This window comes from Pseudoalteromonas sp. CO348 (assembly GCF_004208845.1).
GTDB classification, from domain to species: domain Bacteria; phylum Pseudomonadota; class Gammaproteobacteria; order Enterobacterales; family Alteromonadaceae; genus Pseudoalteromonas; species Pseudoalteromonas maricaloris.
In genome coordinates this window covers 461371-503294 of the sequence record NZ_SGPI01000017.1, presented here as the reverse complement: position 1 = coordinate 503294, position 41924 = coordinate 461371, and the positions used below count along the sequence as shown (strand labels likewise).

Sequence of the window (41924 nt, the reverse complement as noted above, 5' to 3'; positions counted from 1 at the left end):
TTGAGCGGGTCATTAGCTCAGTTGGTAGAGCAGTGGACTTTTAATCCATTGGTCGATGGTTCGAGTCCATCATGACCCACCATCCTCATATTCTTCATATATTATTCAAAATACTTTCTTAAACTCGCCATTTTGAGCTAAACATTCGCTAGGATTACCCCTGTATTTTTCGTATAATTCTACCTAATTATGCAATGTGGACTAGTGGTCGAGAAATGAGTCTAGCTGAACGTATTATGCCGGAAGATTATATCTTCCCTCCAAAACCTGCCCCTCTTACCGTTGAAGAAAAAGCAGAGTATAAAGCGCGTATCAAAGCGCTATTAGTTGAAAAAAATGCGGTACTGGTTGCCCATTATTATACTGATCCTGAGATCCAAGCACTTGCTGAAGAAACTGGCGGCTGTGTTGCTGATTCATTAGAAATGGCACGGTTTGGCGCTAAGCAAGAAGACAAAGACATGATCATCGTCGCCGGCGTGCGCTTTATGGGCGAAACGGCAAAAATATTAACACCGCACAAAACTGTTGTGATGCCAACGCTCGAAGCAACTTGCTCGTTGGACGTTGGTTGCCCTATCGACGAGTTTTCTGCGTTTTGCGATCAACACCCAGACAGAAAAGTGGTGGTATACGCCAATACCTCAACTGCGGTAAAGGCCAGAGCGGATTGGATCGTCACCTCTTCTTGCGCGCTTGAGATTGTTGAGCACCTTGATGAGCAAGGCGAAAAAATCATCTGGGGTCCGGATAAGCACTTAGGTTCTTATATCCAAAAGAAAACGGGCGCCGATATGATCATGTGGAACGGTGCGTGTATCGTTCATGATGAATTTAAAACCAAAGCCCTTAAAGACATGAAGCAGCTACATCCTGACGCTGCGGTACTGGTTCACCCTGAGTCTCCTGCGGAAATCGTAGACTTAGCGGATGCAGTAGGCTCAACGAGTCAATTAATTAAAGCTGCGCAAGAAATGGATAATCAGAAGTTTATCGTTGCCACCGATCGCGGTATCTTCTATAAAATGCAGCAACTTTGCCCTGAGAAAGAATTCTTCGAAGCACCAACCGCTGGTGAAGGCGCTACATGTCGTAGCTGTGCCCATTGCCCTTGGATGGCAATGAACGGCCTACAGGCAATTGAAGAAGCGCTTATCAGCCCACAAGGCAAAGAAGTCTTCGTTGATATGGAATTGCGTGAAGGCGCACTACGTTCGCTTAATCGCATGCTAGATTTTTCTGCATCCTTGCAGAAATAGTAGGATTAATAGACAAATAGATCCTAAAAGCAAAAAACTGCTTGATAAAGTGCGAGGCTTTTCATAGTATTAGCCCCGCAATTCAGTGCGGAGAGATGGCTGAGTGGCTTAAGGCGCACGACTGGAACTCGTGTATACGTTTATAGCGTATCGAGGGTTCGACTCCCTCTCTCTCCGCCATTCCTTCTTTATTCAAATCAATCACCTACTAAAAGCTGCTCGTACTTTTGGGGACATTCTGGGGCTATGATAACCCTAAACTTTATTTTTATTTCCTAAATACAGCGCATCTTCAAAAACCATTCTGGCTTACGTCATTTCTATTTAAAAATATCTTTGTTTGTGCAATTTAGCTTTAGATTATCGGCTGGAGTCGCAAACGGCATAGTCGTACGAATTTGAGTTCAGTATCCGTGATTTATCTCGACTTAAATGTCTCAGCGATATAAAGCTAAACAAGCATGAGGTTGAGCGAGTTTCGCTATCTTATTTACAAAAAATACGAAACGCCCACTTTAAGTTTAAAAATTACTTTTCTAAAAGCCATTCGAACCAGACTGATTTCTGAATATCGGGGTCGGTTTGTAGGTGGAGTAGGGTATCAAATTGAGCGGGCTTGAACTCAATAGGCGGTGCGAGCACTTGAGTATTTTGCGTTAAGGTTACGCCATTTTTCCGTCCTTTTTCGGTTACCTCACAGACCCCGTTTTTGCATGTCACATCCGGTTCTGGGAGGGAAATACTTTCTTCAGATTGGGTCATGACATAGCGCTCGTTGATGCTACTAGCCTCGGTGAAAGTTTTAAATTGCGTTGCTGAGTCACTGGTCGCAATACCGGCAGTTACTTCTGCTATATGTGCCAGAAACTGGTAGCTGCCTTGGTGAGAGAGTGCGCCAAGGCCAGGGTCTGTGATAAAAGATACAAAGCCCGCGTCCAGAGCGCTGGAAGATAGTGCATCATTATTCATCAGGCGATCTATAGAGGCTTGATCTCTTTGCGTAAATGCGACAGTGAGCTTTTGGCCTTCGGTATTAAAATGCCCCTCGTTGAAATTACTGAGTAATTTGCCGTCATCATGTCGTCGGTAGTTTCCTATGTCACTAGCAAGTTTTTGAATATATTCGAAATCTATGTCATTTTTATCTGCATATTGATACATATCAGCCAGCATAAATCTGTCTTTATGAGTCAAGAAGTCATAGTTGCTGCGTTCTAAGTTGTGTGAAGACATCCCTTCAGCGCCATTGTGCACTTTAGGTTCATTGCCAGCAAACAGATCTGTAACCATTAGGCTATAGTAATGCTCAGCTTGATTGCTCATTGTATGCGCTGATAAGTTCATGTCTTGGAGCGCTGACTCGAAGTGTGACTGTGCTTGCGAAAGATAATCATCAGGGAGCATAGCTTTACCGAGTTCTGAGAATGTCTGGCTATGTGTGTATAGCGCAGCTTCAAATGATGTCATTGCATTATCATCATTGAGGGCGTTCCGCTTCAGCTCAGACAACGCTCGTTGATCAAGTGCATGCCACTTTTCGTAAGCAGCAGCCTTCTCTGCTTTTGAAAAGGTATTACTGGGATCCATGGCGATAGTCTCCAGTTGAGGTTTGGACAGTTGCTCAAACTCCCACTTAGCCGAATTAATCTCTTCTTGATTACTTTGCGCTTGCCACATTAAAACGTTGTTATTCTGTGGAAATGATTGCTGATTTAAACGAGCTGCGTCAATCGCCTGTTGTGCTTCTTTTAGTTTCACAGCCAATGAAGAAACAGACACCTTTGTATTGCGTGCGTTGTTTTGGTTGGTATCCGTATTCGAACGATATGACTTAGCAGGAGAAGCTTTGGTTTTAGCATGCCATTGGGTATTTGATATATCCATACTGTCTGTCCCTGTGCTTACTTAGCCCTTTCTTATATGAAGGGTTAAGTCAGCATTCGTTGGTAAAATAGTAGAAAGAAACATTTTTCTCTCTGTTTGGTTTTATATAGTTGAGACTACTTGATGCATTTACATGATGTATTATTGGTGCTAAAACATCCGCTCTTAGTCATAAGATATAGTTAAATCCCCTGAAGCATTAGGAGAAATTTCTGCGTTCCTATTAGGATTTTACTATAAGCTCGATAGTAGCATAATTAAGCTGCTCCGGAAGTTGACTCTGAAAGTCAAAAAAGCAGCGACACTCATCATAATTTAGACTTTAGAAAGTGCTAAATTACACAATAACTCACCTCCAACATAGAGAAAAAAGATGGAACTCAACAAAATATCAAATAAGGAATTAAAGTTGGCTCTTAAGGCCAGTGCGGCATTAGATATTGAAATCTCAGATGATGAGTATTTGCGCTGTTTTACTTATACCGAAAATTGGGTTGCTGGTATTGATATCGCGACTTACGAAAATGGGGGCGGCGACAATATTGTTGTCGTGATCAAAGGCGAGTCGATCCTTATCAAGGGATTCGATCATGAGTCAGAAGTTAGCCCTCATGCTCAAGAAGAGTACGGTGTATGGCCGGGGATGTACGAGGGAGCGCCAACTGAGCTGTTGGAAGTACTGAATGACGAGGTTTTCGAAATAGAAGAGGTCACGTTTTGCATTTGGCGACTTGATAATGAAGCAACTTGGTCTCAAGGAGCAGTAGAGTTTACTAATGATGAAGATGACGGTTCGAGCTGGCTTCTGTCAGCTATTACTACCACTCCAAGCGCCTTTATTGAATATGTCGAAAGCTATCATGACAGTGATTTCAACCTGCTAACGCTAGAGAAAATACATGACGTATTTGCGGCGCAAATGTAGAGTATGTCAACTAAGCTGCTGAAGGCTTTTCTCCGGCAGCAAATTCTCAAAAAATGTGATGTTAGTGGATAAGGAAAGTTTAATGAGGCGAGTTAAAGTCTATTACCAACATCGTGACGGTGGCACTGAGCTCATCAATTATGAAAAAGAATTACAGTCTTATCGTGAGGCTTGGGATGTTATTGATCATTACCCTTGGGACAAGGAATTGGAGTTGTTTGAGGCACTTGGGGAAGGTGGCGGGTTCTTTTTTATACTTGGCGATGAAGGCGGTAAGTGCGCGTCTTACCAATTGACACCAATAGAAAATAACCGCGGATTACTGGCTTTGGATGTTGTGTCTAAGCCAGCTACTTTTGGACTCTTTGGTGGTAAATCTGCTTCAGTCGATTTTGAGCTTGTCTCAATTCCAGAGGCTAAAAATCATATAAAAGCGCTATTTGAATACTCCATTGATTCTCTGTACGAAAAATATCGAAAGTAACAGTGTTGTATGAAAAGTATCCGTAGATATCAATTCCGGTGATTCATTTATCTTGGGCTTGTTCTCGTTGTATACTCTGCCTTATATATTAAACGGCGTGTGGCACGTTTCAACGGGAAATAAAAGGATGTATCAATGAATAGACTTGGCATACTAATTGGTTTGTTATTTTGTTGTAGCTATTCAATCGCTCAGCCCCAGCCGCAAGCAATCACAATTTACAATAACCCTTCTCAAGGTGTTCAAACCGAAAGCCGTGTATTTTCCTATCTGCAAAGCCAATTAACTCAGTTTGAGATTACACAGTCTGATGCCAGTGTTGACCGTGCGCTTAAAAATATTGCAGGAGGTGAAGGGGAGTGCGTTAGAAACTTAGTTGTGAATAAAGCGCGCAGTAAAACATTGCTATTTTCAGAGCCGACCACTTACTTTTTGGGGTTACAAGTTTTTGCTGCACCCTCAGTGCAATTGTTGTCTACACAAACCGAGCAAAACCTAGAGGCATTGTTAACGAGTCATCCCAAATGGTTGTTGGGCGTAGAAAAAGAGCGCTCATATGGTGATATTGCCGATGCCATGATACAGCAGACGCCAGCAGATCAGCTCTACGTGAAAGAAGGCAGCGAAAACGAAGCGCAAATGTATTCTATGTTGATGAGCAAACGTTTTGAGTTGCTGCTTGAATATCCCTCGGTTATTGCATACCACGCGAAAGATGCATCAGAAAAACCTGTACCAATTGCGGTTAGTGGTTTTGCTCCATTTATTACTGGGCATATCGCTTGTCGGGATACACCCGTTACACGCGGGTTTTTAGCGGCGGTTAACTCTGTATTGGCGGGCTTGACGATGGACGAGCGCTTTATTAGTTGGCATCTAGAATACATAGACAAGAGTTTACACGATACGTTTAAACAGCAGTTTAGCCAAGCGCAAAGCTCTCGGCTTTAAACTGAGACTTCCAATAACCTATCTGCCAGTGCATTTAGGTGTGAGCTATCGCACTGCGTCGCTGCATAAGTTCGAATACCATATACAGACATAATAAAGAAACGGGCCCTCTTTGTGGCTTCATCTTCACTTAATGCTTCACTATCGGGCCAAGCTATCAAAAACTGTTGCCTGATCAGTGATTCAAATTGGTGCAAGTTAGCGCTGAGTGCCGCTTGAATTTCCGCATCCTGCTCGCCAATTTCATTAAGCGTTTTGGTGAGCAAACACACTTTCTTTGACTCGTCGCCTAAACATTCACCGACAAGATCTTGTAAGAATCGCTCAAGTGCACAGCGAAGGCTGGTGCTGTTTTCGAACAGCTTTTGATAATGCACTCGTCGGTCTGCTTGATATTGATCTATGGCGGCTAATAGCAAACCTTTTTTATTTTTGAACGCACAGTAGATAGAACCCGGATGGAGTCCGGTTACTTCGGTCAGTTTGGGCATACTGGTTTTGTTGTAGCCATAAGTCATAAATGCTTGCATGGCATTTCTCAGTACGGTTTCTCTATCAAACTCTGCTGTTCTCATCGATTTCCTAAGTGCACCAAATGTGTTTAAACGTCGCCATTATACCAATACTTCACCCCTATTTTTGATAACAATGAAAAAAATGTAAAGGTTTAACTTGAATAATGATTCAAGAATCCATATCTTGAATGTATATTCAAATATGGAGAGGCACGCATGCCACAGGTACTTTTTGAAAATGTTAAGCTAAATAACACGATATCACTCAATAATCGCATCTTGATGGCGCCATTGACGCGCTGTATGGCAGACGACGATCTAGTGCCTACCGATGACATGGTGAAATACTACGCTAAGCGAGCCAAAGCAGGATTAATCATTAGTGAAGCGACGATTATTCGCCCTGATGGGCAAGGCTACCCGAATACCCCAGGTTTGTTTACACCAGCACAAATTGCAGGGTGGAAAAAAGTAACAGATGCTGTACATGCCGAAGGCGGCAAGATGTTTGCGCAGTTGTGGCACGTTGGGCGTGTTGCGCACCCGTACTTCTTTGACGGAGAAGTCTTAGCACCGTCGGCTATTGGTATCGAAGGTTCAATTCCAAGAATGCGTGATTTAACCTACCAAACGCCAAAAGCGGCGACGAAGGAAGATATTACAAAACTCATTGCCGATTATGCCCAAGCAGCAGCAAACGCGATTGAGGCAGGTTTTGATGGGGTTGAAATTCACGGTGCCAATGGTTATTTAATTGACCAGTTTTTACATCACGCCGCGAATCAGCGTACCGATGAGTATGGGCAAACACCAGAAAATATGAGTCGATTTGCTCTGGAAGTCACCGATGCTGTCGCTGATCGTATTGGTGCCGACAGAGTGGGTCTGAGAGTGTCGCCCGGTGCTTACTTCAATATGGATGGTGACCAAAGAGACAGAGCGGTATTTGATTTCTTAATCTCGGCATTAAATAGTCGCAACTTAGCCTATCTGCACGTGGGTATCTTTGATGACGCGATGGAGTTTGAGTATTTGGGCGGCAGTGCCTCGGCTTATTTGCGTAGCATCTATAAAGGAACGTTAGTTGGTGTGGGGAGCTACACTGCAGCGTCAGGTGCAGAAGCGATTCAAAATCAACAATTTGATTTATTGGCGATTGGCCGACCGTTCATTGCCAATCCTGATTATGTGGAGAAGGTGAAAGCCGGTCAAGCCGTGAAAGAGTATGATGAGTCTATGCTCGCAACATTAGACTAAAACCAACCCATAAGTATGAATTTAGAGAAATGCCAAACACTTAAGTTTGGCATTTTTTTGTACATTGCATAAGCTTAAAGCAGGCGTCAGTGGTAAAGCGAAAACTTTTGATGCAAAAGTTGTCATCTTTATCAATTAAGCTTGAGAGCAGTTAAGTGTTTAACCCTCAAGTATTTGCTAATTAATAATCAACTGGATTGTAGCTTATTTTTTAACATTGATAGGAATAAAGGAGTACTTTGGAGTTTATTTGTTCGCTAAGTGTGTAATAATATGCCAGCAATGCAGTTGTGAGTGCGTCGGACATGCAAGAAGATTTACTAAATTCCGTTATCAAAATAACAAAAACGAGAGACGTTGATTCTCTCGAATACAGCTTAGTGTCTACTATTCAAGAGTTCATAGGCTGTAAAGAGGTCGCTGTTTATAAGGATCTGCTCGTTCCTGGAGAGATCGCGATAGAGAGAAGCTTGTTGCTAAGAAAACTGTCCGATAAGGAATTTGATTGGGAAGAGCGAAGCCTAGTTAAAGAACCTGATAAGGAATTAATTTCTTGCTTGCAGTCAGCCTGTATCATTACGGTACAAGCGAAAGATGGCACCGAGCATCGTTGGGTGCCAATCAGTCTTCAGGAAAAGCCAGTTGGTGCGATAGCGGTTATCAGTACTGGGTTGTCGAGTGCAGATCAAGTACTACTTAATGCATTTTGCCGCATTTTTGAAAATTATCTCACCATTCTTCACGAAAACGAGCGCGATAAACTCACCGGACTACTGAATCGTCAAACGTTTGAAAAGCGCTTGAAACAACTGATTGAAAAGCAAGTTATCAAACAACATAAAACGGTATGGCATGGTGATGTGCGCTCGGTGCATAAAGGCGCAACCTCGTGGCTTGCTATCATGGATATTGATCACTTCAAAAAAGTCAACGATAACTACGGACATGTATGCGGAGATGAGGTTTTACTGTTATTAGCGCAGCGTATGCGCCAGTTTTTTCGCTCCACAGACTTGTTGTTTCGCTTCGGCGGTGAAGAATTTGTACTGGTCTTTGAGCCAACCGACTACGACTCGATAAAAGCTAAGATGGACGAGTTTATGGAGCTGGTACGAAATACCCACTTCCCATTCGTAAAAAAGCTTACCGTCAGTGTCGGAATGTCTCGCATTAGCCCGTATGATTTCCCCATCACTGTGCTTGAAAACGCCGACAAAGCGCTTTATTACGCAAAAGATAACGGTCGCGATATGCTTTGTTTTTACGAAGAGTTGCTGTCTGAGCATAAAATTGAAGCGCCGGAAGAGAGCTCTGATATAGATTTGTTCTAACAGTTTAATCTGAGAAGCGACGGTTGTCGCTTTTCTACTCAAGCGCACTCGCATTAACCTCAATAACTACCGCTGATAGGAAGATTCAGATACACTTAACACAGCGTTAAACTGCATGGCAGACAACATGTTACACATCATCCAATCGAATCGAATGGAAATCTTGCAGGCGCAACTCTGCACACTCATAAAATCAGCACCGCTCGCTAACCCTTTTGCAAAAGAAGTGGTGTTAGTACAATCTCCTGGTATGTCTGAATGGCTCAAACTAGGCATGAGTCAACATTTAGGAATAAGTGCACAGGTCGACTTTCCATTACCATCTAGCTTCATTTGGAAGCTATACCAAAATTTCATTGATGATGTTCCCAAGGAATCCGCTTTTAATAAAAGCAATATGACTTGGAAGCTATTTACGCTATTACCTGACTGCATTGATAAGCCTCAATATATTGCGCTTAAGCACTATTTAGGTGACGACCCGTCAGGAATTAAGCTATTTGCCTTGTGTGAAAAAATTGCCGACGTTTTTGACCAATATTTAATGTACCGCCCCCAGTGGATTGAATTTTGGGATCAGGGCCAAGATGCGCTTATAGATGTGGATGTTGAAGCCATCGCCCCTTGGCAGCCTGATCTCTGGCGTCGTTTAGTCCACCATGTTGAAGCACTTGAACAAAGTCCATATCACCGTGCCAACATGCACGATCAGTTACTGCAAGGGCTGGCCAATGCACCAGAAGGCAAACTTCCCGAGCGGATCTGTATATTTGGACTGTCGGCCATATCGACCAGTCAGCTTGATATTTTTCAAGCGCTTGGCCAAAAAACGAATGTATTTTTATTCTTTTTTAACCCCAGTGAACACTACTGGGGAGATTTAGTCGATGAGAAGACTCAAGCTAAAGTCGCTGCAAAATACGCCAAGATGCCAGAACTCGAAGCGAAAGACGGCGAGTATTACTACATTGGCAATCCACTCCTTTCTTCATGGGGAAAGCTTGGGCGTGACTATTTTGAGCAATTATTGCAGCTTGATGCCAGTTGGATAGATGGATTTGATGACGCGTTTGAGGACAGCCTGCTTGGCCAGGTACAGCAAGAGATCTATCAGTTGGCATTTAAAGGAGAGTCGTTAACCGCGGATCCAAATTGGTTTGTTTCGCAGCAGGGCAAGTTACCCATTATGGCCGATGATACCAGTATTGTTTTTCAGGATTGCCACACGCCACTACGTGAGGTCGAACGGCTCCATGATTATTTACTCAATCTGTTTGAACAAAATCCAAGCCTGACGCCTAAAGACATTATCGTCATGATGCCTGATGTGGGCACCTATTCGCCATTTATTAAAGCGGTGTTTGACAGCAGTGAAGATAGGCTAAGGATCCCCTATGCGATTTCCGATCTTGCAATCGAGCAAGAGCGGCCTATTTTAACGTCTTTTGTGACACTAACAGACTTACCCAATAACCGTTTTTGCGTGTCGGATATTCTCGATTTGTTGGGCGTTTTGCCGATAGCCGAACAGTTTAACCTTGAAAGTCATGAGTTTGACTTAATTCGCTATTGGCTTGATCAGGTCAGTGTTAAGTGGGGCTTAAATGACAGCCATAAAAGCGAATATGGCTTGCCAAAAATACCATTAAATACTTGGCAGCATGGACTCAACCGTTTGCTCTTAGGAGTTGCAACAAACGACGAACAGACGCCGTTCGCATCTATTTATCCCGCTGATGAAGTCGAAGGTATGTCGGTGGCGGTACTTAACAAGCTTATTGGCTTTGTTGATGCACTGATTTGGTTAAAGCGACAACTCAGCAGTGAAAAGACCTTATTGAGTTTCGCAGCAATTCTACGTGAAGCCATGGCGCTATTTTACTCGTCAGAATCTGAACAGAGTTGGGATTTACTAAAGCTTGAGCAGATTATAGAGAACATCGAAAAACACCATGAAAATGGCGATATTCAAGCGCCAGTCTCAGCAAAAATCTTAGCGTATTTGGTTAAGCAAGGCGTTAGAGAAAAAGGGGTTGGGCAGCGCTTTTTAGCCGGAGCGGTAAACTTTTGTACGCTGATGCCGATGCGTGCTATTCCATTTAAAGTGGTGTGTATGCTTGGTCTAAATGACGCGGACTATCCTCGTGCCGTGCAGCCCATTGGTTTTGATTTAGTCGCACACTCCACGAGACGTAAAGGCGATCGCTCACGAAAACTAGACGACAGATACTTGTTCTTAGAAGCGTTACTCAGTGCTCGAGAAAACTTGTATATCAGTTATATTGGCCGCTCTTGTTTTAACAACGAAGCCCAAGTGCCATCCGTTCTAGTCAGCGAATTGACTGAATACCTAGATCGCAGCTTTTATTTTGAAGATATGCCAAAGCAGTCGCTTGTTACCCGATTAACTTCACAACTGCCATTACAACCTTTTAATCCTGAACATTTTAAAGCAGGCTCACTACAGAGCTACAATCGTACCTGGCTCTGGCAGCATAGAGCGGCGCAAGCTGATGAAATAAAACCGTTGGCACCAGTTTTAGACGCAGAAATTGAGTTTAGTGATTTGCTGCGCGGCGTTTGCGAGCCGCAAAAGTTATTTTATCAGCAAGCGCTGGGCATTAAACTCAAACCAATAGAAGCGTTAACACTCGATGAAGAGCCTTTTGCATTAGATGCATTGGAGCGCTATCAATATTTAGATGAAGTGCTAGATGCTCAGCTACAACAACAGCCCTTAAATCTTGAACAGATATTACAACGAGGCTCGCTGCCTCAAGCAAACATTGGCAAACTACAGCTGGAGGGCCTGCTCACCCGCGTTGAACCTATGGTTAACGTACTGGCCCCATTACTTAATGAACCAAAGGAGCCTCTAGAGCTAAAACTTGGTGTTGCAGAGCATATACTGGTTGGTTGGCTTGATTGTGTGTATGACAACAGGCAAGTGTATTATCGTAGTGCCAGTATTAAAGCCAAAGATTTGATTAAAGGGTTTTTACATCATTGCGCGGCCTGTGTAATGGGGCATGAAGTTACTACTTATATTGTTGGGCTAGATCAAAGCGTGCACTTTGCCGCTATTTCAAAGCCGCAAGCACAGCAATATTTGGAGCAATGGCTGGCTTTTTATAAGCAAGCACTGAGTGAACCTGTGGCATTTTTTCCAAGTTCTAGCATGGAATACGCCAAGACACAGGATATTAAAAAGGCTGTAAATAAATTTAAGCCGCAATATGTTGGTCGAGGAGAAGGGGAAGATCCCTATGTTCAACTATGCTTTAGCGATTTGTCAGCTCATGAAGCGCGTTTTTGTGCACTTAGCCTTACTTTGTTAACACCTATTCTTGATGCCGCTGAGGAGGTACGTCATGGAGATGCTTAATCCCATTACTATGCCTCTAAGTGGCCAAAACCTAATTGAAGCCAGTGCAGGTACGGGGAAAACCTACACCATCACCGGTTTATATCTGCGTTATTTACTTGGTTTACGTACTTCTGATAAGCAACATGAGCCGTTAAGCGTTGAACAAATCTTAGTGGTAACTTTCACAGAAGCGGCAACACAAGAGATAAAAGACCGAGTGAGAAAACGCATTATTCAAGCTCGAGACGTGCTACTAGGTGAAGTCTGTAAAGATGAACTGATAGGTGCCATCTTGGCGCAAATTGAAGATAAAAAGCGCGCCTTTGATCTCCTTGATGCTGCCGCTAAGTCAATGGATGAGGCCGCGATATTCACCATTCACGGCTTTTGCCAAAGAATGCTGAAGCAACACGCTTTTGAGTCTAAGGTGGCATTTAACCTCGAATTTATTCTCGATGAGAGCGAGTTGATTGACGCCGCGATGGCAGATCATTGGCGACGTTTTGTCTATCCGCTAGATACAGAAAAAACACAGGCTGTGATAGAGCAATTTGCCACGCCATATGCCCTAGCGAAGCAAGTTAGACCCTTATTAGCAAGAGAAAATACCGAAATTAAACCCTCTGTTTCCTTAGATGCAGTATTTGCAGCTCGTGAAAAATACCAAACATTAGCACTGTGGCTAAAGGCCGAAATAGTCAAAGCTGGCTACATCAATGTGTTGAAAAACGCGGGACTGGCAGGCAATCGGGCACCTGGGCGAAAAGCTAATCTTCAAGCTCTGGAGGATTATGTCAACAGTGAGCAGTGGTGGTTTGAGTTTGGTAGCAGTAATCATTCCTTTGGACTTTGGGGCAGTGAAAGCCTTGCCGATGTTGCTCAATATAAAAAGAATACTACGCCGCTGGAGCATGAGCTCATTCGTCACTTTGATACCTTGGCAGAGCTCCATCAATTGGTCGGGAGTGGGCTTAAAATCGCGTTAGTGCAACAAGCGGTGACCGAGGTAAGAGCTTTGCTTCACGCCCACAAAGAAGAATATGGCTTGATCTCTCCCGACGATTTACTTAAGCAGCTGCATCAGGCGCTGATGGGCGACAGTGGTGAGCGCTTAGCCGAAAAAATTGCACTGCAATATCCAGTTGCCATGATAGATGAGTTTCAGGATACCGATCCTATTCAATATGGGATCTTCAGCCGAGTTTACGCAAAGGAAAATACGGCATTAACCTTGATAGGCGACCCAAAACAAGCCATTTACGGCTTTCGCGGAGCGGATATTTTTACTTATATCGGTGCAAAGCAAGGAGTTGCGCAAAACAGGCAGTATACGCTTGCAACCAATTATCGATCCGATAGTGACGTGGTTGCTGCAGTGAATACGATATTTACTCGCCATCCCAATAGTTTTATCTACAACAAAGATATCCCTTTCATTGAGGTGAGCGCGCAAGGTAAAGCCGAGGATGCGCAATTTACTATCGCATCTAAAAAGTCGTCAGCTCTGCGCTTTAGTGTATTACCAAATGAGGATGAAGCGCTTAACAAAAGCGCCGCGCAAGCGCGGCTAAGTCAGGCGTTCGCTGGTCGAGTTGCAGCGCTTATCGAGCAAGGGCAGTCGGGGGTTGCCAAGATTGGCGAAAACCCAGTTGTGCCAGCGGATATCTGTGTTTTAGTTCGTGACCGCATAGAAGCGAGCTTGATCAAACGAGCCTTAAATCAACTCGATATTGCCAGTGTTTACCTTGCCAGAGATAGTGTATTTAGGCAGCCGTTAGCAATTGCGTTGTATCAATTGCTTGATGTACTGCACGGGAGTTACGACGAAGCTGCGCTCAGAGGCGTGCTTGCGGGACCATTATTTTATTTAAACAACCAAGCACTATACGACTTGCAGTTTAATGAGCAGCAGTGGCAACGTTATTTACAGTTATTTAGTGAGTTAACACAGCTGTGGTATCGCTCTGGTGCGATGGCGATGCTGGAACACTTATTGATAACTTGTGAGCTGCCAGTGATTTGGCAACAGCAGGGAATGGAAGTGGAGCGTTGGCTTACTGACTTCCGTCATTTAGCTGAGCTTTTACAGCATAAGCAATTAGAGCTTGATGGCACGGGTCGTGTGTTACGTTGGTTTTTATCGCAGCTAAATAACGCCCAGAGTGACAGCAGCCAAATTCGCTTGGAGAGCGATGCCAATTTGGTAAAAATTGTGACCATGCACGCATCAAAAGGTTTGGAGTATCCGATTGTCTTTATGCCATTTTCGCTTGGGTTTCGTGAGCCTGATACGTTAGTTTATCACCAAGGGGATAAGTTAGTTGTCGACCTTGAAGCCAGTGATGACGCCAAAGAAAAAGCAGAGCAAGAACGACTGGCTGAGGATATTCGCTTACTTTACGTTGCGCTGACTCGCGCGGTGCATTATTGCGAGCTTGGGCTTTACGACATTCAACAAGGGCGCAGTAAAAAGTCTGCGCTGCACAAAACGGCTTTAGGATTTGCCCTGTTTGGCACGGAAACTTTCGACAGTGCCGAGGCTTGGCAAAGTGCCCTAAGCCAGTTGTGTAAAGCACATGCGGCAATGGAATGTGTAAGATTAGATGAAATCACCGCGCCACAGCAAGCGATAAAAACGACGTTTGAAGACAAGCCTCTAGCTTTGTCTGCGAAAGCCTTCACCGGTCAGATTGAGCGCCACTGGCGTACCACAAGCTTTAGCCAGCTAAGCTATCACACGCATCATGGTGATAAACCTGCAGGGGCCGTGGACGAAAACCATTTACTGGACTTACCTGAGCAGCGTCAAGAGCGGGAAAAAACCTCTTATACTTTTCCTAAGGGCGCCAAGCCGGGTAGCTGTTTGCACGAAATCTTTGAGCTCATAGATTTTACCGCACCGCATTCCCCTAAAAACGAAGATAAGTTTACGCTGACTGAAGCGGTCTCTAAGTCTTTGGATAAGTTTGGTATTGCGACGGAATGGCAAGAGACAACAGAGCGTTGGATAACAAGCTGTTTGGCAGCACCACTTGCACCACATCCTCATTTACAACTTGGTGTCTTGCCACCGGACGACTGCATTGTTGAAATGGAGTTTTATTTGCCACTGAAACCACTCAGTGCGGTGAAGTTGAACAAGATCCTCAGTGATATCACTGGACAAAAGTCGTTTTTAAACTTTGATGATGTAAAAGGCATGCTGAAGGGGTTTATCGACTTAATCTTCAAGTGGCAAGGGCAGTTTTTTGTTCTCGATTACAAGTCCAACTACCTTGGTGATAGCCCAGAAGATTATCACTACGATAACCTCAATGCCGCGATGTCGTCTCATCAGTATCATTTGCAGTATATGATTTATACCGTGGCACTTCACCGCTTGTTAAAACAGCGCCTTGTGGACTATAACCCTGAGCAGCATTTGGGCGGGAACTACTATTTGTTCTTACGCGCATTACCGGACAATCAGGGGATTTTCTTCAATCAGTTAAGCGTAGAGCAGGTGTTAGAATTAGATGCATTATTTGAGGAGTCTGTATGAGCCAGTTGAGTATGGACTTTGAGGCATTCGATCATCATAGCTTTATAACGTTATTGCTTGAACATAAACGAGTTGGTAAAGCCGATATCGCGTTAGCCAAGTTGCTGAATCAGCAAGGCTACGACGATCACTTCTATGTATTTTTACTATTATTAATCGCTCATGGACGTCAGCATAGTTGTTTAGAGTTAGACAGTATTAATTACCAGGATCCGTTTGAGCTCAGCTACGCGGTTGCGGATGGATCTGTAGAGTTGTCGCCATTTTCAAGCACAGGTATAGCCTTTGCTGCGCTCGCACAGCATCCTGCGATCGGTGAAGATAAGCCGCTTCGGCTATACGGTAATAAGCTCTACTTGGCGAGATTAGCAAATTATGAAGCAAGGCTTGCGGGACACTTTGAAATGTTGGCAAAAGCCAATGTTACGCTGGACGAAGCAAAACTGAGTGCACTGTTGGCGTCGTTTTTTCCAGCCAGTGAAGAAGACATTGATTGGCAAAAAGTAGCTTGTACACTTGCTATCATTAAGCGATTTTGTGTCATCACGGGCGGCCCCGGTACGGGAAAAACCACGACGGTCACAAAACTGCTTGCGATTTTGCAATCGCTTTATAACAGTGCGCCGTTGACCATCAAGCTAGTGGCGCCAACCGGCAAAGCGGCTGCGAGGCTCAGTGAGTCAATTATCGGTGCGAAAGCGAGGTTAAATCTGCCGCCAGCGCTTGCTGATTTACTGCCGGAGCAGGCGCAAACTATTCATCGCTTGTTAGGCGTTATTCCTAATAGCGTGCACTATCGTCACAATCAAGATAACCCGCTGCATGTTGATGTGCTGATTGTTGACGAAGCATCCATGGTGGACTTATCGCTTATGGCTAAGCTGGTGGATGCATTACCAAAACATGCACGGCTTATTTTGCTCGGCGATAAAGATCAGCTCGCATCGGTAGATACCGGTAACGTACTCAGCGACTTATGTGAAAACTTAGCGCTTGGGCAAGCACCACATTACAGTCAGGCACTGAAAGCAAAACTAGCTGAGTTGAGTAAACAAAATTTGCCTGAGTCGGGTGATACCAGCGCTGACTTTATGTTGGAAGATAATCTGGCGTTTTTACAAAAAAGTCACCGTTTTGACAGTCGAAGCGGGATTGGTCAGTTAGCATTTGCCGTAAATAGCAACAATAAGCGGCAATTAGACAGCGTGCTGGGGCAAGGTTATAGCGATATACAGCATCATGAATTAAATAGTGAAACCTATAATGCCTTAATTGCCAGAGCGGCGGAGCAATACCAGCGATATCTGCTTGCCATTCATCATGGTGAGAGTGAGGCCATAATACATAGCGAGTTTGCCAGTTATCAATTGCTTGCAGCCGTTCGAGAAGGCCCTTACGGTGTGAACGAATTAAATCGCAGAATAGAGCTTAAGCTTAGTCAAATGGGATTGGTACAACCGACAGGGCGCTTTTACGTTGGTATGCCCATTATGATCACTCAAAACGATTACCAGTTGAAACTGTTTAACGGCGATATCGGGATCATTTTACGTGACGAACAGGGTGAGCTACAGGCATCATTTATTGATGAGCAGGGCAGCGTTAGGCGCTTTTATCCTGCCAGATTGCCGAGCTTTGATAGAGTGTATGTAATGACTATCCACAAATCGCAAGGCTCGGAGTTTGCTTACACGGCAATGATACTACCACCAATTCAACGTGCGCAGCAGGGGATAAACCGCCAGCTCATTTATACAGGGATCACCCGAGCTAAACAGCAGTTTGAATTGGTGGCGCAATATAAAGTATTAGTGCAGGGTATGAATCGAAGTGTGAGCCGCAGTAGTGGTTTACGAAGTCGGTTATCAAATTGATGAATTTTTTGTTAAAAACTTGTTTTATTTTATGGTTTGACTAAGGTTAAAGTGAGCTTGAAAGCTAGCTCGCCCAGTGAGTAGACTTGCCGTCAGTTAACGTGTTAACTGACGGCGTTTTTTTAATTAGAACTTCAGTTTATCAATGAGTGTGTTTGGGTCGATTTCCAGTTCATCCATTAACGACCAGCGAGTTTGCTTTTGTACACTACCTTTTCCTAAGATCCAGTAATCATAAGTTTTTTCAATACGGCCATTGGTATGCTGGATAGTCAGCCAAGCATTTACATAACTCAGTAGATCTTGATTGCGCTTGGCGACAGCAAATCCAACGGGGTATTTCAAGCTCGCCCCTTCCGGTACCACAACACCAAATTCAGGGTAGAACATGCTCCATGCAAAGCCCGCCTCTGCGCTGATCACTAAGGCGTCATATTTTTCTGGGTGCTTAAAATAGCTTTGCAAATTGTTAATACTGGACACTTTTACCTTAGGGTTTTGCTGCGCCAATTGTTTGAGTAGTGGAGCATATTCAACGTGAGCTAAATTCAGTTCATCAAGCGTAAGCAAGGCTGACTTGTCAGCAAACTTCTTTAAATCATGATCTTTGGCCAAGAGCGCCAGTTGCAGCTCCAACACCTTGTCACTAAAGCGCAAGCTTTGTAAGTCGGCAATATTAATTTCAAGGCCGGACATTGCAATATCGAAATATCCTTTGTTGAGATACTCTGCCAGTTGTGGCTTTTTAAAAGGAATAAACTCGATTTTAACCCCAAGATCGGATGCGAGCCTATGTGCGAGGCTGACATCAAAACCCACTAATTGGTCTTTTTGATTAAAGTAACTAAACGGCACATTATCGATAAGATATCCAACACGCAGCAAGTTACGTTTTTTAATCACATCGATATTTGTCAAAGACAACTCACCACTTTGGTATGCTTTAGGGACATAGCTAAGCACATGAGCAGGGACGGTATCTGAGATCACCATATTAGCTATAGCCTCATCGGCCGATTTAGTTTGCTTACCGAGATAATTATTTGCCGTAAAACTCAACAACATGAATGCTGGGAGTAGTGCAGATAGTAGCGTTAAATAATAAATCGAGCGCACGCGTTTTAGGTGTAATTGTCTACGGTTAATAAAAATACATAAAAACACAAATGCGAAGATATATACCACAGTGGTCGGTGAAACCACTTTCGCGGTGAGTACCGACATCGATAAATATAACTGATAAGTATCAGCCGGGACACGCAAGGTATCGAGCAAATAGGGAATCGCGATATGCACGTTAGCAAAGTAACTTAGCATCGCTGATAAAGACACATTAGGAATTTGTTCGATGCCGATTTGGTTGCCGGTAAGCCATGCTGCAAAAGAGACAAAAATGAGGGTCGTAAGCTTTCCTAAACTCGGGAAGGTATAAGCGATAGGCACTAACACCTCAGCGATGTGATCAGAGCTTTCGTCGCTTTGCTTAATTTTGCGTAAATGATCTTTGATCCCCTCGGTGATCACCGGCAATACAATGAAAACGTTTCCGGTACTAAATGCGGTGATCCAAGCATTGCGCATAACCATGATGAGGTCGCGGTATTTAACAGGGGTGAGTGCGGCAACAAGCATAGGGAGTAGTACTAACATCAAATACACGCCAACACATAAAACGACAACCCAGTACACTTGCAATTCAGACAGTTCTTCTGCGCTCATGGTGCCAGCGGTGCTTGCTGTCATCGCAAAAATGCCAATAGGGAAGATGGCAATGATCTTCTTGGAAATAACTGACAAACCTTGACCAACGACTTCTAACACGTCGAGTAAACGGTTTTTCTTTTGATTAGAAATAAGCGCCATACCTAGCGCAATACAAAATATGACTAAGGCCGGTACATTACCTTCTGCCATAGAAGCAAATGGATTAGAGGGAATATAATGTTTAACGAAGTCTACTTCGGGAGCCGCGGCGACCAGTGCAGGGGAGAAAAAGGTCCCGGCATCATGCGCTGGTAATGTCATAATAAAGCACCAGATCACAGCAAGACCTACCACCCAAATGGAGATCATGACTAGCGCTGCTTTTGCAAGAATGCTTTTAACTTGTTCGGGATTAAACTTGCCTAAACCCACGATAAGACTGACGACAATATAAGGGAGAATGGTGATTTGCATCAGGTTTACAAAACCTGTACCCATAGGTTTTAAAAATGATAACCGTTCACCGAAAACTAAACCCGCAAAAATGCCAAGTATGAGCGCCCAAAGCATCCAGTTAATGTTTTTTAGAAAATTAAGCAATTTGGTCATGTGCTCAGTCGAAAAAAGAGCGGTATTTTAATTAGCTTAGCTTAAAACTTACTGAATGTTTGAGCGATTTGATTACAAATTATCGAGTGTTTACTCAAAGTTCATAATCATCCCCATTTTTGGCACGATAACAGGCTTTTCCTGCTGGTTGTTGCACGCCATGATAAAAGCTCATCCACAGTTTTTGTAGCTGGGTTTTAGTCTTTTTACCAACCACAGATGCCAGTGGTGTTTCTACGATAATATCTTCGATATGGGCGCTATCAAATTGACCGAGCATTCCGGTGCGATTGAAAGTAATTTCAATATGTAAGCCATCGTCCTGTTTTAACAAAATAGCCTCTGGCGCTTCACGGTGACCACATAGCGCGACGAATTGGCTACAATTTTTTAAACCACAATGGGTGCCGTTGGCAAAAAACGCAAGCAGGTGATTGTAGTAAACCACATAGTCTGTCACCTCCATGTGTGAGCCAAACTCTAAAGGACATTGTTCATCAAGATACTGTTTTGCCAGCATTGACTGTTGCGCTTTCGTATCGTCAATTGGTTGCTCTGTATGCGGTTGTAATTGCGCTGCCATGATCCACCTCACTTGTTCATGTTGTCATAAATTGGGAAATATATTCTGGTTGTTTCGTGTACATTTTGAGTGTAAGTTAAATATTCAAATAATTTCACAAAAAGAATTTCACAGTGTGAATTTCACAAAAATGGGGTGTGAAATCATGGCAAAAGTTGCAAGCTTAATTAGAAAGTCCCACTTTTTGGGTACTAAAATAAGAAATCTAAGAAAGCGTAACCATCTGACTTTAGAAGACTTATCGGCTAGGTGCGTTAAGCAAGATCCAGCCAGCGCGCCTTCCGTTTCCTACCTATCAATGATTGAAAGAGGACAGCGTACGCCAAGCGAAGCGATGCTCGAAAATTTCTCTACTGTATTTCAAAAGCCGGTTGAGTGGTTTTTAGATAGTCAACCAGAAGCGCCGGAGATTGCGCCAGATAAAGGCAATTTCGGTGGGATAGTGGGGATGGCTTTAGAGCCCAACTTTCTATTTGCCAAAGAGATATTACAAATTGCGATCCCAGAAATGCTATCCCAAGCGGGGATCAGTGGTAGGCAGTTTGCGCACCTTTTGATCCGCGCCCACCAAGAGCACCATCAAAACCACTTTCCTGATTTAGAGCGAGCAGCCGATGAAGTGGGAGGTAAAAATCTCTATCTCAGTTGTGATGACCTCATGGCAATTTTGCTAGCAAAAGGTCGAAAAGTGGAGTGGTTTGAGCAATCTTCGCCTGACGGAGAGGGGATGATCACTTCTTATTTCAAAGAGCCAAACATGGTGTTTATAAATCGCGCGTTGCACGCACATCCCGCGAGAATGAAATACGATTTAGCCGTTCATATTGGCCATGCAGTGCTTCACAATAGTGAAGGGTTAGAATGTGTACTCACTACTGGAGAAAGTCGTAAAAGTAGCGATAACCCCGATCATGATACTCCTAATGCTCAAGATATTTTGAGCGCGTGGCAGGATTTTGAATCGAGCTTCTTCGCAGGGGCCTTATTGTGTCCCCGTACACCATTTCGGCAGTTACTCGAAAGCCGAGGTTACGATGTGCGCGTCCATGAGCAACTTGGTATTTCTGCTTCCGTCGCAATGCGCAGAATGACATCGGTTTCACCTTATCCACATTGGCATTATTTTGATGCTTATCAAGCAGGGAAACTCAAGGCGGTGTATCGGGGCAATGGTATTCCTTTACCTTGGGGTAATATGCGTAGCGTTGCCGATCCGTGTCAGCACTGGGCCGTATTTCGTAAATTTCATGATGATAGTAATAGTGCCAGTGCTCAGCTTTCGATCCTGAACGTCAATGGTAAACCGCGTCTGTATTGCTGTGAGTCAGTAAAAATCGTTGATGTGGCGAATCGTCCAAGGGTGCTGTGCGCGGGTCTTGATCTCAATCCTGCTATTAATGCACAAGGGATTGATGCTGACGCCTTGATTGGAGAGTTGCAACAAGCTTGTATTAGCCATGGTGGCGCGAGCGTGGTGCCCTATCATATGAAAACCCAATTACTCCGTGTTGCCAAGATTTTAAATATCCAGTGGATTGAAAGAGGGCTTGAGGGCTCTGTTCGGGTGATTTGTACCCGCGGAAAAAGCTGTCCAAGAAAGCCGAGTTGTTATGTCGAGAGTCCGTAATTGACGTCACTCGATGATTGTTTTGTTGAGCTTTTGATAATAAAAGTTGAAAAGGTACGCGTTGCATGCCATATTTTTTATGCAGGTTGTTTACATCTGCTTAATACTCATTCTTTTAACTGTCATCTAGGAGACGTAAATGTTCATCTACAACAAACAACGCCCTAGTGATCTGCATGAATGTTCCGTTAATTACCACTTGAGTGAGTGGTTCGACGAATAGCCACACCTGAATTTCAATTCTATTCCCACCGACAAGTTGTTGGGTGGGTTTTATCACGTTCCGTATCAATGCGAATGTAAACCCTAACGCTAATTGCGTTTAGGTTTTTCAAAAAACCAAATTAATAATACCAGTTGTATTAAGTAAATGATCTATCTTGAAGCGGGGAAATAGCTTTAGTAGCAAGGCAAAAATTTTGCTATTTAGTTGTTCTAAATGAGAAATTTTTAACGAAGCTAATATGCTATTTCACCCTTCAAACTGATTAGAGAATTAATTCAATTGGTATAAGGCTCACTTCTGCGCTTTTGGCCATCGTCATCTGTGTATAAGTTGCTGTGGGCGCTTAGTGCAAAATACGGTGTGCGTCAGCGTAACTTTGCAATGCAACGGTACGGAACATAGAAATATATATCATTCAGGTAAATACTATGAAAAACAATAACATTCTATTTGTATCACTAGCTGCTCTAATGCTTGTTACAAGCCATAGCTATGCTTGCTCAACGACTGAAACTGAATCTAACGACAGCGAAGGTAATGCCAATAGTGGAGTGTGTAATAACACGACAATTAGCGGCGAGTTATCCAGAGGTGATATCGACTGGTTTACTTTTGATGTGGCGGCGTCAGGTTCGATAGATATCTCGCTAGACCATAGCTCTGGTGATGATTTTGACTGGTTCTTATATCAAGAAACAGGCTCAGCAGTTGTCAGTAGGGAAACGAGTCAAATACCAGAAACCGGGAGCTTTTATGCTGAGACTGCAGGTACCTATTATGTAAAGCTAACGCGATATAGTGGCTCTGGTTGGTATGATTTGATTGTGAATTTTGTCCAAGGTGAAACTCCTCCGCCGCCAACTGGAGAGTGTAATTACGGTATTCGTCCGTCAAAACCTGGGGCATTAAAGGCGTATCTTGCTGGAAATAGCTCAGACACTTGCAACACGCTCACACCGGATAACGGTGCCACGCTCTTAATGGGCGGGGGAACCGATGTTGATAATGCCTTTAGCCAAAGAGTAGCTCCTCATATTGGTAATGGTGCTGATGTGGTGGTACTGCGTACTTCTGGCACGGACGCGTACAATGATTACTTACTTGGTCTAATGGCCGCTGATTCAGTTGAGACGTTAATTATTGATTCTGTTAGTAAGGCTAATGACCCTTATGTTGATTGGGCTATTCGCAGTGCCGAGTTTGTCTGGTTTGCTGGAGGCGATCAGTCTGATTATCTAAATAAATGGCAAGGAACTTCTGTCCAAAGCGCGGTGCAGCACGTTTTTGATAAGGGAGGTGTTGTTGGTGGTACATCAGCAGGAATGGCGTTACTGGCCGACAGTATTTACGATCCGGATGGTGTGCTCGGTGCTATCTCCAGTGAAGTAGTAACCGGTTTTTGTCACGAAACACTGAATTTTAGTAGTCGGTTTGTTTCTATCCCCATGCTAGACAATGCGCTAACAGACACGCACTTTGCTGAGCGTGACAGAATGGGACGTGCAGCCGTATCTTTAGCTCGCCACAGTAGTAACTATTTTAATATTGCAGCGAGTGAAGCAACATCAATTTTCATCAATAGCGAAGGCGAAGGGATCGTGGATGGCAGCGCTGAAGTTTATATTCTCAAAGAAACAGCACAAACTAAAAGAACAGCACTTGCTTGCGGTCAAGCAGTACAATATCAAGACTTTTTGCGAGTTAAAGTGTTGCCGGGGCAGAGTTACAACATCTACACCCACACACATAGTAGCGGTGAACTCGCGGCCTCCATTAACGGAAACTTGAGTAACTTTTATTTACCCAATAACCCTTATTAAGCGGCTAAATACAATTACTTTTCTGACTTAATATTAGCCAAAACCCAATACCGTTGTCGGTATTGGGTTTTATATCCGGAGTAAAAGCACCGTGCTAGAGTCGGGTGATATTTTTGATCTATGCATTTAAGTTAGTTCATTTCTAATTCCAAGTTCAGATGAAATAGTAATTTTGTCTATTTAACTTTGTGCACTATTGCTGTAAGTTACGCCGACTAATTCTGAGTAAAGGTCGGTATTTTGGAAATTCGTCAAGTAGTGGGTTCGTTAACACAAGTCTATTTTAATTTGGTGCAAGCATATGAAGCTGAGTTTTCAGTGTTGACGGAAAAATTACCAGATAGTAACGGTTTATTTCAGATAGATACGCCAATAGACGAACAGCACCTTGGCTACTTGGCATATGAAAATGGCCACCCGGTTGGCTTTATCAATATTTTTAAAGCGCAAAATACCTTTGAGGTGTGTGAGTTTTATATTGTGCCTGCAGCGAGAAAACGCAAACTTGGTTCTTCGTTTATGTCCAAAATATGGCAAATGTATCCTGGGCATTGGCAAGTCAAGCAAATTCAAGGCGCAGAGCACGCGATCAATTTTTGGCGCAACGCATTGACGTTAAACGGTATCGACTACAGCGAATCTCAATATCAAGACGACTATTGGGGTGTCGTAAATAGACAAGTCTTTACCGTGTAATGGGTGTATTTCGATGAAGGCATAATATCTAGGTGATGTTATGCCTTAGCCATTATTAGATTTTACTTCTAATTAAATCCCTGACGAGTAATCTGGCTGGGTGGATTGCCTGATGTACTCGCTCGCTTAAAGGCCTTGCTTCGCCAAGTAGAGTTGCAACTAAGTGCTCAGTAGCAAGTGGAGCACTGCACAGTCCTCTTGCGCCAAAACCGGTAACAATATGAATTCCTTGATAGGGTAGTGCTGGCTTCCCAAAACCGTAGTGTTTTCCCTTCCTTAAATTAGCAAAGGCCGAGCAAAACTCATCGTTATGCTGGACTTGACCAAGCATAGGCAAATGATCGTTAAAACAGCAACGTACTGCGGCTTTTGCTGAGGTGATCTCGCCAAGACTCGCGGCTAAATCCGTGTCTTTATAAAAGCGTTCAAGCTGGGCGCGGTTAACTGCATCATCTTCGGCTTTCACCTCTCGGCTTTTGCTATTTTTTTCAAATGTCGCACCCATACAATGCTGCCCATTCATTGCGGGAGTAAAGTACCCTTTATGGCAAAGTACGGTATTGAGTTTTTGTGATTCTTCTCCAGCATCAACATGAGAGACCTGACCGCGAACGCCGTGTATAGGAATATGTTTGGTTTGCTCGAATCGGTCAGAGTGCTCACCGCCACAGACAAAAACATCTGAAAACGGCCCAAACGTATTATCTTCACTGTGTAACAGCCAGCCGCACTCAGTTTTTTCAAGCTTTTGTATATCAGTATTAAAATGAGTCGAAACCGCTTTGAATGCGTGAGCTGCATCAAACACCGCTTGCGTTACCTCTGCCGGGTTTAGCCAGCCTGCCTCTGGAATATAAAGTCCACCGTAGGGCAGTGTGGTATTTGCTATGACTGAAGCCTGCTTGGCATCAACGGCATGAATTAAGTCATGCGGCCAAGTTGCCTTTTCAGCTAAGTTTTGATGCTGCGCTTGTTTGGCTTCACTAACGGACTGCAAGAGTACGCCACACCAATCGTGTGCGAAGTGGTAGCCTGTATTTGCAATATGCTGATAAAGGCGCTTTGCATATAAAAAGCTGTGGGCGTATAGCTCGCTCGAGGGGGTGTGATCTGCTTGCAGATTTGGATATAGCGCGCCTTGACGATTGTGAGAAGCACCTTTGGCTAACGCGTCGTCTTGACAAAAAAGTGTTGCGCCAAGATCACGTTTACTAAGGTGATACAACAAACAACTTGAGGCAATACCGCCGCCAATAATTGCGATACTCTCTAGCTTACGCGGTGTGGTGCTGTAATACGCTGGAGTATTGGAGTTTTTATTGGCACGGCTCAGCGTTCCGACCACCATTTCGCGTTTGCGACCATACCCTTTGACTTTTTTGCACGCAAAGCCGGCGTCTTGTAGTCCCCTGCGGACAAAACCCGCTGCGGTAAATGTTGCTAAAGTAGCGCTATCTCGGCTCATATTGGCCATGGCATCAAATAAGCTTTGTTGCCACATATCTGGGTTTTTACTCGGAGCAAAGCCATCTAAAAACCAAGCATCGACAAATCCGGTTTGTTCAAAACTTAGTTGTGGTAAGTTATCGTGAATATCACCAAACCATAAATCTAAGGTCACTTGACCATCATCAAACTCTAGGCGATGGCACCCTTCAAGGGCCATCGGGTATTGTTGGCAAAGTTTTTCGGCGAGTGGGGCAAGCGTAGGCCAAGCTTGTAGCGCTTTAACTAAGTCATCAATATGGATTGGATATTTCTCAAATGAGACAAAGTGGAGTTGGTTAACACATGCGTCTTTGCTACGCTGGTTGAAGTGATACCAAGCGTTGAGAAAGTTTAATCCAGTACCAAAACCAGTTTCTGCGATGACAAATCGGTCTTTGCCATGATTTTGTAACCGCTCGTCGATATGGTTCTGAGTATAAAAGACGTAATGTGACTCAGCTAACCCATCATCGTTGGAAAAATAGACATCGTCAAAACTATCGGCAACAGGGGTACCAGCATCGTTGAAGTGTATTTGAGCGTTTTTTATCATGAAAGACTCTATGTTCGACTATTTGGGAACTATTTTACTGTCTTTCGACTCAATAGTCTGGTTGCATTTTTAGTTATTTAGGTTCAGAGTACATGTGTACGCTGGAAAGCTGACCACTTGGCGCTAAAATTCAGCGTATACTACGCATAATTTGTAATATCGAAGGGAATAAACCCATGAGAAGAGCCGTTATTACGGGGATCGGTGTTGTTTCGAGCATCGGCAACAACAAGCAAGAAGTTTTAGAGTCATTAAAAACAGGTAAGAGCGGTATTGCTTTTAACCAAGAATTTGCAGACTACAACCTACGTAGCCAAGTGTCTGGTAAAATAGATATCGACGTAAAATCTCTCGTTGACCGTAAGGCACATCGCTTTATGGGGGACGCGGCAGCGTTTTCTTATATCTCGATGGCGCAAGCAATTGAAGATTCAGGGCTATCAGAAGAGCAAGTATCAAACGAACGTACAGGCCTTATCGTAGGTTCTGGTGGTGGTTCGTCTAAATACCAAGTTGAAGCAGCTGATATTCTGCGCGAAAAAGGCGTTAAACGTGTAGGGCCTTATATGGTTCCACGCACCATGGCAAGCACGACTTCTGCGTGTTTGGCAACACCATTTAAAATTAAAGGTGTGAACTACTCAATCAGCTCTGCATGTGCAACATCTGCACACTGTATTGGCAATGCAGTTGAACAAATTCAACTAGGCAAACAAGATGTTATTTTTGCAGGTGGTGGTGAAGAGCTACACTGGACGCTCGCGATGGAATTCGATGCCATGGGTGCGTTGTCAACCAAGTACAATGAAACGCCTGAGCGCGCATCACGTACGTACGATGCAAATCGTGATGGTTTCGTCATCTCTGGCGGTGGCGGTATTGTGGTAGTTGAAGAGCTAGAACACGCACTTGCTCGCGGCGCGCACATTTATGCTGAAATCGTTGGCTATGGTGCGACATCAGATGGTTACGACATGGTAGCACCATCAGGTGAAGGCGCGGTACGTTGTATGAAACAAGCGATGCAAGGTCTTGACGCACCGATTGACTACCTAAACACGCACGGTACTTCAACACCAGTTGGTGACGTGAAAGAGTTAGGCGCTATTCAAGAGTTGTTTGGCGATAATTCCCCAGCTATTAGTGCAACTAAAGCAATGACAGGCCACGCACTCGGTGCGGCTGGCGTGCATGAAGCGATTTACTCTTTGCTGATGCTAGATAATGACTTTATTGCACCATCGATCAACATTGATGAACTAGATGAGCAAGCACAAGGTTTAGACATTGTAACTGAGCGCCGTGATGGACCGCTTAATACTGTAATGTCAAACAGCTTTGGCTTTGGTGGTACTAACGCAACACTTGTGATGCAAAAGTACAAAGGTTAAGCGCTTTACGCTTAATCTTATATCAAACACAAAAAAGCAGGCTAAGCCTGCTTTTTTCGTTTTGTTCGTATATTAAAATAAATTAACGTACATTGTGTTTCATCAAACGTTCTTTATCACGTGACCAGTCACGGTCTTTAATATCAGCACGTTTATCGTGTTGCTTTTTACCTTTTGCAAGATAGAACTCGAGTTTTACCCAGCACTTTTTCCAGTACATTGCTGTGGCAATCAGAGAATAACCATCACGCTCGGTTGCACCGATAAGACGTGAGATTTCACGTTTATTTAGTAGCAGTTTACGATAACGAAGCGGATCACATATCACATGTGTAGAAGCACTATTTAACGGCTGAATTTGACTAGCCAACAAATAGGCTTCGCCGTTTTTGATATGGATGTAAGTATCTGAGATATTGACTTTACCGGCGCGGATACTTTTTACTTCCCAGCCTTGTAATTCGATACCTGCTTCGAACTTTTCATGTAGTGAATACTCATGACGCGCTTTTTTATTTAGCGCTATGGTATTGCTATTTGATTTACTTGAATTTTTCTTTGCCATAATGGCTTAGTCTACCTATAAATCCTGTTTTAAGACAGCGCTTTTTCATTAATGTGTCGTATTTTTACTTAGTCAGTGGCTGCAAACAAGATAAATCTGCAAAACCTTGGTAAAATCCTCGTATTAAGATTTGGAGTGTCTATGCCACAGATAGAAAAAAGTGCTTTGGTGATGTATAGCACCAAAGAAATGTTTGAATTAGTCAATGATGTTGACGCCTATCCTGCATTTCTACCGCATTGCTCAGATGCAAAAGTTATCAGCAGTGATGATGAAGGGATGACCGCGAGTCTAGAAATTTCGAAAGCCGGCCTAAAAAAGTGGTTTACCACAAAAAATGAATTTGACGGCAATCGAGTAAAAATGTGCCTAGTAGATGGACCATTTAAGTCTTTAAATGGTTATTGGGAATTTACCGCGCTTGATGAACAGGCTTGTAAGGTGAGTTTAAAATTAGAGTTTGAGTTCGCGAGCAAATTAATTGAGATGGCGTTTGGCAAGCTATTCAATGAAGTGGCCAAGAATATGGTGTCTGCGTTTACCCAGCGAGCCAAAGTTGTTTACGGAGCGAGATAATGATAAAGGTTGAAGTGGTATTTGCATTGCCGGACAGCGCGACGTCATTGTCGGTTGATGTGCCTGAGGGGACGTCTGCTGAGCAAGCGGTATTACAGTCAGGTATTTTAGAAAAATGCCCAGAGATAGATGCGAATGATTTGACGCTCGGGATCTGGAACCGCACGGTAAAATTACAGCAAGTCGTCAGTGATGGTGACAGAATCGAAATCTATCGTCCGTTAATTGCTGACCCGAAAGAAGCGCGCAGGCGCCGTGCGGAAAAAGCAAAAGAAGAAGGTCGTGCAAGCAAAGTTACCGGTGGACGACCTGTCTCTTTAGGAGATAAGGAATAATTAACCTGAACTTCGGATAGTTAATGCCTTTCTAGCAGCCAGTTTTAGCGCTAACTGCGTTGAATTCACTTCCAATAGCCAACTATTGGTGCGTAAATTCGCCTTGTTATCCCTAAAACTCTCTGGCTAGATAAGGGTATAATTTAATGTGGTATTAAAAACAATGAGTTAGCTCATTCCTTATCCAAACCTCAGGCTAATTAAAAAAGGGGAAATACCTTTCCCCTTTGACTACGAAATAATGTGTGCCCTTTGACTCTATGAGTCTAAAGGTGTGTTAAATTCTTCTGGCTCTTCGAAGTCGCCGCTTACGTGGACTAGTTTGTCATTCTCGAAATAAACGCTAAATGACTTTCGGACCTCAGAGTCTCTGTCAATATTAAATACGTATTGGTAATGCCAGACATTGTTATTAAAAGTGTCTTTTGCAAGTGGTGTACCTAGTACATATAGCACTTGCTCTCTGGTCATTTGGACGCGAAGCTTATCTACATCTGACTGCTCTAAGAAATTACCTTGTGGCACGTTGATGCGATAAATCCAGCTTGAACAGCCAGACATAAACACCGTCATAACTACAGCACTGAGCCAAACAGAAAGGGTTTTATTAGACAGCATGAAATTGTGTATCCTTATTATCAGTTGTTTGCATGATACCGATTGCACAGAGAAGGTAAAGTCTCTTAGCGGAATTGGACTGCACTAAGTGTAAAAAGTTCGTACATAAGTTGCAATAGTCATCATGTGCAACACAAATTGTAGATAAGATCTTGAGGAGAACCACGAAGTGCTAGGAAAGATGTTACTTAGCGAGCCCAATAAAACGGAACACCAAGCTACTTGGAGCTTATATATCCTAGAAACGCGCTTTGGTCATTGGTACACAGGAATAACAACCAATGTAGAACGGCGCATAGAGCAGCATCAGGCTGGGAAAGGGGCAAAAAATTTAAAAGGTAAAGGGCCCTTAACGTTAAAATACCAATATCGAGTCGGTACTAAATCCCAAGCTGCAAAACTTGAGTGGCATGTTAAGCAGCTTACAAAAGCACAAAAAATTCAGCTAGTAGAGTCAAGTGGTGAGCGAGTTAATGACAAAATAAAGTCATTGATGAGATTTACCCCTGCCTGATACTTATTTAAATCCATATTATCTAATGTATCTCTTGTAGTGTGATGATGTTTATCTTCACCCATACCGAAATAAATATAGGGGATCCCTTGGCGATAAAAGGCGTAGTGATCGCTTGCTTTGTGCCAATCAATTCTTGGATTATTTGTATAACGCTCAATTTGTCGTTGTGACGATACTATAGTCAATTTGATTTGAGATTGTGCCTTGTTCTGGAGCTCAGTTTTATATTCCTTAAAACCCGGTGAAAACAACGCAAATAAATGGTTGTTGTTATTTATCCCTAACATATCGAGGTTGATATTGAGTTCAACTTCCTGAGTAAGGTGTTTGGCATAATATTTTGCACCATGTAAGCCGCGCTCTTCAGCATCGGTGGCGACAAACAATATATCGCGAGCGCGATTTGTTTTACTGAGTTGCCTAGCCATGTGTAACATCGCAGCTACGCCAGATGCATTATCATTGGCGCCTGGATAATGTCTCTGTCCAGTGGTTCCTAAATGGTCGTAATGCGCACTGATAACAATGGCCTTGTCACAACGAGGTTGGGTGCAAGGCAAAGTCGCTGTGATGTTGTGACCTGCGTCTTTACTAAAAATACCGGCTCTAAAGGTAAAGTGCTGATAGCTCGGATTTCCACCTAATTGCTCAAAAGCAGCAAAAATATATTGTGCACTGATGTTAGGCGATTGGGCTCCACTTTTACGGCCTTGGTGACTAATGCTCGTAAGTGTTTGAAGATCCTGCACCAATATATTATCAACATGAACAATACTTGGATGTTGCGTTTGCGCCACTGCACTCGTGGTACATATCGCGGTTAGCATCATGCCAAGTAGTTTGAACGGGAGCTTCTTCATTGTTATTGTTATCTCTCATCGTCGTCTGTGGAATGTAACTGGTTGCTTGCAACACCTCTCAACAAGGCTAATTTGCCTTCGTAGCGTGTTTTGTCGTGCTCGAAGACAGATGCTTTGTATGCTTTATTGAGGTAGTACTCTGCTTTTTCTCTATTCCCTTCTTCAAATGCAACTTTTGCTAATCCAAAGAAACTGCCGTGAATACTATGGTCGAGTTGATAAGCTTTTTGATAAAAATGCTTAGCGCGACTTAAATTTCCATGCTTAAACGCTTCATTACCCAACACTAGCATATAATAGGGATTGCTCTTTCTTAAGTTGTGAATATTGGCTTCGATCATTTTTGCTTCGTGGTCACGCTCTGTGAGGTGGTAAAGTTTTGCAAGATTGCCTAGTGCGTTTCGATTGTCATGATTAATGGCAAGTGCTTGGTTATATGCGCGCTCAGCAAGGTCGTACTGTTGAGTTAGGCGATATAGGATCCCAAGATTACCCCATGCGCCATCGTGATAGGGATCGCTCTCTACCGCTGCTTTGTAGTAACTGTAGGCCATGTCAAGGTCGCCATTAATCATTTCCATGGCGCCTTTGTTGTTATAAAACATGGATAAGATAGTGTTTGTATCTATTGCCGATGTACTAAAATGTTGTGCTCTGCTATTAGGGTCAAAGTCTACGGTAACGGAAGCGGGTTTGACATAGAGTGTTTTTACAGAATCTTGGGTATTATCCACTTCAAATATTTTTATGTTTACGTGCCCTGTAAGCAAGCTGTAGCCTTGGCTCTCATCCCAATATTCGGGTATGTGTACACGTTGAAATTGTGTTCTCAAACCCACTTGTCTCGCGATAGCATGGGTTAAAATTGAAAGCGAAAGACAATTGGCATTCATATTACTAAAAGCTTGGTTGGCAGTGAGATTAGCACCAGATAAATATGACATTGAATCGTCGCCACTATTGACCAAAAACGCCATCAACATTTTTGCGCGTTTAACGCCAATTTCGTCGTTATGAAAATATTGCGCGAGTTTTGCTTTAATTTGATTGTTTAGCTGAAATACCTCTGAGTATGACTCTACAGGCTGGATATTAAATTGATGCTTTGAATTGAGAATTGACGTGTCTATCGTCGCTTTGGGAGTGCTATTACAGGCACTAAGTAAAACACTAAGCACAATAATAGAGAACTGAATTACTATCTTCATACAACCTCCAGATTGGGCATTCGGCTGACTTTTAGTTATGGCTTCATTGCTTACCTTTGGCCCTTACTATTATTGAATTTAGACTATAATTGCAAAATTTGCGCGGTGTGATTGTTACACCATGTAACAAAGAGACAATGTGAAAGGGTAAGCCTACAAGACGAAACGTGCAGGCTTACTTTAGAGTTGAACAAAGGTTAAAAGCTCGCGACGAGATCATCTAGCGCTTTTGCTGATGCAGCAAGACGTTGAATTGCTTGTTCCGTGTCAAGTTGCTCGTTCATCACGGCATCGCTTATTTCGCTAATTTGCTCGATGTTGCGGCCGACGTCCGCGACGACATTACTTTGCTCTTCTGTCGCTGTTGCGATAAGCGCGGTCATGTCATTTATTTGATTTGCGGTTTCCGATATTTCCAACATTAACTCCACTGACGATTGCATCGTTTGAACACTTTGCTCTGCTTGTTCACTGGATTGTTGGATTTGGTTTACGACAGCGCCAGACACCTGAGTTAATTCAGATATCGTTGCTTGGATTTCGTCGGTAGATTGTGATGTACGGCTCGCAAGCGCTCTCACCTCATCTGCAACGACGGCAAACCCACGGCCATGCTCACCCGCACGCGCAGACTCAATCGCGGCATTGAGTGCAAGCAAGTTGGTTTGCTCAGATATGCCTCTGATCACATCAACGATGTTGGCAATGGACTGTGTTTTTTCGGCCAATGTAGCGACTTGACCTGCCATATTTTCGATGTCACCAGCAAGTAAGTGAAGTGTTTCTTGGCTTTCTTGCACACCTTGACGGCTGCGCTTAGTTGACGCTTTACTTTCTTCTGTTAATTTTGCCGTGTTGGTCGCGCTGCTTGCTATCTCTTGTACTGTCGCACCCATTTCATTGATTGCCGCGGCAACAGACATAGTTTGAGACTTTTGTTCATCCAGAGACTGAGAGTTTTGCTGGCTCTGTTTAAACACGGCTTCGCTCGTCACGCGAATTGAACGGCTCTCTTCCGCAACCATGTGGATAGCTTCTTCGATCTTAGCCATAAACTGGTTGAAGCCGCCAGCCAAAGCATGAAGTTCAGGTTGTGCTGAGTCTGGTAAACGATAATTGAGTTTTGCGTCGCCGCTGCCAAGTTGTTCAAATAAATCCGCCATCTTTTTAAGTGGCGCGCTTAAGTTTTTAGCCAGTAGCATACTAAAAAAGCTCGCCACTAGCGCAATCACCAGCGAAAAACCAATGATTTGCCACTGCAAAGAAGTGATCCCACTATTGATTTCACTGGTTGGCACTTGGGCAATAACAAGCAAATCTGTGTTTGGAATTGGGCTCGCTGCAACTAAATTGGTTTCGCCACCCACTTCCAACTCTTTAACGATAAATCCATGTGTGGAGGTAAAATCGCGACTGTGCTGGCCGTAAAAGTCTTCAATTGAGGACTTTGCGACTTTGCCTGCATCTGGGTGCAATTGCACCGTACCTTGCCTATTAATGACGAAAACAAAGCCACTTTGCTCGATTTTCATATTAGCAAGCATCGCCTGCATATCATCAATACTTTTCGCAAGTCCAGCTAAACCAACACCGCTTAGTTGTTGATGGTTTACAAACATTTTTACATCGCCCGGCGCTTCTTGATAGATACTAATAGAGTATGGCGAGCCACTAGTGGTAAAGCCGAAAAACCAACCATCCTGCTCTCTATTTAGTACTCGCAGAAAGCCGTTTTGATTCCAATATTGATTGGTTTCGCGGTTAGCCCAAGAAGCCGTAACTAAGTCATACTGCGCCGCAATACGCTTGAGTTCGTTGACAAGAAGTTTTTCGTCCAAAGTATTTTGCTTGGCACTTTGGGTGATTAATAAATTGCTTGAAAGCTGCTCGGCTGCATTTTTCAACGTGTCTATCTGCTTGCTTAATGATTTATTGATACTTTCTATCTTGCTTGGCAATTCAGATTGCATCATGCGTTCATTGATGAGCGTTTTGGCGCTGTAAAGCGAGGTAAACCCGATTAAACAAGCGACAGCAATCGCAATGAGACTACCCAAAAGGGTAATTCTTTGAGTAATTGTTAAACCTGTGTTTTGCATTCGATTTGTGTGTGTAATCCCGTGGAACCGATTATTCTAGCATAGTAAATAACCAGCTCGGAACAAGTAACAATCCAAGTCACAAAAAAATAATTTTGGTTTATAAAATAAAGTTAATCTCAGTATTTAGTGTTAACTGTATTTGAGTTAAATGGGTGGTTATGTTGAGAAACAGAGATAAAAGGCCACAATCTCAGGGTGGAAAGTGGCCTTGGTTACTAACAAGCGAACTAGTTTGCTATATTATTGACGCAAATTTATTTCTACTTACTAAACAATCTTTTTCATATCTGACATGTAACCGCGAAGAATTTCACCTATTTTCTCTACCGGATGGTTACGGATCGCACGGTTTACAGCGATGAGCTTTTGGTTGTCAGCATAATTGTCACTGTCTAACAAGCCTTCACCAATCTCACGTTTTGTGATTGATTCCATAAATGGCTTCAATAGTGGTAGACATGCGTGATTATACAGGTAGCAACCATATTCTGCGGTATCAGAAATAGTACGGTTCATCTCGAACAGCTTTTTGCGCGCAATGGTGTTCGCGATTAGCGGCGTTTCGTGTAGTGATTCGTAGTATGCTGATTCATCAATAATGCCTGCTGCTGTCATGGTTTCAAACGCTAGCTCTACACCAGCTTTGACCATAGCAACCATCAAAATACCTTGGTCGAAGAAAGTCTGCTCTGAAATCTCAGCATCAGTATTCGCTTGCTTTTCAAACGCGGTTTGTGCGGTTTCTGCACGCCATGTAAGCAATTTATTGTCGTTTTCAGCCCAATCAGCCATCATACCTTCTGAAAACTCACCACTGATGATGTCGTCCATATGCTTGTTGTAGAGCGGGCGCATGATGTCTTTTAGTTGCTCACTCAGTTCAAATGCGCGTAACTTAGCGGGGTTAGACAGTCTATCCATCATATTGGTGATACCACCGTGTTTTAGCGCTTCAGTGATGATCTCCCAGCCATATTGTACGAGCTTTGATGCATATCCAGGTTCAATGCCTTCTTCTACCATTTTGTCAAAGCATAGTAATGAACCAGTTTGCAACATACCGCATAGGATGGTTTGTTCACCCATTAGATCTGATTTTACCTCAGCAATAAATGATGACTGCAATACGCCAGCACGATGACCACCGGTTCCCGCCGCATATGCTTTAGCTTGCGCGAGACCTTTACCCTCAGGGTCATTTTCAGGGTGAACTGCAATCAGCGTAGGTACACCAAAGCCGCGTTTGTACTCTTCACGCACTTCTGTGCCAGGACATTTTGGTGCAACCATGATTACGGTGATATCTTCACGCACTTGCATACCTTCTTCTACGATGTTGAAGCCGTGAGAGTAAGCAAGTGTTGCGCCTTTTTTCATTAACGGCATGACTGCGTTTACAACAGAAGTATGTTGTTTGTCAGGCGTTAAGTTTAGAACCAAATCAGCTTCAGGAATGAGTTCTTCATAGGTGCCAACTATAAAGCCGTTTTCAGATGCATTAAGAAAAGATTGACGTTTTTCTTCAATTGCTGAAGGGCGTAGTGCGTAACTGACGTTCAAGCCAGAGTCTCTTAAGTTTAGACCTTGGTTCAAACCTTGTGCGCCACAACCAACGATGACCAGTTTTTTACCAATCAGAACGTCGACACCTTGTTCGAATTCTTTTGGATCCATGAATTCACATTGAGAAAGCTGAGCTAATTGCTCACGTAAAGATAAAGTATTAAAGTAATTCGACATGATATTTCCTGATTCTGTAGAAATAGATTGAAGTCAGAGTAGGGCGAACTTTTGATTGCGTAAAATGATATATTTGAACTATAGTGTTTCAAAAGGTGAAATACTATGAATCACAAACAACTTAAATATTTTTTGGCACTTGCAGATACGCTGCATTTTTCTCGGGCAAGTGAACGCTGTTTTGTAAGTCCTCCAACATTAAGCCGTCAAATCAAGCAGTTAGAAGAGGAAGTTGGCGCGCCTTTATTCCTACGAGATAATCGCACCGTTGAGCTGACTCAGCAAGGCAAAGCGTTTGTTCATTACGCGCAAGCGACATTAGCAAGCTGGCGGCAGTTTAAGAGTGAATGCGTTGACGATGATAAGCCTTTGACTGGTGAGCTGAGTTTATTTTGTTCCGTGACCGCGACTTACAGTTTTATTTATGACCTTTTTTCCAAGTTTCGCCATCTGTACCCTCAAGTAGAGTTAAATCTTATTACCGGCGACCCCGCGCATTCAATAGCAGAAGTGGCCAGTGGTAAGGAAGATGTCGCGGTAGCTGTGAAGCCAAAACATTTACCGAACGGTATAGAGTACTTGCCAATCGGCCGTTCGAGATTGGTGTTTATTGGCCCAACGATGGACTGTCCGCTTAAGTCTATTATTGATGAATATAGTCATAGTGAAGTGCCGTGGCAGAGGCTGTCTTTTATTATGCCAGAGCAAGGCGTGTTAAAAGATCGAACCGATAACTTTTGCAAAAAACACAATTTTGTTCCTAAAGTTTATGCGCATGTTTCGGGTCATGAAGCTATGGTTGCGCTCGCGAGTTTAGGGTTTGGTATTGCGTGTGTCCCCGAGATAGTAATTAGTCAAAGTCCATTTAAGAATCAAGTTCAGCTTTTACAGCTTAGATCGGATGAAATTGAAATTGGACTTGTAACTAAGAATAAACGGTTATATGACCCAGTTGTTAAAGCACTTTGGGATACGGCAAAAGGATTATTTACGCTGTAAAGCATCCATTCAGGTTGCGTGACTACACTGTGTTCATCCATGTTGAATGAATGAGGTGCGTCCGTGTCCACTATCTTGGTTGCACAAAGCAATAACAATATATTGACATCACAACAAAAAATGCTTGAAGAGCAAGGCTATACTGTTGAGTTGTTGAGGGAATTAGGTCAATTGAACGGTTTTTCAGGGAAATCTATTAACGGTATCGTGCTTGATCAAGCTATCGCATCCGTACCAACCTGCGATTCAATCAGCCAATTTAGACAAAGATTTAAAGCTCCCGTGATCGTCAGTCTTGACAGCGATGACGAGGATGTTCACAGCCTGTTTTTAGAGCTCGGTGCTGACGAAGTTATTTCCAAAGACGCAAAGCCTAGATTATGGCGAGCTCGACTTGATGCAGTGTTAAGAAGGCAAGCTGCAAACTCGCAGTTTGACGATGAGCCAGAGCAATTAACCTTTGGCCAGCTGCATATCGACAAAAACACCAGGCGCGTGAGTTATGGGCAGGAGCGCATTGACCTCACAACCCATGAGTTTGAGTTGCTATGGTTACTTGCGAGCAATGGCGGCAAAGTAGTGAAACGTGACTTTGTATACGAGCAGATCCTTGGCAAATATTATCGCCCAGATACTCGGACAATAGACGTTCGCATCTCTCGCTTGCGTAAAAAGCTACACGATAATCCGAGTCGTCCAGAGAAGATCAAAACGATTTGGCGTCAGGGTTACTTATTTGTTACCGATGTTTGGAACTAAAAAGTAACAATTTGATTTAACGCAAAGATACTTCGGATTTTTCGAATGCTCAATTCGGAGAAATTTTTGAAACAGGTTTCTGAGACAAAGGGATAACGTCATTTTTATGATGTTATCCCTTTGTTTTATATGGAGTATCCGTATTCTCTTTCACAAGTGATAGCGCTGGAATAGTTAGCTGTTACGTAGCACTTTTAAAAAAATTGTTATTTATACAATGCAAATAATATTGATTGCTATTTAGGTGTGTGTATACTTTACGCCTAGTTATGAAAATATAAACATAATTAGTCTCAAAGGAACAATTCAATGGCACTTAAAAAGTCTCTGTTAACGACTGCTATTCTCGCTGCAACTTTAGGCCTCACCGCATGTGGTGGCTCTAGCAGCAACTCAAATGACAACGATGATAACAACACAACACCACCTCCAGCCACCAATGCTGCACCTACTATTACCGTAGACAGTGCATCAGTATCTGAGGATACGCTTGGTGCTGCGGTTGCAAATATCTCTTTTTCTGACGATAGCGATGAAGTAAGTGCATTGACACTAACCATCTCTGACAACCGTTTTGAAATTGTTGACGGTGCGGTTAAGCTCAAAGCTGCAAACGCACTAAACTTCGAACAGGTTGAAGGCGGTAAAGTATCGGTAACTATCACGGCAACTGACAGCAAAGGCGAAAAAACAGAAGTTGAAGCTGAAATTGCTGTTCAACAAATTGCTGAAGAAAACAAAGCGGGTGTAAACCGCTATGCCTTTAATAACACACAAGGTGAATCTTCAGTTTCTTATTCTGGCCAAATCGCACGTCACGCAGCTATGGTTCATATTAAGAGCCTAATGGGTAAGCTTAATAATGAAACTGTGGGTAATGCGGCGGAGCAAAAAACAGCTGAAGCGGCAATCACTGAGATTAAAACCTTCTTAATGCCGACAGACACAGTGGTCTTGGATGAAACCCTTGATTTCGCTGTTGCCGCAAACGCTGCACAAACTACATTAGGACAAATTTCAAGTTCACTGAAAAACGTCGCTGGCGAAGGTGGTAAAATTGCGGGACGTGATACCTCTAATATGCATAAAGCATGGGAAGAGGATGGTGTCATGGCTGGTTGGGTTAACTTTGGTACACAGCCAAAAACACCTGAAGGTTTAGCCCTACACTATTTAGACCTGCTACAAGCGCAACTTCAGCAATTTGAAAATGGCTCAACAATCAAAGCAGAGCATAATGGCACAGCTATCACGCTGAACAAACTGTATGTAACACCGGAAGGCCTTGATCTTGCCCAGCTAATGCAAAAACACTTAAACGGTGCAGTATCGCTTTCTCAAGGTGCGGACGATTATCTAGATGATTTACTCATTGGTGAAAAGTCAGCTGATAACGCGACATTAGCGGATGGCAAAAGCTACACTGAACTTGAACACAAGTTTGATGAAGGCTATGGCTATTTCGGTGCTGCTGTTGATTATCTAGACTACACAGACGATGAACTTTCAGCTAAAGGTGGCCGTGAAGCGTATGCAAGTGGTTATCATGATTTGGATAATGACGGCAAAATCGATCTACTATCTGAATTTAACTTTGGTAACTCAACCAATGCAGCAAAGCGTGACCGTGGCACTAAATCTAACGCTAACCCAACGGACTTCAGCGCTGAAGCACAATTAGCGTTTATTGAAGCGCGTAAACTTATCAACGCTAATGTTGGTACTAATGTTGCGCAGTGGTCAGATGAGGACAAATCACGCTTAGAAACATTGCGTAATCAAGCGTTGTTAGCATGGGAAAAGTCTATCGCTGCAACCGTTGTGCATTATATCAATGATACAATCTCAAATGATGATGGTGATTTAGATGATATCGCATCAGGTGATTTTGATGCTGATCAATTCTATGCAGTAGCAAAGCACTGGTCTGAAATGAAAGGCTTCGCATTAAACTTCCAGTTTAATCCGTTTTCTCCTGTTACAGATGCAGATTTTGTTAAAATCCATGAATTAATGGGTGATAAGCCTGAATTCGCGGCAGATAAAGTGGAAGCTTATAAGACTGCTTTATTGGAAGCGCGAGAAATCATTGCAACTGCATATGATTTCGATGCTGAGAATGTTGCCAGCTGGTAATCTAAATTTTCGTTTATAACGTTAAAAGGTTAGCCGTTAATTCTGCTAACCTTTTGTTGTATATAGATAATAGAGAATACAAATGAGAGTATCTAAACGTTTAAGTGCCGCTGCCGTCGCTGTGGCTTTGGTATTGTCTGGTTGTGGTGAAAGTACTTCAAGTAGCCAAGGACCTGGAGTGAAGGATAATAACTCTGGAACGGATAACCCAACTTTACCTACGCAATTTGATGAAGCTGCCCTGGTAAGTAACCTTGTGAATAATGTGCTTACCCCTGCAATTGAGCAATTCAATGAACTCGCTGTAACACAACAACTTGAAGTTGCGAGTTATTGTAGTGCTGAAAAAGTACTGGCTGAAAATACCGCTGCGTTAAAGCAAAATGCTCAACAAAGTTGGCGCAACGCTATGATTGGGTGGCAGTATGTTGAATTGATGCAAATGGGTCCACTTACTGCCAATAGTAAAGAGCTTAAAAACAACATTTATGTTTGGCCTGCTACAGGCTCGTTATGTGATATTGACTTGGATGTAGTGTATTTTGAAGATGGCGTTATTAATGGCAATGCTAGCAATCCTTATAATATCTCTGAGCGTACTGCAAACCGTAAAGGCTTAACTGCCTTAGAGCACCTACTATTCAATGCCAATCTTGACCACAACTGCTCGTCAGTGAATGATGCGTTGGCACCATGGAATAGCCGTCCAACTCAGGAAAGAGCGGTTGCGCGTTGTGAGTTTGCGACGGAAGTGGCTAAAGACATTGAAGCACAGAGCAATATACTCTTGTCTCAGTGGACTGGAGAAAATGGCTACGCAGCTAAACTTGTTAATGCAGGACAACCAGGGTCATCGTTTGACACGCCTCACTTAGCGCTCAATGAAATATCAAAGGCGCTATTTTACATGACCGAAGAATTAAAAGACGGCAAAATAGCGACGCCGTTAGGCCTAGGTTTTCCGAATGCGTGTGGTTTAGAGGCTTGCCCTGAAGCGGTGGAGTCGCCAATTGCAGAACATTCGAAAGAGAATTTACTTGCTAACATCAGAGCATTTAGAAACATCTTCACTGGTAATGGCCAAGATGCTGAGAATACATTGGGCTTTGACGACTTTTTAGATGCTGAGAATGGTAGTGATGTAAAAGAGCGCATGCTTGCAGGGCTAGCGGATGCAGAAGCTACTCTGCTTGCGATGAATGCGAGCCTGAAAGCTGAGCTTGCAGGTTCTACAGAGCAAGTGACGCAAACGCATACAGACGTTAAAAAAGTGACCGATGATTTAAAGACCGAGTTTATCGAAAAGCTCGCCCTAGAACTTCCACAAACTTCGGCAGGTGACAATGACTAAGCGCATGAACATGAAGAAATCTTTATTAGCGGTAGCGGTAATTTTTGCACTACCTCAAGCGCAAGCTGCGGAT

General features: G+C 43.2%; 32 protein-coding genes and 2 tRNA genes (1 of these 34 running past the window's edge). 23 read left to right on the top strand and 11 right to left on the bottom strand.

From position 1 onward, the window contains the following. The first annotated feature begins 6 nt into the window (after positions 1–6). From EXT48_RS09775 to EXT48_RS09765, 3 genes are all read left to right on the top strand, one after another. Positions 7–82 (top strand) — tRNA-Lys (locus EXT48_RS09775). 133 nt (positions 83–215) lie between these two features. Beyond that, positions 216–1259 (top strand): quinolinate synthase NadA, encoded by a 1044-nt coding sequence (gene nadA, locus EXT48_RS09770; RefSeq protein ID WP_026000839.1) that lies wholly within the window; start codon positions 216–218, stop codon positions 1257–1259. Positions 1260–1348: 89 nt separating this feature from the next. Further along, positions 1349–1439 (top strand) — tRNA-Ser (locus EXT48_RS09765). Between the two features lie 348 nt (positions 1440–1787). Here the strand turns inward: EXT48_RS09765 and EXT48_RS09760 are convergent. After that, positions 1788–3143, bottom strand: a complete 1356-nt coding sequence (locus EXT48_RS09760) for a hypothetical protein (RefSeq protein ID WP_130164336.1) — start codon at positions 3141–3143, stop codon at positions 1788–1790. Positions 3144–3552: 409 nt separating this feature from the next. On the opposite strand from EXT48_RS09760, the gene EXT48_RS09755 reads away from it, so the two are divergent. The 3 genes from EXT48_RS09755 (at position 3553) to EXT48_RS09745 (ending at position 5503) form a co-directional block, all read left to right on the top strand. After that, a complete protein-coding gene (locus tag EXT48_RS09755; protein WP_130164335.1) occupies positions 3553–4068 on the top strand; it encodes a hypothetical protein in 516 nt (171 codons plus the stop codon). 82 nt (positions 4069–4150) lie between these two features. Further along, entirely contained in the window at positions 4151–4552 is a 402-nt protein-coding gene (locus tag EXT48_RS09750; RefSeq protein WP_130164334.1) for a hypothetical protein, read from the top strand. Positions 4553–4687: 135 nt separating this feature from the next. Next, positions 4688–5503, top strand: coding sequence for a hypothetical protein (locus EXT48_RS09745; protein WP_130164333.1), 816 nt, complete (start codon positions 4688–4690; stop codon positions 5501–5503). On the opposite strand, the gene EXT48_RS09740 is transcribed toward EXT48_RS09745, so the two are convergent. Further along, positions 5500–6078, bottom strand: a complete 579-nt coding sequence (locus EXT48_RS09740) for a TetR/AcrR family transcriptional regulator (RefSeq protein ID WP_045990613.1) — start codon at positions 6076–6078, stop codon at positions 5500–5502. The two genes, EXT48_RS09745 and EXT48_RS09740, sit on opposite strands and share 4 nt — an antisense overlap. A gap of 156 nt (positions 6079–6234) precedes the next feature. Between EXT48_RS09740 and EXT48_RS09735 the strand changes: the two genes are divergently transcribed. The 5 genes from EXT48_RS09735 (at position 6235) to recD (ending at position 17388) form a co-directional block, all read left to right on the top strand. Next, positions 6235–7275, top strand: coding sequence for an alkene reductase (locus tag EXT48_RS09735; protein ID WP_130164332.1), 1041 nt, complete (start codon positions 6235–6237; stop codon positions 7273–7275). A gap of 305 nt (positions 7276–7580) precedes the next feature. Beyond that, on the top strand, positions 7581–8606 hold the full coding sequence (locus EXT48_RS09730; protein ID WP_130164331.1) for a GGDEF domain-containing protein: 1026 nt from the start codon (positions 7581–7583) through the stop codon (positions 8604–8606). A 127-nt stretch (positions 8607–8733) separates the two neighbouring features. After that, positions 8734–11991 (top strand): exodeoxyribonuclease V subunit gamma, encoded by a 3258-nt coding sequence (recC, locus tag EXT48_RS09725; protein ID WP_205992061.1) that lies wholly within the window; start codon positions 8734–8736, stop codon positions 11989–11991. Continuing rightward, positions 11978–15514 carry an exodeoxyribonuclease V subunit beta gene (gene recB / locus EXT48_RS09720; protein ID WP_130164329.1) on the top strand — a complete coding sequence of 1179 codons (3537 nt, stop codon included), beginning with the start codon at positions 11978–11980 and terminating at the stop codon, positions 15512–15514. Before recC ends, recB begins: the two co-directional genes overlap by 14 nt. Continuing rightward, positions 15511–17388 carry an exodeoxyribonuclease V subunit alpha gene (recD, locus tag EXT48_RS09715; protein ID WP_130164328.1) on the top strand — a complete coding sequence of 626 codons (1878 nt, stop codon included), beginning with the start codon at positions 15511–15513 and terminating at the stop codon, positions 17386–17388. Before recB ends, recD begins: the two co-directional genes overlap by 4 nt. Positions 17389–17514: 126 nt before the next feature. Here recD and EXT48_RS09710 read toward each other — a convergent pair whose 3' ends face one another. Both EXT48_RS09710 and EXT48_RS09705 read right to left on the bottom strand, forming a co-directional pair. Continuing rightward, the gene (locus EXT48_RS09710) at positions 17515–19701 is read right to left on the bottom strand and encodes a cation:dicarboxylate symporter family transporter (protein WP_130164327.1); all 2187 of its coding nucleotides are present in this window, start codon (positions 19699–19701) and stop codon (positions 17515–17517) included. Positions 19702–19795: 94 nt separating this feature from the next. Continuing rightward, positions 19796–20284, bottom strand: coding sequence for a malate synthase (locus tag EXT48_RS09705; protein ID WP_130164326.1), 489 nt, complete (start codon positions 20282–20284; stop codon positions 19796–19798). Positions 20285–20429: 145 nt separating this feature from the next. Between EXT48_RS09705 and EXT48_RS09700 the strand changes: the two genes are divergently transcribed. From EXT48_RS09700 to EXT48_RS09690, 3 genes are all read left to right on the top strand, one after another. Continuing rightward, entirely contained in the window at positions 20430–21911 is a 1482-nt protein-coding gene (locus EXT48_RS09700) for a DUF3612 domain-containing protein (protein WP_130164325.1), read from the top strand. A gap of 654 nt (positions 21912–22565) precedes the next feature. Next, positions 22566–23957, top strand: coding sequence for a pre-peptidase C-terminal domain-containing protein (locus EXT48_RS09695; RefSeq protein WP_130164324.1), 1392 nt, complete (start codon positions 22566–22568; stop codon positions 23955–23957). Between the two features lie 240 nt (positions 23958–24197). Continuing rightward, positions 24198–24653, top strand: a complete 456-nt coding sequence (locus EXT48_RS09690; protein WP_130164323.1) for a GNAT family N-acetyltransferase — start codon at positions 24198–24200, stop codon at positions 24651–24653. A 55-nt stretch (positions 24654–24708) separates the two neighbouring features. On the opposite strand, the gene mnmC is transcribed toward EXT48_RS09690, so the two are convergent. After that, complete coding sequence (gene mnmC, locus EXT48_RS09685; RefSeq protein WP_130164322.1) at positions 24709–26694, bottom strand: bifunctional tRNA (5-methylaminomethyl-2-thiouridine)(34)-methyltransferase MnmD/FAD-dependent 5-carboxymethylaminomethyl-2-thiouridine(34) oxidoreductase MnmC; 1986 nt, start codon at positions 26692–26694, stop codon at positions 24709–24711. Positions 26695–26870: 176 nt separating this feature from the next. Between mnmC and fabB the strand changes: the two genes are divergently transcribed. Further along, entirely contained in the window at positions 26871–28085 is a 1215-nt protein-coding gene (gene fabB, locus EXT48_RS09680) for a beta-ketoacyl-ACP synthase I (protein ID WP_130164321.1), read from the top strand. Positions 28086–28167: 82 nt separating this feature from the next. On the opposite strand, the gene smpB is transcribed toward fabB, so the two are convergent. Beyond that, complete coding sequence (gene smpB / locus EXT48_RS09675; protein WP_010379116.1) at positions 28168–28650, bottom strand: SsrA-binding protein SmpB; 483 nt, start codon at positions 28648–28650, stop codon at positions 28168–28170. Between the two features lie 141 nt (positions 28651–28791). On the opposite strand from smpB, the gene EXT48_RS09670 reads away from it, so the two are divergent. Together EXT48_RS09670 and EXT48_RS09665 are read left to right on the top strand one after the other, a co-directional pair. Continuing rightward, on the top strand, positions 28792–29226 hold the full coding sequence (locus EXT48_RS09670) for a type II toxin-antitoxin system RatA family toxin (protein ID WP_010379115.1): 435 nt from the start codon (positions 28792–28794) through the stop codon (positions 29224–29226). Then, positions 29226–29561, top strand: coding sequence for an RnfH family protein (locus EXT48_RS09665; protein WP_010379113.1), 336 nt, complete (start codon positions 29226–29228; stop codon positions 29559–29561). The genes EXT48_RS09670 and EXT48_RS09665 overlap by 1 nt, the downstream gene beginning before the upstream one ends. Before the next feature lie 258 nt (positions 29562–29819). Here EXT48_RS09665 and EXT48_RS09660 read toward each other — a convergent pair whose 3' ends face one another. Further along, on the bottom strand, positions 29820–30179 hold the full coding sequence (locus EXT48_RS09660) for an outer membrane protein assembly factor BamE (protein WP_130164320.1): 360 nt from the start codon (positions 30177–30179) through the stop codon (positions 29820–29822). Positions 30180–30360: 181 nt separating this feature from the next. Here EXT48_RS09660 and EXT48_RS09655 point away from each other — a divergent pair, with 181 nt between their 5' ends. After that, positions 30361–30693: a GIY-YIG nuclease family protein gene (locus EXT48_RS09655; RefSeq protein ID WP_045987601.1), complete on the top strand. Its 333-nt coding sequence runs from the start codon at positions 30361–30363 to the stop codon at positions 30691–30693. On the opposite strand, the gene EXT48_RS09650 is transcribed toward EXT48_RS09655, so the two are convergent. From EXT48_RS09650 to ilvC, 4 genes are all read right to left on the bottom strand, one after another. Further along, positions 30621–31556 (bottom strand): M20/M25/M40 family metallo-hydrolase, encoded by a 936-nt coding sequence (locus EXT48_RS09650; protein ID WP_130164319.1) that lies wholly within the window; start codon positions 31554–31556, stop codon positions 30621–30623. The genes EXT48_RS09655 and EXT48_RS09650 overlap by 73 nt on opposite strands. 8 nt (positions 31557–31564) lie before the next feature. Further along, positions 31565–32764 (bottom strand): tetratricopeptide repeat protein, encoded by a 1200-nt coding sequence (locus EXT48_RS09645; RefSeq protein WP_130164318.1) that lies wholly within the window; start codon positions 32762–32764, stop codon positions 31565–31567. A gap of 197 nt (positions 32765–32961) precedes the next feature. Further along, on the bottom strand, positions 32962–34863 hold the full coding sequence (locus EXT48_RS09640) for a methyl-accepting chemotaxis protein (protein WP_130164317.1): 1902 nt from the start codon (positions 34861–34863) through the stop codon (positions 32962–32964). Between the two features lie 270 nt (positions 34864–35133). Continuing rightward, positions 35134–36606, bottom strand: a complete 1473-nt coding sequence (ilvC, locus tag EXT48_RS09635; protein WP_039497351.1) for a ketol-acid reductoisomerase — start codon at positions 36604–36606, stop codon at positions 35134–35136. A 105-nt stretch (positions 36607–36711) separates the two neighbouring features. On the opposite strand from ilvC, the gene ilvY reads away from it, so the two are divergent. From ilvY to EXT48_RS09610, 5 genes are all read left to right on the top strand, one after another. Further along, positions 36712–37605 (top strand): HTH-type transcriptional activator IlvY, encoded by an 894-nt coding sequence (gene ilvY, locus EXT48_RS09630; protein ID WP_130164316.1) that lies wholly within the window; start codon positions 36712–36714, stop codon positions 37603–37605. A 63-nt stretch (positions 37606–37668) separates the two neighbouring features. Beyond that, positions 37669–38364, top strand: a complete 696-nt coding sequence (locus EXT48_RS09625; RefSeq protein WP_010373828.1) for a response regulator transcription factor — start codon at positions 37669–37671, stop codon at positions 38362–38364. A gap of 309 nt (positions 38365–38673) precedes the next feature. Then, positions 38674–40500, top strand: a complete 1827-nt coding sequence (locus EXT48_RS09620) for an Ig-like domain-containing protein (RefSeq protein WP_130164315.1) — start codon at positions 38674–38676, stop codon at positions 40498–40500. 82 nt (positions 40501–40582) lie between these two features. After that, positions 40583–41851 carry an imelysin family protein gene (locus tag EXT48_RS09615; protein WP_130164314.1) on the top strand — a complete coding sequence of 423 codons (1269 nt, stop codon included), beginning with the start codon at positions 40583–40585 and terminating at the stop codon, positions 41849–41851. Continuing rightward, positions 41844–41924: the start of a TonB-dependent receptor gene (locus tag EXT48_RS09610; RefSeq protein WP_130164313.1), read on the top strand. Its footprint extends 2127 nt past the window's final position; only the first 81 of its 2208 coding nucleotides appear in the window; its start codon is at positions 41844–41846; its stop codon lies beyond the right edge, outside the window. Before EXT48_RS09615 ends, EXT48_RS09610 begins: the two co-directional genes overlap by 8 nt.

Coding starts and splice junctions, on each gene's coding strand:
- nadA (WP_026000839.1), top strand. CDS start 216: ATGAGTCTAGCTGAACGTATTATGCCGGAAGATTATATCTTCCCTCCA.
- EXT48_RS09760 (WP_130164336.1), bottom strand. CDS start 3,143: ATGGATATATCAAATACCCAATGGCATGCTAAAACCAAAGCTTCTCCT.
- EXT48_RS09750 (WP_130164334.1), top strand. CDS start 4,151: ATGAGGCGAGTTAAAGTCTATTACCAACATCGTGACGGTGGCACTGAG.
- EXT48_RS09745 (WP_130164333.1), top strand. CDS start 4,688: ATGAATAGACTTGGCATACTAATTGGTTTGTTATTTTGTTGTAGCTAT.
- EXT48_RS09740 (WP_045990613.1), bottom strand. CDS start 6,078: ATGAGAACAGCAGAGTTTGATAGAGAAACCGTACTGAGAAATGCCATG.
- EXT48_RS09735 (WP_130164332.1), top strand. CDS start 6,235: ATGCCACAGGTACTTTTTGAAAATGTTAAGCTAAATAACACGATATCA.
- EXT48_RS09730 (WP_130164331.1), top strand. CDS start 7,581: ATGCAAGAAGATTTACTAAATTCCGTTATCAAAATAACAAAAACGAGA.
- recC (WP_205992061.1), top strand. CDS start 8,734: ATGTTACACATCATCCAATCGAATCGAATGGAAATCTTGCAGGCGCAA.
- recB (WP_130164329.1), top strand. CDS start 11,978: ATGGAGATGCTTAATCCCATTACTATGCCTCTAAGTGGCCAAAACCTA.
- recD (WP_130164328.1), top strand. CDS start 15,511: ATGAGCCAGTTGAGTATGGACTTTGAGGCATTCGATCATCATAGCTTT.
- EXT48_RS09710 (WP_130164327.1), bottom strand. CDS start 19,701: ATGACCAAATTGCTTAATTTTCTAAAAAACATTAACTGGATGCTTTGG.
- EXT48_RS09705 (WP_130164326.1), bottom strand. CDS start 20,284: ATGGCAGCGCAATTACAACCGCATACAGAGCAACCAATTGACGATACG.
- EXT48_RS09700 (WP_130164325.1), top strand. CDS start 20,430: ATGGCAAAAGTTGCAAGCTTAATTAGAAAGTCCCACTTTTTGGGTACT.
- EXT48_RS09695 (WP_130164324.1), top strand. CDS start 22,566: ATGAAAAACAATAACATTCTATTTGTATCACTAGCTGCTCTAATGCTT.
- mnmC (WP_130164322.1), bottom strand. CDS start 26,694: ATGATAAAAAACGCTCAAATACACTTCAACGATGCTGGTACCCCTGTT.
- fabB (WP_130164321.1), top strand. CDS start 26,871: ATGAGAAGAGCCGTTATTACGGGGATCGGTGTTGTTTCGAGCATCGGC.
- smpB (WP_010379116.1), bottom strand. CDS start 28,650: ATGGCAAAGAAAAATTCAAGTAAATCAAATAGCAATACCATAGCGCTA.
- EXT48_RS09670 (WP_010379115.1), top strand. CDS start 28,792: ATGCCACAGATAGAAAAAAGTGCTTTGGTGATGTATAGCACCAAAGAA.
- EXT48_RS09665 (WP_010379113.1), top strand. CDS start 29,226: ATGATAAAGGTTGAAGTGGTATTTGCATTGCCGGACAGCGCGACGTCA.
- EXT48_RS09660 (WP_130164320.1), bottom strand. CDS start 30,179: ATGCTGTCTAATAAAACCCTTTCTGTTTGGCTCAGTGCTGTAGTTATG.
- EXT48_RS09655 (WP_045987601.1), top strand. CDS start 30,361: ATGTTACTTAGCGAGCCCAATAAAACGGAACACCAAGCTACTTGGAGC.
- EXT48_RS09650 (WP_130164319.1), bottom strand. CDS start 31,556: ATGAAGAAGCTCCCGTTCAAACTACTTGGCATGATGCTAACCGCGATA.
- EXT48_RS09645 (WP_130164318.1), bottom strand. CDS start 32,764: ATGAAGATAGTAATTCAGTTCTCTATTATTGTGCTTAGTGTTTTACTT.
- EXT48_RS09640 (WP_130164317.1), bottom strand. CDS start 34,863: ATGCAAAACACAGGTTTAACAATTACTCAAAGAATTACCCTTTTGGGT.
- ilvC (WP_039497351.1), bottom strand. CDS start 36,606: ATGTCGAATTACTTTAATACTTTATCTTTACGTGAGCAATTAGCTCAG.
- ilvY (WP_130164316.1), top strand. CDS start 36,712: ATGAATCACAAACAACTTAAATATTTTTTGGCACTTGCAGATACGCTG.
- EXT48_RS09620 (WP_130164315.1), top strand. CDS start 38,674: ATGGCACTTAAAAAGTCTCTGTTAACGACTGCTATTCTCGCTGCAACT.
- EXT48_RS09615 (WP_130164314.1), top strand. CDS start 40,583: ATGAGAGTATCTAAACGTTTAAGTGCCGCTGCCGTCGCTGTGGCTTTG.